Below are 57,671 nucleotides of genomic sequence, written 5' to 3'. Positions count from 1 at the left end.
ATTTACCATTTCACTTGCAGATTTGGATAACCATGCTTCTGGCTCGAATACTTTTGACTTCGCCTCAGATAAGTTCGCTGTTTATATCGACAAGAATAAAGATGGCGTACCTGATGACGCAGTGAATTTAAATGTGCCAGGCAAAACGATTGAATTACAAGCCGGTGAAGATGTTGGCTTAGTCGTGGTAGCAACTACTCCATCGACTGCAACGACTGGTCAGTTTGATAAACTTGAATTGACTGCAACCGCCTCTGCAGCAAAAGCAAGTTTATATACGACAAGTTCAATCAGTAACACAGATACAGTCACCATCACCAGTGGAGCTGTGGTCACGATTACGAAAGCTGCAAGTATTAGTACTGCAAAAGCAGGTGAAGAAATTGAATACACCTTAACTTTTAAAAATACTGGTAATGCAGCAGCAACCAATGTTGCGATTTTTGACGTTTTGCCAGCCAATGTGACTTATAAGCCAAATTCAGCAAAATATAGTGGTAGCTCAACAGACTTAACTGATACGTCTACAGATACTGATAACTATCAATATGATACGACGAATAAACGGTTCTTATTTAATATTGCAAGTTTAGCTGCCAATACCACGGGTACATTGAAGTTTAAAGTTACGGTTCAATCTTCAGCATTGAATAGCGTGAATAACACGGCATATGTCGATCCAGATGGTAAAAATGGGACACCATATACCATAACTGACTTACCAACGACACCGCCAACAACCACACCAACAGGAACTACGCCTTCGAATGAATCGAAAGTACCTGTGGTTGGAACCTATAAGGGCGCATTGAACGATACGGCTGCAAGTGCTTTTACCGATACTGAAACAGCTGCTGGTAGTGGTGATGATAAAATCCAATTAGCGGGTTCAAAGGTTGGTATTCCTGTGGTGTTTGGTCAAAGCACAACAGATGGCGATAAAGTTGTAGTACACAATAGCGGTGATCGTGTTGACAGCTACAACCTAACGGTGAATCGTGCAGCATTAGCTGTATTTGCGGGTACGGTTGCTTTGCCGACGGGAACCATTGTTGAAATTTTAAAAGCAGATGGGGCGACACCCGTTACCGATACTAATGGTGATGGTATTGTGGACTCTGGACCAATCCAACCTGGTGAAAAAGTACAATTTGTTGTACGTGTGACTTTACCAAGTTCATCTGCTCATACTTCTGGGTATTCATTTACTTTAGAAAGCACCTCAATCACGAATCAAGTGAAAGACACTTTAAAGTTATCTACTGGTCCTGTTATTGGAAACTCAGTGGATTTGGTGAATAAACCAGATGCAACTACAGAAAATGGTACTGGTGCGGGAACAACGGCACCCGTTGAAAGTAAAACCACACCACCAGCGGTTCCTGTAACTTTTGATGCAACCATTAAAAACACAGGTAATGTTGCTGATAATTACACGATTACTGTACCGAATGTGCCTGCTGGTTGGACAGTAGAAATCTTTGAAAAAGATGGTAGTGGTAACTGTACAACCACTAAAGTGACAAACTCTGGAAACATCGCAGCTGGTGCGGCAAAAAGTTTCTGTGTAACGGTGACACCACCAGCAGGAACCCCAGCCGGTGACACTAAAAATATTCAAGTGAATATTGTCTCACCTTCAACAACTACGTCAGATAACATTACTTATGCGGTTACAGTTGCAGAGAAGCGTGGGCTCAGCTTTACGCCTGATCGTCAAGGTCAAGTTGCACCAGGCGGTACGGTTGAATACGTGCATGTTTTAACAAACTCTGGCAACGTAACAGAGGGTGTGAACGGGTATCTTATTGATGTGAATTGGTCATCTACACTGTCAGGTGCAAATACCTCTGTTTATGTGGACTTGAATAACAATGGTAAAGCTGATACCAATGAATTAATTACAGGGGATACGGAAGTTGCTCGTAGTGCTTCTTTAGCAACACTTTTAGCAAATACAACAACTGCTGGAACTACAAATACCGTTGCTGGTTTATCTCAGAATGAGTCGATTAACATTATTGTTAAAGTAGAAGCTCCTGCGATTGCAACAGCTGGTGTGACGGATACGACAGTCGTAACCTTTAAGCCGACAGGGACAAACAAGCCAGCGAATGTTTCTGTAACCGATTTGACCACGATTAACTTAGGTCAGGTACGTTTAACAAAAATGCAGGCCTTATCAGAAAACTGTTCAGCACCAACTACTTACTCTAGTACGAATATTGCAGCTAAGCCAGGTCAATGTGTGTATTACCGTGTGACAGCGAGTAATGATGGCAATGTGAACGCAACCAATGTGGTGATTTCGGATATGGTTCCAAGTTACACCACATATCAGCCGAACTCTGCGAAACCTACTACTGCGGCACCAGCAACGGGCAGCAAGGAAGTGAAATATACGGTAGGTACGCTTACACCATCAGCATCAGCAACATTGGAGTTTGGCGTAAAAGTCGACCAATAATTTAAATAAACCGCTTCCTTTAGTTTCTTTTTAAAAAGGGAAGCGGTTTTTTTGCTGTATTTTTTGTGGGTTTGGGGTTATGTCAGTAAAAAAAACGACATCATTTAAAATGGATGCACTATCATATTCGGCGTTGGCTTCTGCTTTGTTGTGTGTACAGCAAAGCTATGCCGCAATGCCGATGGCTGGTGAAACCATTCAAAACATTGCTTATGCATCATATGCCATCAGTGATGAAAATGGTGGACAACTCCTGCTAAAAACCCAATCCAATCCTGTCAACGTCACTGTAAGTGAGTTTTATGGCTTACAATTACATGCGGATACTTTAAAACAGGTCGAAGCTGGGTCAAAGGTGATTTGGTTAAACTCACTTGCGAACCTGAGTAATACAGAAGCTTGGATTGATTTTACAACGCTTCCGAATGCTGATTTATCTAATATCAAAGTGTATTTAGATGCCAATGATGATGGTGTTTTTGATGTTTCAGAAATCCTCATCACCAATGGCCTACTGTTACAGCCTAATCAAAATGTCCACTTATGGATTGTGGCGGATACGTCGACACAAACAGCCGATCAGGCATTTGTTGATTTGCCATTAACGGCACATATGCGTGAGCAACCTGAGGTTCAGGATGTCGCGAAGAATCCTGCACAGGTCATTCAGCCTAAATTAAAAATAGAAAAATCAGTTGATCAAACCATTTTACAAAGTAATCAGCAGGCTCAGACCATTCAGTACACTTTAAATGTATCGAATGCTGCGCTTTTACCTGTATTACCAACACAAGTAAAAGTTGATGGTCAAACTGAATCTTTGGTGATTGTTGAAGATCCTCTTCCAGCCAATACGGTTTTTGAAAGCGTAGATGTCCTTGAAAAAAACCAAAACGCTCAACTTTTATATCGTTTAGCAGAAGGTGAATATACGCGTGGTTTACCTGCCGATAAAACTAAGGTGGGTTATGCAGTTGTCGGGTTTACCGATAGTTTTAAGTCACAACAAAAAAGTACGATACGTTTAACAGTTAAAACCAACCCTAACTTAAGCTATACCACACTTTTAAATGAAGCTTATGTTTTACATGGTTTGTCGAATATTACCCATAAGAAAACACTTTCAAATCAAGTGAAAACCCAAATTTTGGGGCAGTCCATCATTGAAAGTACCACTTCGGATTTTTCGCACAGCCTTTACACGGGCAAAGTGAATGAGCCGCTTTATATTAAAACCAATGCCGCGATTTGTAATGCCAACCGTTTCATAAGTGATCAAGTTCGCGTGCAAATTAGCTCACGATTAACGGGTGATGTGGTTTATATCAATGCCGTTGAAAGTGGTGAAAATACAGGTATTTTTCAGTTTGATTTGGCAACGGAAGAAAGTACAAATAAAAACTTAGCTGATCAAATTTTACAAACCGTAAAACGTGATCAAGCGCAGATCCGTTTAACGGACTGCCTAGATGCGAATGGAGCATCAACTTTAAAGTTGGATAATGTTGAAACTCAGGTTTCAATAGATCCTTATGGGATCGTTTTTGATGCAAAAACAGGAAAGCCTGTTGCAGGTGCAACAGTTACGCTGGTCAATGAATTTGGAAGGCCTGTAGCAGAAAATGAAGCGTTTGAAATTGATCGTAATACAGGTGAATTAAAACCATTTCCAACGCAACAAGTAACCTCTGCATCGGGTGAATTTGTTTCACCATTGGTAAAGGGCGGCAGTTATAAACTTTTAGTCGATACGTCGACTATTTCAGGACAACAATATACTTTTGCCAGCGACCAAGTTATTTATCCGATTGATTCCTTTAATGGCAAGGATGTCCACGCAGAATGGTCGTACGGGGGGACTTTCACCCTGACAGAAAATAGTCCTGCACTCAGTATCGATATTCCAATTGATCCCTTACTTTCAAAAACAGGGCTGATGGTTCAAAAGACTGCGCGAGACTCTTCGGTTGAATTGGGCGATTTTACCAATTATAGCATTACGGTGACGAATCAAGGCGATGTCGTTGCTGCAGACGTACAGCTACAAGATACTTTGCCTCGTGGGTTTAGCTATGTCGCCAATACAATGCGTGTTAATGGTCAACCTGTGGCCGATCCTAAAGGTGGAAAAGGACCTTATCTGAGCTTAGGTTTGGGTGACTTAGCAGTGAATAAAAGCACGAAAATTGAGTACCGTGTTCAAATTGGGCCGAATGCTTTAAATGGTGACGGCATCAATCGTGCGAAAGCGATGGATGCTTATGGTCTAAGTTCAAATGAAGCGCAAGCAAAAGTCAAAGTCAAGACGGGTGTTTTTAGCTCTGATGCATTTGTAGTGGGGAAGGTCTATACCGACTGTAACCGCAACGGCATGCAAGATCAGGGTGAGTTAGGGGTTCCAGGTATTCGCCTCTTTATGGAAGATGGCAGTTATATCATTACGGATCGAGAAGGTAAGTACGATTTTTATGGTGTATCACCGAAGACTCACGTTTTAAAATTAGACCGTACGACCTTACCTGCTGGTGCTGAAGTGATTATTCAGTCTAATCGAAACGCGGGAGATCCATCGAGCCGTTTTGTTGATGTAAAACGTGGCGAATTACATCGTGCGGATTTTGCAATTGCCAATGATGCAGAGCAATGTTCTGCACCATTACTTGATGCAGTCAAACAGCGTCAAGAAAAGGTGAATCAAGGTAATTTCAACCTTGAAAAGGCCATTAATAAACAGTTATCAATAGATGCCCCAACTTTTATTGAAAAAAGTACACGTTCAGATCAGACAACGGGCTGTTTGGTTACAGAGGGTGAACAAGACTGCTTACTCGGTAAAAATGGATCTGTGACTAAGCCTAAATCACAAGACTTGAGTTTAGAACCAATTCAACCGATGGGAGTGGTGAGTTTAGAAGAATATTTACGCCGTGCGGATAACAATGCTTTGCGTATTTTAAACTTGAACGAAGGGCAATTGCTGAAGTTCAATCAAACCACCATTCAGTTACAAGGCACTGCGGGTGCAACACAACGTCTGTCAGTGAATGGAAAAATCATTGATGACAAACATATTGGTAAGCGTGCGATATTGGCGGAGCAGCAAAAGCAAGGTTTGGAATATGTCGGTGTACCTTTAGAAACAGGTTCCAATACCCTTTTAGTTGAACAGTTGGATCTGATGGGAAATGTCCGTGAAGCTCAAACTTTACAGGTCATTGTACCGGGGCAAGCACATCATTTCGAGTTACAACAACCAGTTGCGTCAGCTGTAGCGAATGGTCAAGATATCTTAAGTATTGCGGTAAAGATCAAAGATGAACAGGGTGTTTCTGTTCTGACCCGAACTCCGATCACTATTGCAAGTGATATAGGTGTGATTGATTTAGCGGATGCCAACCCAAATGAAGCGGGGCTGCAAACGTTTATTGAAAATGGTGAGTTGATTATCCCAATACTCGCGCCAAATATGCCAGGACGTGGCACTTTAATGGTCAGTAGCGGTTTAATTCAACAAGAAATTGATATTCAATTTACGGCAGATTTACGTCCACTGATTGCAGTAGGTTTAATTGAAGGCAGCATCAATTTTAATCATTTTGACCGTGAAAAATTGCATAGTGTGACGAGCAATGACGGCTTTGAAGATGAACTGAAAGAAATTGCAGATTTGGGAGATGACACCACTGTTAATGGGCGTGCTGCTGTTTATTTAAAAGGTAAAGTCAAAGGGGATTATTTACTGACGCTTGCTTATGATTCAGACAAGAGTTCAAAGCAGCGTTTATTTCGTGATATTCAGCCAGATGAATACTATCCAGTTTATGGTGATGCTGCAGCCAAAGGCTTTGATGCTCAGTCGACCAGTAAGTTGTATGTTCGTTTAGACAAAGGCCGCTCTTATGCTATGTATGGTGACTATGTCACGCGTACTGAACGAGATGAAGGTCTTTCTTTAGGCCAATATAACCGTTCATTGACAGGTGTCAAATTAGGGCATGAAGGGGACAAATTCCAAGTGTCCGCTTTTGGTGCTCAAACCAAATCACGCCAAGTGGTGACAGAAAACCGTGCTATGGGGATTACAGGGCCCTATAGTTTAGGTGCGATTTCAAATGATCTGATTTTAGAAAATAGTGAAAAAGTTGAAGTCTTGACGCGAGACCGTAACAATCCAGGTCTGATTATCAATCGACAAGTGTTAACACGTTTTGTGGATTATGAAATTGATACCTATAGTAATAGTATCTATTTAAAAGAAGCAGTGGCGAGTGTCGATAGTGACTTAAATCCGAACTATATTCGTATTACGGTGGAAGCTGATGAAATTGGTGAAGAGTATGAAGTTGCAGGCTTAAGCTTCAGTTATGTATTTCCAAGCCATTTAAAAATAGGCGGCTCTTTTGTGCGGAGCAATGATCCTCTGCAAAAAGAACAGATTTCAAGTGTGAATGCGGTGTTGAAGGTCGGGGAATATGGCAAGCTGATTGCTGAAGTGGCGCAATCAGAAAATACCAGTTCTGCTGATGATCAAGTGACACAAATAGGACAAACCGATTCTTTGGCTGAACAGCAGGGCAATGCAGCACGAATTGAATTTGAATATTCAAAGGGAACCAATAATTTACGTGCCTATCATCAGCAAGCTGACCGTGGTTTTCAAAATGATGCGGCAACCATCAGTGCTGGTCGCATGGAAAGTGGAATTAAGGCGACATCACAGGTTGTGCACATCGGTTTAGCACGGCTTGAGGCGATTCGCACGGAAGATCAGGTGAACCAAGGCGTGCGCACAGGATTATCTGCGAGTTTAGAACGCAATTTCTTTAAATTGCTTGCTGTGGAATTGGGTGTTCGTCTTTATGATGAAAGCCAAGCTGGTGCAACACTTGCCACTGATCATACTGATGCCTATAACGGCACTACTGGTCGTATTAAATTTACAGGGCAATTGCCTTGGAAAGGGGCAAGTGTATTTACCGAGTATGAGCAAGACTTATCTGATGCGGACAAGAAAGTCCTGACGTTGGGTGGTCGTGTCCAAGTTGCTGCAAATACAGAACTCTATGCACATCATGAATTGATTTCTTCGATAGATGGTCTTTACTCGATGAATAGTACTGAAGAAACCAATAGTACTGTGGTGGGTATCAGCAGTAACTATATGAAAGATGGTTCAGTCTTTAGTGAATATCGTGTTGCTGATGGCATGAGTAATCGTGAGGCTGAAGCTACGATTGGTTTAAAAAACCGTTGGGAAGTACAACCAAAAGTTTATTTGAGTGGTAGCTTTGAGAAAATTAAGAGCTTATCTGCCGATACGGAGAATAATAGCGATTCTACTGCTGCAAGTCTGGGGATTGAATATTTAGCCAATGAAAACTGGAAAGCAACGACACGTTTAGAAGGACGTCGTTCAGATGATTCGGATACCTTGATCAATACTATAGGTTATGCACGTAAGCTCTCGAATGATGTGACTTTTTTGACTAAAAACACCCTGAACTTTATTGATAACAAAGGTGTAGATCAGGGCGACCATTTACGTAACCGTTTCCAATTGGGGTTGGCATGGCGTGATTTTGATCAAAATAAATTAGATGTTTTATCAAAAGTTGAATATTTCTATGAAAATAACGAAACAGATTTAGAAGCAGCTTTTCAACGCGAAGCGTATGTCACATCAACCCATGTCAATTATCACCCTGAGCGCCAGCTCACATGGTCTGGGCAGTATGCGGCAAAATGGTCAGTATTTGATGAAGATCGTGTTAAAAGTGATGCATTAACCCAGTTACTAAGTGGTCGCATGATTTACGACCTCAATGAACGCTGGGATATGAGTCTACAAACTGGGGCATTGTGGGCGAATCAAGGTGCGGGTACCCGTTATTTAGCAGGTGTTGAGGTTGGGTATTTATTGGCAACGAATCTTTGGGTATCTGCTGGCTATAATTTTATGGGCTATCAAGACGCCGAGCTTGCCAATACCAGCTCAACAGGTGAAGGTGCATATTTACGCTTTAGATTTAAATTTGATGAAGACCTGTTTGGCCGCCGTAATGGCATGATGAACCCTGCTCTAGAACCTCAAGGAGGGCGATAAGATGCCAAAGACCTTGAAGGGTATCATCGTTGGTTTGTTCATGTTCAATGGCCTATCGAGTGCTATGGCAGAACAATCAATCAAACCAATCTCACAAGTTCAGCAATTGGCTCAGCAGGTCGAGGCTGAGTTGCATGGGACAGATCCATTACTTCGCTATCATGCCTATAAAGCCAAAGTGTGGCTAAGCTATGCGAAGAGTGAAATTTCAGCACAAGGACTAAGCAGTGCAGGGCAGGAAGCACTACAGCAGGCTCAAATTTTAGTGGATGGATTCAATCAGCCTACTCAATTATCCCTCACCACCCCTGTTTTAAGTATGGCACAGGTCATGCGTCGTGATCTTTGGGTTCAGTTAGAGTATTTAAAGGGGCAGGGTGCGATCCATGTTGCGCCAGAGCGTTTGGCGCAAGCCGAGGTTACTCTCGTGTGGGCAGCAGTCGAATACTGTGAACTGGGTTGGCGTCATGCTCGCGAGCACTTTCAAGCAGCAGAACGTACGATTTTTCAAATCCAACAGCAGTTGCCTTATGTGGTAATGATGACCTCTGATGCGTTTGACCTACCTACGTTGGTGCAACTGAATGGACACGGCTGTCAGGGCGTAAATGCACAATATTGGCCACTTTTAAATATCGCTCAAATTCAAGTTCAGAGTAGCCGCAGCAGTGAAGGAAATCAAAAATGACAAAGCATTATTTCACTCGTGTTTTGCTTGCTTCACTATGTGTTACTTCTACTTTACAAACCGTAGCTGCAGCTGATGTTGCTGCGAGTGCCAATGAAGTTCAAATTCAGCGTAGTTTTGTTAATTTATCTTTTAATCAACCGGCTTTGAGTGGAACGCATGCTCAGCTTTCAGAGAGTCAGGTTGAGGGGTGGTTAACCACGCATAAATTGCCAAAGTTGATTGAAATATGGCGAGGTAAAGGCCCAGACGGTAATGCACCAACATCATGGGGAACGAGCAATTCAGCAAATCAATATGCTGAATTAAATGCTGAAGATGCATCTGCGCTCTATCAATCGGTATGTTTATTTAAGAATGAAGAGTTTACTTGGAATTTTAAACATGCTGCGCGTTCAAGTACGAATGAACAAGCTACTTTTTATATTGGGAAAGTAGGGACAGGGGATCGATTAAACTATTCCATAAATCAGACTATTGGAACTAGCCAACCTGTGACTCAATTGTTTGCATGGAAAGATGCCAATGCAAACCCAACAACAAATAAAGCTACAGTCACAGCAGAAAGTGGTATATACCAATTTATTTTTTCAGCAACAAGATGGGGGAGTTCAAGAACACTAGGGAACTTTTTAGATGATATTAAAATTGGTTTAAAACCTGCAGTTGAATTTAGCGCAAGTTCAAATAAATATTATGAAGGCAATGATAGTACGACGGGCAAAAAACAGGCTGTGCCTTTTAATATCGTCGGGCAGATTTTAAGTGCTTCAGATATGCCTGTGCTTAACTTTAAAGTTGACTATCCTCCTAACTATAGTGGTGTTAAAGCGGTTTATGGCGTTAATTATAAATTATACAAACAGGAAGGGGCGGCTTTAGTTGAGCTTGGCAGTGCAGATGGCTTAAGTAAATCGAACCAAGATACCTCCATTACCTTTAACTATACGCCTGTTTATAATAGTGCTTTGGACTATACCAAAGGTGTACAAGTCAACGGTTTGGTGATTGGTATTTTAGGCAATACCACCGTCAATGCCGATATCACAGTTCCTTTTTCTTTTGCTCTGGATCCTACGAGTAAAGCCATTGCCACATCATTGAGCTCTTGTGGCAATAGTCAGGCAGATGTCAAATTTGATTTAAACATTCAAGAAGATGATGTTGACCTTTCAGTGGTGAAAGCACTGACCAGCGATTCGCTGACCATTAAAGATCGTTTGGTTTCTTATACGTTAGAGGTTGAAAATAAAACCACTGCTCAAGCAGATAGTGTGTTCTTACACGATAGTTTTAAAAATTTACAACGTATAACAACCACTGGCAGTAATCAGACCACTCTGATGTGTGAAGACATCACAGATGGAACCAGTAAAGCATGTCCAACGCAGTGGACGGATGCCAATGCACTCACAGCACTCTTCTCCAATACTGCGGGTACGGGCCTAAACCTTGGTGATATTCCTGCTAAGGCTAAGTATCGATTCACCATTAAGAACCTACTGGTTACAGATACGGATACATCAACCAATGGGCAGACGGTAAATACAGCCACCATTGAAACCACAGCGATGTCTGACTTTGAGCCAAGCAATAATATCTCGACAGTTCAAAAGCCGATTATCGGCAAGAGTGATTTGTCCAATAACAAAGCGAATGCGTCTACGACAGAAACAGGCGTAGGCATCTTTAATATTGCGCAAGGTGGACGAACAGGTGCTGCTTTACTCACCAAGTCAGCAGACAACACGGCGAAAGTTTATTTTCCTTTAAATATTCAAAATGACAGTGCTTTTGCACAAGACTATAAGTTATATGCATCTAGAACATCTGTTGAGCCGACATTAAATAACACCGATTATTCAACTTTAGTACAAAGTGGTATTAACCCTTTTACCTCAGGGCTTAGAGTTGAGTTTTATCCATTGACCACTGAGCAATGTAAAGCTGGAATGACAGGGCAGAGTATTAGCCAACTTAATATTTCAGCCAAAACTACAGCTCAGGTTTGTGCTGTGGTAAGCGTATTACCCTCAGCAAGTAATAGCACCAACATTTGGTTTGCCATTGAATCGGTACAAACGGGTTTTGGTGATGTCATTTTAGATGTGGTCAGTTCACTGCAGGCGCAACAACGTCAATTAATTTTAGTGAATGATCAGCAAGCACAGATTCGGACCGGCGGAACTTTTGTCTTTGCACATCGCTTAACCAATCAGGGCCGTGTGACTGAAAGTGGCATTAAGCTCAGTATTAATCTGCTAAAACCGAATGATGGATTTTTATACACTTTATTTATTGACCAAAATGGTGATGGTCTTTTAGATGGGGGTGATGTGATGGTGAAAGATTCGGATCGTTATCAGTTACAAGCGGGTGAACAAAAAGCAATTTTGGTCAAAGTGGAAGCACCGACCAGTGCTGTGAATGGTATGACCAGCCAAGTCGAGTTGATTGCGACACCAGACAATACCAATCAAAGCTTGAGTTTAAGCCCAATCTCAAACAAAGATTTGGTCACGATTGGCATTAATCAAATCACCTTACATAAAACGCAGTTCAAACAGCCGGGATGTACGGATATGTCTGCTTTACAAGTGGTGAATGCAGCGTATCAAATCGGAAGCACGCAAATTGGTCGTAATGATTGTATTGTTTACCGCATTATGGTGAAAAATATGGGGGAGTATCCTTTAACCAATGTTGAAGTTAGCGATATGTACCCCGCGTACACCACACCGTGGAATTCGAATAATGTGCTCCCTATGAAAGAGTCTGGAGAAAAAGTTACCCCTCAAGGTAAAAGTGTCTCAACCATTTTCACCGAGCTGTTACCGAACCAGCAAAAGAGTCTGTATTTTGGAATTCGTTTACAGCCATAGGGTCTTGTAATCCAACCTCAATTTTAAATAAAAAAACCGAGTAAAATTCACTCGGTCTTTTTATGAATGTTTAATTTTGGGGTTTGATAACAGAGACCATCAAGATTTATTTGCTAATACCATCCATGAAAAAAAGGAGCCTTTCAGCTCCTTTTATTTTTAAATCTTTTCAATGCGACAATAATAAAAACCATCGCCACGCCCTACTTGTGGGAGTAGTTGGCGACCATGAATTTGCTCAATACCCCAATCGGCATCAATTTTAATTTCTTTCGCATCCGTATGTTCAGCAAAGAAGTCGATCATTTGCTGTTCATTCTCGGCTTTTAAAATTGAGCAGGTGATGTATAGCAATGTGCCGCCCACTTTGAGTTGTTGCCACATATTTTCCAGAATTTGCTTTTGCAGCTGTACCGTTTTGGCAATATCCCCTGACTGACGCAGCAAACGAATATCGGGATGGCGACGGATTACCCCAATGGCAGAACAGGGTGCATCGAGAACGATACAATCCGCCAGTTCAGGCGATGTCCATTTCACTGCATCGGCAGTGATAATGTCGACATATTTTTCATTTAAAGCCAAACGCTCTAAGTTTTCAGAGACTCGTTTTAAGCGCTTTTCATCTTGGTCGAGTGCAATCAGTTTTTTCGGCTGATACATCTCTAAAATATGCGCTGTCTTGCCGCCAGGTGCTGCACAGGCATCAATTACGAATTTGCCATTTAAGTCGGGTAACAAAATTGCACAGAGTTGCGCATGTTCATCTTGTACTGAAAAACCACCTACTTCAAAACCTGGTAGGCTTGGGATATGCAGACTGTCATCCAGCACAATGCCGACATTTGAAAGTTCACAGGCATGGGCTTCAATGCCTTCATCTTCTAAAATTTCAAGATATTCGTCACGGCTGACTTGTAAGGTGTTTACTCTTAAGGTTAAGGGTGCAACTTGTTTCAGCTCATAGCTGATTTCAGCCAGTTGCTCGCCCCAGTCCTTTTTCAAACGTTTGGATAACCAACTTGGCAGATTCGAGGCTTGTTCTAGAACATCGTAGAACTGTTCCGTTTCACGTGTTGCACGGCGCAAAATAGCATTCACCACACCACTTAAGCTTTCCATACCCAATTGTTTGGCTGCTTCTACCGTTTCAGAAATCGCGGCATGCGCTGCAACGCGGGTACACAGCAATTGGTATAAACCCACATATAAACAGGTTTCAACGACTTGGTTTTCCAGTGGCTTAGTCAACAACGGTAAAGTCACTTGTTTAAGCGCATGCCATTGGCGTAAACAGCCAAGAACTAATTCATGGTACAAGGCACGGTCTTTGTCAGACACAATTGCCATGTGTTGCTGAAGTACCGATGCCAGTGATTGACCATTTTGGACAGCCAATAACGTTTTAACAACCTGAGCACGTAAGTTTAGAGTCTTACCTGAGGCGTGGGGAGATTGTTTCATTATAAAATTTGTCCAATATTCAGTTTTTGGGTTTGTAAAATTTGTACGGCATTTAGGGGTTTACCACCCGGCCATTGCAGAGAGCTTAAACACACCGCGTGTTCATCGCCACAAGCGACATGAACACCTTGTTTATCGATGGCTAAAATGGTCCCTGCAGCTTGAGCTTGGGCATTTTCTTGAGACAACATCGAACCCCAAACGCGCAGATTATTGCTTTCATCCAGTGCGATAAATGCGACAGGCCATGGGTTAAATGCACGAATATTACGGTCAATTTGCACCGCTGTTGAAGTCCAATCAATTTGCGCTTCAGCCTTAGAGAGTTTGTGTGCATAGACTGTCAAAGCTTCATCTTGCACTTCGCGGTTGTCTAAATAGTGCTGCAATGTGCTTTCAGAGGCTAACACTTTGACCGTCGCTTCGGCCCCTTGTTGTGCCAATTTGTCATGCAAGCTTGCAGAGGTATCTGTAGCTTCAATCGGGCAGTAGGTTTTATACATCATATCGCCCGTATCCAAACCTGCGGCCATTTTCATAATGGTGACCCCAGTTTCGGTATCTCCAGTAGAAATTGCGCGTTGAATAGGCGCTGCACCCCGCCAGCGTGGCAACAGCGAACCGTGAATGTTCAAACAGCCATATTTAGGCGTATCCAAAACCACTTGCGGCAAAATCAGGCCATAAGCAGCCACCACCATCACATCTGCATTTAAGGCCTTGAGTTCAGCTTGAGCAGCCAGACCTTCTTCGGTTGAAGACTTAAAATGCAGTGGTTGATAGACAGGAATATCATGTGCTAAAGCCAACTGCTTCACGGCTGAAGCGGTAAGTTTCTGCCCACGACCTGCTTTACGGTCAGGTTGCGTATAGACTGCTACAATTTCATGTTCTGTTTTTAGGAGAGCGTCTAATGCCACAGCCGCAAATTCGGGCGTGCCTGCAAAGATGATTTTCAAGAAATACTCGGAAAAAAGGATAAGATTAAAACAATTATAGCAAAACTCGAGCAGCTACAGATTTATCCTGCATAAAAAGCCGATAGAGTAGTTCTAACTAGATGATGTGCGAGAGTTTTATTCAAAAAATAGCGCAAGGATCCTTGATAGCGTATCGCTCAAAATTTGTATTTCATATAAATAAAACTCATGCAAAATTTAAAAATTATTCATGGAAGTTTTGTATTGCAAGGTGAGTGAACGGGTTATAGTAGTTTCCATATGCAATTGAATGTCAGCTCATCGGTTAAAATGTAGCGCGCAAACTTACTGCCTTCGGTAATTTAGGTCGAGATGCCTAAAAACGAGATTTACGTAGAATGCGAATATGTTATGTTTAAATTTTTGACAGTTTGACACTCTCAGAACTCAGATTTTAGCCAGAGTGAATGTGGACATTCATCTCAAGCACAACTATGTTGGAAAAGTACAATGCCTGACTATCGTTCAAAAACATCAACACACGGAAGAAACATGGCGGGTGCGCGTGGCTTATGGCGCGCAACGGGGATGAAAGACGAAGACTTTGGTAAGCCGATTATTGCGGTAGTCAACTCATTCACTCAATTTGTACCGGGTCACGTTCATTTAAAAGACTTAGGTCAACTTGTGGCACGTCAAATTGAGAAAGCAGGTGGCGTAGCTAAAGAATTTAATACCATTGCCGTTGATGATGGGATCGCGATGGGCCACGATGGCATGCTGTATTCATTGCCTTCACGTGACCTCATCGCAGACTCAGTGGAATACATGGTCAATGCGCACTGTGCTGATGCGATGGTGTGTATTTCGAACTGTGACAAAATTACCCCGGGCATGTTGATGGCGTCTATGCGTCTGAATATTCCTGTGGTATTTGTGTCTGGTGGGCCGATGGAAGCGGGTAAAGTGAAAATCCGTGGTAATGAACACGCGATTGACCTTGTCGATGCCATGATTGTCGCAGCAGATGACAGTTTCACCGATGAAGAAGTGGCTGAATACGAACGTTCAGCTTGTCCAACCTGTGGTTCATGTTCAGGCATGTTCACTGCAAACTCAATGAACTGTTTAACCGAAGCTTTGGGATTATCGCTTCCGGGCAATGGTTCAACCTTAGCGACCCATGCGAACCGTAAAAAGCTATTCGAGCGTGCGGGTCAGTTGATCGTTGAAATTACCAAACGCCATTACGAACAAAACGATTACAGCTTATTGCCACGTTCAATCGCGACCAAAGCAGCCTTTGAAAATGCCATGACGCTTGATATTTCAATGGGCGGTTCAACCAATACCGTTTTACACTTGTTGGCAGCGGCACACGAAGCTGAAGTTGACTTTACTATGACCGATATTGACCGTTTGTCACGTAAAGTGCCTGTGCTATGTAAAGTTGCACCTGCAAAGCAAGATGTGCACATGGAAGATGTACACCGTGCGGGTGGCATCATGTCGATCTTGGGGGAATTGGATCGTGCCGGGTTGCTGGATACGTCTGTACCGACTGTGCATGAAAAAACCTTAAAAGATGCTTTGGACAAGTGGGACATCATCCGCACTGAAGACGAAGACGTGTATCAATTCTTCCGCTCAGCACCGGGCGGTGTACCGACGCAAACGGCATTTTCACAAGACCGTTATTATTCACGATTGGATGGCGACCGTAACAACGGTGTGATTCGTAATGCTGAGCATGCCTTCTCTCAAGATGGTGGTTTGGCAGTGCTGTATGGCAACATCGCATTAGAAGGCTGTATTGTGAAAACTGCGGGTGTGGATGATTCCATCTTGAAATTCAACGGTACGGCACGTGTGTTTGAAAGCCAAGATGCTGCGGTAGAAGCGATTCTAGGTGGCAAAATCACTGCGGGTGATGTAGTCGTCATTCGTTACGAAGGGCCACGTGGTGGTCCGGGCATGCAAGAAATGTTGTATCCAACCAGTTACTTAAAATCGAAAGGTTTGGGCAAAGACTGTGCTTTGTTAACGGATGGTCGTTTCTCGGGCGGTTCATCGGGTCTTTCGATTGGTCACGTGTCTCCAGAAGCAGCTGAAGGTGGTGCGATTGGTTTAGTGGAAGATGGCGACCGTATCGAGATCGATATTCCAAACCGTAGTATTCACTTGGCCGTGGATGAAGCAACCATGGCTGCGCGCCGTGAAGTGCAAGAAGCTAAAGGTTGGCAACCTGCTGAACAGCGTCCGCGTAAAGTCTCTAAAGCTTTAAAAGCCTATGCGATGCATACTACCAGTGCGTCTAAAGGTGCGGTACGTGACATTTAAGCTGTAGTCTTTGACTGATTAAAAAAGCACTTCATTTGGGGTGCTTTTTTATTGATTGATGAAAATAGCACAGTCGCAATTTACAGTACGGTTTGTACTGTTATTACGTAGACGAGGTTTTACTTTTGACGGCACAAAAGTAACAAAATGCCTTTGTTCCCCTGATATGGCATCCCTGCTATACAGTGAAACAGCGACATCTATGTCGCTTCATCATGTGATCTGATTTGGGTAGAACCACAATGAATGGTTTCATGTAATACCCAGCGAGTCGCTTTCATGTCTAGCCTGCTTTCTATACAATAAAAACAGAAAAAATTGCCAAGACTGTAGAGCAATACGCAGCCATCGCTAAGGACAAATACAATGAGTAAAGACAATATCCGCGAACATTCAGCTCCTGTTTATGAAGGCATTGAAAATGCGCCCGCACGTTCCATGATGCGTGCCACAGGCTTTAAAGATTCAGACTTTACTCGTCCCTTTGTCGGTATTGCGTCTACTTGGGCCAATGTCACGCCGTGTAATATGCATATTAATGAACTGGCACGTGAGGCCGAAAAAGGGGTTAATCAAGCTGGCGGAAAAGGCATTATTTTTAATACCATCACCATTTCAGATGGTATTTCTAACGGCACCGAAGGCATGAAGTATTCTTTGTTGAGCCGTGAAATTATTGCCGATTCGATTGAAGCCGTGGTGGGCTGTCAGGCCTATGATGGCGTGATCGCGATTGGTGGCTGTGACAAAAACATGCCAGGTTGCATCATGGGCTTAGCCCGTTTGAACCGTCCAGGTTTGTTTGTTTATGGTGGGACAATCAAGCCGGGCGCAGGGCATACCGATATGATTTCCGTGTTTGAAGCCGTGGGTCAACACGCCAAAGGTGAAATCAGTGCCATTCAAGTCAAACAGATTGAAGAAGTGGCACTGCCGGGGCCGGGTTCTTGTGGCGGTATGTACACTGCAAACTCGATGGCTTCTGCGATTGAAGCCTTGGGCATGAGTTTGCCGGGCTCCTCTGCACAAGAAGCGGTTTCGGATGACAAGCGGATCGACTGTCAAAAAGCAGGTGAAGCGGTGATGAATTTACTGCGCTTAGACCTGAAACCACGCGACATTATGACCAAAGCTGCATTTGAAAACTCAATTAAAGTGCTGATTGCCTTGGGTGGTTCAACCAATGGGGTGCTGCACTTACTGGCGATGGCACATACCGCTGGAGTTGAACTGAGTTTGGATGATTTTGTCCGTATCGGGCAAGATATTCCCGTGGTGGCTGATGTGCGCCCATCTGGCAAATATTTGATGTCTGAGCTGATTGCGATTGGGGGCATTCAACCGCTGATGAAGCGGATGTTAGATGCTGGCATGCTCGATGGTTCATGTTTAACCGTAACCGGAAAGACCTTGGCGGAAAATTTGGCTGAGGTTGAAGACTATCCAGAAGGTCAGCAGATTATTTTACCGTTCGACGCGCCAATTAAAAAAGACTCTCACTTGGTAGTGCTTAAAGGTAACCTGTCTCCAACAGGTGCTGTGGCTAAAATTACTGGCAAAGAAGGCCTGTACTTTGAAGGGCCTGCACGTGTCTTTGAAGGTGAAATTGGCGCAATGCGTGGCATTTTAGATGGTGAAGTTCAAGCGGGTGAAGTGGTGGTGATTCGTGGTGAAGGGCCTAAAGGTGGACCGGGCATGCCAGAAATGCTGAAACCGACCTCAGCGATTATTGGTAAAGGTCTCGGTAAATCAGTGGCGCTGATCACCGATGGTCGTTTCTCAGGAGGTAGTCATGGTTTTGTCATTGGTCATGTCACCCCAGAAGCCTATGAAGGTGGGCCAATTGGTTTAGTGCAAAATGGTGATAAAATTTCAATCAATGCAGAAACTCGCGAAATGACATGGCATGTTTCGGCAGAAGAAATTGCAGCGCGTCAAGCCGCGTGGGTGAAACCGCAACCGAATTATCGTTATGGGGCTTTGGCCAAGTTTGCAAAACTGACCACTGGTGCGGAAAAAGGCGCGGTAACTGATCTAAATTTAGATGTCTAATTGATCATTTTGCTGTGAATTGATATAAACCCTTGTAGTACTTTCAAGGGTTTAATTTAGAGGCTTTGCTCATGTCACTGTTGCGTCGATGGTTCGATCCGATTCGATCGCGTTGGTTTTATCAAAAACCGATTCGTCAAACGGTCGTCTCTACAGAACAAGGCTTGAGTATTCATTTACGCCTCGACGATGTATATAGCTATTTAGCGGTTCAGCAGTTACCACAAATTGAAGAAATTTTGGCGGACGAACTGAAACCATTGAAGGTGGTCATTTCCAGTCAAGCCGCTGAACCGCCGAACCAAATGTCGGCTTTGGAGTGGCAAACTTATTGTTTAAATGATGCCAAAATTCTGTCGCGCCAGCACCGTTTTAGCTTTCATGAAACGCCAGAACAACCCAGTTCAGAAGCATTGAGCCAAGCAGAGACCATCCTGCGGCATACGCCGCTGCGTGGGCAGGACTTTTTATATTTGCTGGAAGATGTGTTTCACATGCTGTGGCAAAAACAAGAGGGTAAGCTGCGCACCTTATATGCGATGGCCAGCCGTCACCATCAAGAGCAACACTTTCCAGAACGTATTTTTAATGATGATGCGGTATTGGCCAGTTACTTCCAGCTTGGTGACCGTCAGTACCATGCCGTCGATGATCTGCTGCGTTTAACGCGCCGTTTAAAGCAACAAAAATTATTTACCGATAACCCCATTTTCTTGATCAATCATATTGATTGGCGTGAGCATTTGATTAGTGATGCTGAAGAGTTAAATGAAATTCAGGCGCTCGATCCAGAGTTAGACCTATACGTTGCGCTGGAAGATCCAATTTCATGGTTGCTATTGGCCTATATTAAAGAAGAACTCGCCGATTATTATAATATTCAGCTCAATGTCTACCCCCTCAGCTATCACGGTCGAGACGGGTTTGATTGGAGTTTGGCAACGCGTTTATCCAAACGGACAGAAATCAAATTCACACCGTTTTGCCGTCCGACGCAAGCAGCCACTTTGGCGATGGCACAGTTATTTTATAGCGTGCCTGAAGAGCAGCGCGTTGATGCCATGTATCGGATTTTGAAAGCCGTTTGGACCCAAGGCAAAGATTTATCCTTTAAGTCACATTTTGATCAACTGAAGCAAGAATTGGAAATCACAGCATTGATCACCGAAGATGTGGAAGCCAAGCTTCAAGAAAATGACATGCTCTGTGAAATGAAGTCCCAGCCTGACTTCCCCGTGATTGAACTGCGCGTGGATGGGCAGAGCTATGTCTTTAATAGTCTGTATCGCGTCTGGATGATTGAAAGTATTTTTAGTAATGTGCTCGAAGACCAATATAAAACCGACCCTGTGGATGAAAGCGAAGGCTGAGTTTTGTTACCTCTTATTAATTAAAACAGTCCAATGACACATGAAGTCCAAAGCCGATGGTGTTTTTAGGCTGAGTCATTGAAGTGCTTATTAATAATGTTAATGAGGTTTAACAATTAAATTCATTGTTAAATTTTATTAATAAATAGGCTTCCAAATGAAAATGATTATAATTGGCATTCTTTCTGTCTGTTGATTGATGTTATGCGTTTTCATATTTCTTCTTTGAGCTTATCCATTCTGGCCGTGATGACTACAGCAGCATTTGCTCAGGGCGAGACACTGGAAACAGCATCATCCCAAGTTTTACCGACTTTGCAATTTGAAGCCCAAGATGCAGATGAAAAAGCGGCATATGCAGCAAAAACTGCATCAGCTGTTTTACGTTCCGATGCACCGCTGTTTGAAACTGCGCAATCGATCAGCGTGATTAGTGAAAAACAACTCGAACAGAAACAAGCGAAAACACTGTCTGAAGCCTTGCAGGGTGTAGCGGGGGTCACCGCAGGACAGTATGGTCGCCGTGGTTGGGATGACTTTATTATTCGTGGGCAGGTTTCCAGCGCACAGACCTATGTCGATGGCTTGCGTATTCAAACTTCTGATAATGCCCTACGTTCAGAAGACATCAGTGGTTTACAGTCGATTGAAGTGGTGAAAGGGCCGACATCGACTGGTTTTGGCTTTGCCTTGCCGGGCGGCTTAGTTAACTTAACCACCAAGCGTCCTGAAGCTGAAACTTTTTCTCGGGGCAGTGTGAGCTATGGCAGCAATGCCTTTGTAGATGGCACATTTGATATCAACTATGCGCCAAATGATAGCGAAAAAGGGGCGTTTCGTGTTGTTGGGAGAGTGTCTGATCAGGATGATCCAACAGATTATGTTTATTTTAAAAATTATTATATTGCGCCGTCTTATAATTTTGACTTAGGCGACAAAGATGATTTGTCTGTCATCGCCAGTTACCAGCGCCGTGAATATGTCCGTCAACAGGGTATTCCATATAGTGGTGGAAATTATAAGAAATATTCACATAGTCTGTTCTTTGGCGATCCTGACTATGGTTATGACATTGATGTTTATCGTTTAGGTTCGAACTATGCGCATTATTTTGATAATGCTTGGACTTTTAAACAAAACTTTGCTGTGACTAAAACTGAGACATTGGGGGATTCGATTTTAGCATCTGGTCGAAGTGTATTACCTACAATTAAACGTGCAATTAATAATCAAGATAAGCAAGATGTGAATTATACCTTAGACAATAATTTACAGCGAAATTTCAATTTCGAGCATATAAACTATGATGTAATGGTTGGTTTAGATATGATGCGTGAGCGTAGTGATTATTATCGTCGAACAGATACGATCAATGATTTTGATGTAAATAATCCAAGTTATGGAAATATAAGTATCAAAAAAGTAGGTGTGCCAACGGAAGAAATCACCTATAGCCAATATGCAGGTTTGTATTTAAGAAACACCATTAAAATTGATGATGACTGGATTATTGGGCTCTCTGGACGCCATGACTGGACTCAAGTTGAAATTGACAATATCCTAACAAATACAACAACTAAAAATTCAGATAATGCTTTTACGGGTAGTGCATCGGTGATGTACCGTATCAATGATATGTTTGCACCATATATCAGTTATGCAACCTCATTTATGCCGGTGACTGATTCTGGTGAAAATGGTTCGTTGCTTGATCCAGAAGAAGGGAAACAAGCTGAAGTTGGGGTTAAATTCCAAGGGTTGAATCAAAGACTGCAAGGCTATGTGGCTTATTATGATTTAACTCGTCAGAATGTCACAGAAACAGATGCTTCAGGGAATTTTTCAATTCAAACAGGTGAGCAAGTCACAAAGGGCTTTGAAACAGAATTATCAGCTGCTCTAACTGATCAATGGAACCTGACCGCAACCTATAGTTATATTCCAACTGCAAAAATTACTGACAGTGAAACAAGCAGCGATATTGGCAAGCGAATTAACCATGTGCCTAAAAATGCCGCCTCTTTATCAACCCAATACTTCTTTGCAGATGAACAACTGGGCTGGAATATTGGTGCCAGTGCGAATTATCAAGGCGAGCGTACAGCACAACGTGGGACTGATTATGTACCGCTATCGAGCTATACGCTGTACGACGTCAGTGCCGGTTATGAAGCGAAAAATTGGGGCGCAAAGTTCAGTGTAAAAAACCTGTTTGATAAAGAGTATTTAGTCGGAACCACACCAAATGCGCAATTGGTCAATTGGGGCGATCCACGTACTTTCCGCTTCAGCCTAAATTTCAAATACTAAGCAGAATTACACCGCATCACATCCGGATTCAATAAAAGTTGAGTCCAGACCATTCTTTCCAGTAAGCCTCAATCTTTGATTGAGGCTTACTTCTAAAAACAGTGATATGAGCCCAGATTTAAATTTTATAGCATGGCGCTAAGTGTTTAGAGAGAAGCGTCATGCTTGCTTTTGTTATTTTTGTTTTTGCTGTCGCAGGCATGATTAAGGGCACCATTGGCTTAGGCCTGCCCGCCGTGTCGATGGGACTTTTATCTTTGGTGATTAGCCCATTTCAAGCGGCAACTTTGCTGATTATCCCTTCCATGGTCACGAACTTTTGGCAATTGTTTGCAGAAGGGCGTGTACTGCGATTGGTACAACGCTTTTGGCCGTTGCTGGTGGGCATGATCATTGGTTCAGTTTGGAGTGTTTTTCCTACACTTGGACATGGCGAATTTCAAAGTGAAGCGCTGTTGGGCGGGATGCTGGCCATTTATGGTCTATATGGTTTGTTTTCCAAAAATATGCCCAACTTAGCCCCGTATGAAAAATATTTATCACCGATCATGGGCTATTTGGGCGGTGCTTTGACGGTGGCGACAGGAGTGGTGGTGATTCCCGTGGTACCGTATTTGCAGTCCTTGCATTTGAAACGGGATGATTTGGTACAATCACTCGGCCTTGCCTTTACCGTTTCAACTTTATGTTTGGCCGTGTATTTACATCTAAATCCTGTTGAAGACACTCCCATTGACTATCAACTGTCGTTGATCGCACTGCTTCCTGCATTGCTCGGAATGTGGTTGGGCACCAAAATTCGCTACCGCATCCCTGAGCAAGCCTTTCGTAAGGTGTTCTTTGTGGGCCTAGTGCTATTTGGCAGTTATATGGTTTTACATCAACTGGGTTGGCTTTAATGCAGAATGAGTTGGTCATGTTGGCTCAAGAGGAATTGACTAAAGCGTTGATAATCTGCGGGGAGCTGATCAAAACACCGGGCTGCTAACAGCAACTTGCGGTTGGCCCATTTGCCTAAAAGTTCAATTTGTTGAAAATCATACTGTGCTTTTAAACGCAGGGCTGCCCGCTTGGGAATAATCGCAATGCCGACGCCATTGGCAACGACTTGGGCAATCGCGGCAAAGTTCGGCACCCGTAGACGATAGTGGATGTCACAGCCTAAGCGTTTGGCTTGAGCTTCTATTGACTGTTGTAAGGAGTGATATTGCATGAGGCCCACAAACGGATGTTGCAATAATTCACCCAGTTCCAGTTGTGCCGCAGTGGCAAGTGGATGCTGGCTTGGGCAGATCAGTACCAACGGGTCTTCAGCAAACTCTTGGGTTTCAAGCTGCCCTGCATCAAAAAAACCGGAGATCAGTCCCAACTGTGCCGTGCCTGTGCTGAGGGCCTGAATGATGTCATTGGTTTCGGCTTCTTTCAATTCAATATGAATCTTCGGATTTTCCATTAAATACTGCGGCAGCAAGTGCGGTAAGTACTCACTCTGTGCCGATGAATTGCACCACAATATAATGTTGCTCGTTGCACTGTGGGCAAAGGGCAACATGGCCTGTTGTAATTGCTGCTGTTGTTGCAGTAAGTGCTGCGCATGTTCCGCAAAGGTTTGTCCAGCAAGGGTCGCTTTCACCCCGGTTGCATGGCGGGTAAATAAACTGACTTCAAAATGGTGTTCTAATTTTTTAATCCGTTCACTGGCGGCCTGTAAAGAAATGGCGGAACGTTCTGCACCCTTGGTCAGACTGCCTGTACTCAGGATATTGATAAACAATTGCAGATCAAAAAAATCAAGGCGCATGGCAGGGTCAAAGCGGAAAATGTTGCTTTATCTTAGTCCTTTTTGTGTTTTGAGACATCCTTTAGCATCGTGATATGTGTAAATCGGAGCCAGAGTATCAGAGCAAAAAAAGCAGCCCGAAGGCTGCGATCAACAATGGATAATCAAAATATCAGGCAGATTAATCTTTTTGCCCTAAGCTGAAGAACCAGTTCAAGAACAGCGCTGCAAACGTAGCAGTACCAATACCACCCAAGTTAAAGTTACCAATTTGTAAGGCAAAATCACCTGTACCTAAAATGATGGTGACTGCAGCGACCATCAGGTTTTTGTTTTGTGAAAAATCGACTTTGTTTTCAATCCAGATTTTAGCACCTGCGATGGTAATCAAACCAAAGACCACAATCGATGCACCGGTTAAAATCGCGGTCGGAATGGTATGGATGATGGCACCAAACTTTGGTGACAGGCCTAAGAAAATGGCAAACACACCTGCGATGGCAAAAATGATGGTCGAGTAAACTCGTGTGACTGCCATGACTCCAATGTTTTCACCATAGGTGGTCATGCCTGGTGCACCGACACCCCCTGCTAATGTCGTTGCGACACCATCGGCAACAAATGCTTTACCAATGTGCGGATCAAGGTTTTCACCAGTCATCGCACTCACGGCTTTGATGTGACCGAGGTTTTCTGCCACCAATATCAAAGCAATCGGTGCAATGATCATCATGGCATTGGCATTAAATTCAGGTGCATGAAAAGTCGGCAAACCAAACCAAGCGGCTTGTTGAATCGGGGCAAAATTAATCGCTGTGCCATAGCCCATGACATTGGTCACAATAAAGTAGACCAAGTAAGAAAGTAACAAACCAATTAATAGTAAGAGACGTTGCAATAAGCCACGGGTAAAAACTGCAATCGAGCCCATACATAACACGGTAACCAGTGCCATCCACATATTAAAGGTATTGCCCGCAACGCCTTTAACTGTGACTGGTGCAAGGTTTAGACCGATAATCATCACCACAGCACCTGTCACCACAGGTGGCATCAGTTTTTCAATCCACTTGGTACCCGTTGCCATGACCATAAAACCAAACAAGGTATATAGCACACCGCAGGCAATAATACCGCCACCCGCCATGGCTAAATTGGGATTGAGTGCGCCTGTGCCCGATGCGGTATAGCCCGTTGCTGCAATCACGACCCCAATAAAGGCAAAACTTGAACCTAAATAGCTCGGAACACGGCCACCCGTCATAATAAAGAACAAAATGGTACAAATCCCTGACATTAAAATTGCAAGGTTTGGATCGAAGCCCATCAAGAAAGGTGCAAGAACCGTTGCTCCAAACATGGCAAAGGCATGCTGAACACCTAAAATTGCACTTTGTGAAGCAGGGAGGTATTCACTTGTGCCAACAGGACGTGCATCGATATTGCCTTCGTACGGGCGCCATTTGGGAAACCAATTGGACATTTTTTGAGCACTCTAAAGATAAATTGTGCACATCATACTCTTGTTTTTTAGAAGATTTAATCAGTGATACAAAAAATTGTTCAAACTAATCTTATGACTTTTCAGAACTTTTTACCGCATGGTAAAACTTTTTATTTTTAAAAATAATGATAAATCAAGGTTTAATTGGTAAATTTAGCCAATCGCCCATTCATAAATATTTATGAATGGATTGATAAAAAAATTATAAAAAGTTTGACCATGCGTTCAATAAAAAAGCACATCATGCTGATGTGCTTTAAATGGAGCGGGCTTAAAACTTTATCCTGTGTTACGAAGACCTGCTGCAATGCCGGCGATACTTACCATAAGTGCATGATCTACAGGTGTATTTGTTTCCTGACGCTCTTCTAGGTAGCGGCGGCGACGTTTCATTAACTCTGCTTGGAGTAAATGCAGAGGCAATAAATACGGTTTGCGTACTCTCATCGACTGATCTAAAACTTCGTTACTGCTCAGGAGTTTAGACTCACCTTTAAGCGCCAAGAGGGTTTGCACCGCATACTTTAAGCGCTGACGTAGATGTTCACCGAGCACTTTCAAGTCTTCATCATCGGTCAGGTGCGACTCATAATACAGCGCCACATGAGCATCAGACTTTGATAGCACCATTTCCAACATATCAATCAGGGTTTGGAAATACGGCCATGCCTCCAGCATTTCATCTAAGGTGGCTTTATGTCCTTGATCAATCACTTGGTTAATTGCTGCGCCTGTACCTAGCCAAGCGGGTAGCATCAAACGAATCTGGGTCCACGCAAATACCCAAGGAATAGCACGTAAGGACTCAATGCCGCCAGTGACTTTACGTTTTGCTGGGCGTGAGCCAAGCGGTAGCATTTGCAGTTCAAGCTCTGGCGTGACGGTACGTAAGTACTTTACGAAGTGCGGGTTTTCTCGCACGGTTTGACGATACACCTGTACCGACAAATCGGTCATGCTGTGCATCAACTCGCGCCACTCAGGTTTTGGGACGGGCGGTGGAAGTAAAGTGGCTTCTAAAGTGGCTGCGGTATAAATCTCTAAGTTTTGCAGTGCAATGCCTTCTAGGCCAAACTTGAAGCGAATCATTTCACCTTGTTCAGTGACTCGAATTGCACCTGAAATCGAACCGGGTGGCTGTGAAAACAGGGCTTGTTGCGTTGGTGCACCGCCACGGCTGATGGAACCGCCACGACCATGAAAGAGTGTGAGTTGTACACCATGCGTTTTCGCAATTGCGGTTAATTCTTCTTGCGCACGGTACTGTGCCCAATTGGCTGACATAAAACCTGCATCTTTTGCCGAGTCTGAGTAGCCAATCATCACTTCATGTTTGCCCTGAATATGCTGTTTATACCAATGCATATTGAATAGGGTATTCATGGTGGCTGCGGCGCCATCTAAGTCTTTCAATGTTTCAAACAATGGCACCACACGTAGTGGATGTTGGATGCCTGCTTCTTTTTGCAAAAGCAGTACCGCCAGCACATCACTTGGATATTCAGCCATCGAAATAATGTAGGCACCTAAACTTTCTTGAGGCTGTGCCGCCAAAGTACGCATGGTGGCAAACACTTCTTGTACTTCAGGTTGTTCAATTAAGCTTTGCGCAGGTTCATTTAAATGCTTGGGCAACAGTGGACGTTTGCTTTGTAGCTCTTGCAATAAGAAGTTTTGACGTGCTTGTTCGGTCCACGTTTCAAAATTACCCAGACCCAAATATTCAGTAATGGCTGAAATCGCTTGGCGATGACGTCCTGATTCTTGGCGAATATCCAGTTTTAGCAGTTCAATCCCGAAACAGTTCACCCGATGGATAAAGTCCAGTAGTTTCCCATTGGCAATTTCAGGCAGATTGCTGGCAATCAAAGAGTGATAACACAGCAGTAAAGGCTGGAGCAGTTCCTCTTTGGCTTTAATCACCAAGCTGTCATCGGCATCGGCACCGCGCAGTTTTTCGGCGAGCCAATGGCGCGTAGCTTTCAGCCGTTCGCGAGTATCACGTAAATATTCACGGTAGGGTTCAGGATGGTCTTGGCCCAAGGCTTGACGCAGTTCATCGCTACAGCTTTGAATCGACAGTTCCCAACGCAAGTCTTCAATGTCACGTAAGTAAAGATCGGCCGCTTTCCAACGCGATAGCCAGAGGACTTCTTGAGTAATGTTGTGTGTCACATTCGGGTTGCCGTCACGGTCACCACCCATCCATGAAGCGAAACGTACAGGCGCCACATGTAAAGGCAGATGTTGCCCACAGTGCTCAATCACCATGTCGTCTAGTTCACGCATGAACTTCGGTACGGCATTCCATAAGGTTTGCTCAATGGTGGTGAAACCCCATTTTGCTTCATCGACTGGGGTTGGACGGTGTTGACGAATTTCATCGGTCTGCCACGCCGAACAGATCAGTTGTTTTAAGTCTTCAAGGACTGTTTGGCGCTCACGAGGGGTCAGTTTTTGCTGATCCATTTTAAATAAGGCATCGTTGATACCATCATATTTTTGGATCAGGGTACGGCGGCTAACTTCAGTGGGGTGAGCGGTCAGAACCAGTTCAATATTTAAATCACAGATTTGCTGGAACAGCGTATCGGTTGAAATGTCGTTATTTTTAAATTTAGCAAAGAGGTGGTCGAGCGGATTGGGAGAGGGTGCGGTCTCATCAAATTCACTTTGACGACGGCTACGGACCACATGGTATTGCTCCGCAATATTGGCAAAGTTCAAAAAGTGGGTAAAGGCACGCGTCAGCGGCAGAATTTCATCATCTTCAAGGCTGAAAAACAGTTGTTCCAGCTGCTTTTCGGCTTCAACTTGACCATCCCGTGCCCCTTTGGATAAGGCCCGAATTTGCTCGACCTGATTAAACAAATCTTGTCCTGCATGCTCCTTGAGGGTTTCACCCAATAGGTTGCCGAGTAATCGGACATCTTCACGTAGTGGAGCATCAATTTGTTGAATCATGATTATTATTCCCTCGTTGTTCTTAATTTGACTATACCCCGATTCGATGACAATCCAAGTAGGGGCAGACAAAAGTAGGGGATTAATTGCTGAATTTAGAAGCAAATGAACTACTTAGGGCAAGCGATTGTTTTAAAATAAAGGTGGTTATTGATGGCAAGTGCTTGAATTTAATGTCAAAAAACTGAAACTAATTAACTGAATCTTACGGTTTTTGTATGTGGTATTTTAATAAAAAAATCGCAATGGCTTCTTGAATCAGTTGCTCGCGTTGTTTGGCATTGGGCACTTCATTCATCCCCAGTAACATTTCTTGGTGGCGATATCCAAACAGCAAAGACATTAATAAGGTGATGACCTCATTGACCTGTTCAAATTGAAGAACGCCCAAGGCTTGGGCTTGGTCAAAGAACTGTTCCCAAATCGCCCGCATTTTGAGGTGAGAGGCTTTATAGAAGTTCTCTAGCAATGGGTTTTGTTCAGCGGCTAGCTGCAATAGTAGGTGCTCCAGCTTGATGGCCTCAGGCAGGTTAATAATATGCATTGATAATGCACAGATCTGTTCGAGCATGGGCACAAAGTCTTCGGCACATTGCAATTGAAATGAACGACCCAGCATCAGCTTTTCACAGGTTTCCTCAATTGCACAACTGAACAGATTGGCTTTGTCCTGAAAATGGTTATACACCGTAAGTTTGGTGACATGTGCTTCCTTGGCAATATGATCCATGCTGGAGCCGTGGTAGCCATGTTGTAAAAACAACTGACGTGCCACCTCCAAAATACGTTGCCGTTTTTCTAAATCCTTGGGACGTCCTGCTGAAGCTTGCACACATTTTCCTAAAAAAAAGTTCAAAAAGTCATTTACATCTGAGCATATCTTTAATTAGTGTACTACACAGTATATTAATTAAAAAATAACCAAGTTAAGTCTGGATATTGTGCCTGATTAATTGGTGGTTATGGAAGAAGAGCAGACTTCATGAGCAAAATTCAGACCCTTGTGGCAAGTATGATGGTGGTGTGTAGTATCACCTTGTGGGGATGTAGCAAAGACACGACCGAACCAGAGTCGGTGCCTTTGGTAATGGTGAGCCAACCGAATACCACGCATCTAGAACAAAAAAGCTATGCAGGCGAAGTGCAAGCCCGCCAACAAACGGCACTGTCTTTTCGTGTGGGGGGACAGGTCACGGAACGTCTGGTCGATGTGGGAGACCAAGTCAAAGTTGGACAAGTTTTAGCACGCTTAGATGTACAAGATGCCCAGTTAGAACTCAATGCAGCCAAAGCACAGTTTGAAAGTGCACAAGCGGCTGAAAAAAATGCGCAGGATGAACTCAAACGCTTTAAGCAATTATTACCGAGTAATGCAGTGAGTCGTTCACAGTACGACAGCGTTGAAAATCAATATAAAGCCGCACTATCGAGCTTGAAACAAGCACAAGCCAATTATAACGTTACGCAAAACCAAACCAGTTATAACCAACTGATCGCCAATAAAAACGGTGTGATTACCGAGCGTAATATTGAAATTGGACAGGTGATTTCAGCAGGACAACCGGCTTTTCAGTTGGCCATTTCAGGTGATCGTGAAGTGGTAATTGGTGTGCCTGAACAAGCCATTGCTCAGATTAAAGTTGGACAAGATGCCCTAGTCACTTTGTGGTCTAAACCCGATGAACGTTTTGCTGCCTATGTCCGTGAAATTTCGCCTGCCGCAGATCAGTCACGTACCTTTAGTGTCAAAGTGGCTTTGCGTGAAGGACAAAATACGATCCAGCTGGGACAGAGTGCACGGGTGTTTTTCAGTTCAACTGAAAGCAATGTGTTGAGTGTACCGTTAGCCAGTGTTTCCGCTGCAGGTAAAAATGCCTATGTTTGGGTGGTGAATGCTGACAACAGCATTCGTAAAGTCCCTGTCAGCGTGGGGGGGTATGGTCGAGACAGCGTTACCATTCGTTCAGGTTTACAGCCAAAGGACTATGTCGTGGTGGGTGGGGTGCATTTACTGCGTGAAAAACAAAAAATTCAACCGATTAGCCGTGACAATAAAACGGTCAAGATTGCGACAGGGAGTTAAGCATGAACTATAACCTGTCGGAATGGGCCTTAAAGAATAAGGGCTTGGTCCTTTATTTGATGTTGTTACTGGGCATCGTGGGTGTGGTGTCTTATTCCAAACTTGCACAAAGCGAAGACCCACCTTTTACCTTTAAAGTGATGGTGGTACAGACCTATTGGCCGGGTGCAACGGCGCGTGAGGTGTCTGAACAGGTGACCGACCGTATTGAAAAAGAGCTGATGACCACGGGTAAGTATGAGCGCATTATGGCCTACTCCAGACCCGGCGAGTCGATGGTGACTTTTGTGGCACGAGATGCCATGCGCTCCAGTGAGATACCGGATGTGTGGTATGACGTACGCAAGAAGGTTGGAGACATCAAACATCAGCTGCCCAATGGGGTACAAGGACCATTCTTTAATGATGAGTTTGGCGATACTTTCGGCAACATTTATGTGCTGACCGGTAAAGATTTTGATTATGCGGTGATGAAAGAATATGCCGACCGTTTACAGTTACAACTGCAACGCGTCAAAGATGTCGCCAAGGTCAACTTGGTTGGGCTGCAAGATCAAAAGATTTGGATTGAAATTTCCAACACCAAATCGGCGCAGTTAGGCATTCCTGTAACAGCGGTACAACAAGCCCTGCAACAGCAAAATACCATGGCCAGTGCAGGCTTTTTTGAAACAGAGTCGGATCGTATTCAACTCCGAGTCACAGGGCAAATTAAGAGCGTTGAAGAACTGCAACGTATGCCTTTATTGGTCAATGGAAAAACCATCCAGCTTAGCGATGTGGCTGATGTGTATCGTGGCTTTAGTGAACCAGCTCAACCCCGTATGCGCTTTATGGGGGAAAATGGCATTGGTATTGCGGTGTCAATGCGTAAAGGTGGCGACATCTTGGCTTTGGGTAAAAACCTAGAAACCGAGTTTTCCAAGCTGCAAAAAACTTTGCCTTTAGGTATGGAGCTGAAGAAAGTTTCAGACCAGCCTGTGGCGGTGAAGCGTAGTGTCAACGAGTTCATGAAAGTTTTGGCTGAAGCGGTGATTATTGTATTGCTGGTTAGCTTTTTCTCGCTGGGTTTCCGTACTGGACTGGTGGTGGCATTCTCCATTCCATTGGTCCTAGCCATGACTTTTGCAGGCATGAATATTTTTGATGTCGGTCTCCATAAAATTTCTTTGGGTGCCCTGATTTTAGCGCTGGGCCTCTTGGTCGATGACGCTATTATTGCCGTGGAAATGATGGCGATCAAAATGGAGCAAGGCTATAGTCGACTACAAGCAGCAGGGCATGCGTGGCGAACGACGGCTTTCCCAATGTTGACAGGAACTTTGATTACCGCTGCGGGCTTTTTACCGATTGCCACGGCAGCGTCCAGTACAGGTGAATACACTCGCTCTATTTTCCAAGTGGTGACCATTGCCTTAATTGTGTCATGGTTTGCAGCGGTGTTGTTTGTCCCTTATTTGGGTGACAAACTCTTACCCGATTTTAATAAAGAGCTGATTCAAAAAGCGCCGTGGTATAGTCGTCTGTGGGCACGTTTGCGCAAACAGACAGAACCTCAGCCGATGGTACATCATGCAGGTGAGCATCACGATCCTTATCAAACCAAGTTCTATCAAGGTTTTCGCCGTTGGGTCGATCTGTGTGTGACCTATCGCAAAACGGTCATTGCTACGACGGTGGCTATTTTTGTGCTCTCGGTGTTGATGTTTAAGTTAGTACCACAGCAGTTTTTCCCGCCTTCAAATCGTGCCGAAATTTTGGTCGACTTAAAGCTTGAAGAAGGTGCATCTTTAACGGCAACTGAAAATGCGGTGAAAAAAGTTGAACAGTTCCTGTCGAAGCAAGAAGGCATAGATAATTATGTGGCATATGTGGGCACAGGCTCGCCACGTTTTTATTTACCGCTCGATCAGCAGCTACCGCAAGCCAGCTTTGCTCAGTTTGTGGTCTTGGCATCTTCATTAGATGATCGCAATGAAATTCGTAAATCCTTAGATACCCAAATCCGCCAGTTATTGCCCGATGTGCGTACTCGCGTCTCTTTACTTGAAAATGGCCCACCTGTCGGTTATCCACTTCAATATCGCGTGTCGGGTGAAGACTTAACTCAAGTGCGTGCTTGGGCAGATAAAGTCGCAGCGATGCTGAGTGCTAACCCCAACACCACTAATGTGCATTTGGACTGGGGTGAACCAAGCAAGATGATCAATTTAGAGATTGACCAAGACCGTGCCCGCCAAATGGGGGTGTCGAGTTTAGATTTGGCCAATTTCTTGAACAGCTCAATTTCGGGTGCCACCATTAACCAGTACCGTGAGAAACGTGAGCTGATTGAAATCCGTTTACGCGGTGATCAAGCCGAGCGGGTTGAAGTGGCATCACTGGCGAGCCTTGCCGTTCCAACTTCAAATGGCGGAACAGTACCGTTGGCACAAATTGCCAAAATTGCGTATAGCTTCGAAGAAGGTTTGATTTGGCATCGTAACCGCCTACCGACTATTACGGTACGTGCAGATATTCGGACCAAGTTACAGCCGGCCACTGTGGTGGATGAAATGGCCGAACAGATGAATCAGCTGCGTGCGGAACTGCCGAATGGTTATTTGGTTGAAGTCGGCGGCACAGTGGAGGAGTCTGCACGTGGGGGTAAATCGGTCGCAGCGGGCATGCCTTTGTTCTTGGCCGTGGTCATGACTTTGCTGATGATTCAACTGCGCAGTATGTCTCGTGCCACGATTGTCTTGCTCACCGCACCTTTAGGTTTGATCGGCGTGGTGTTGTTCCTACTACTGTTCAATAAACCTTTTGGCTTTGTTGCGATGTTGGGCACCATTGCCTTGTCGGGCATGATCATGCGCAATTCACTGATCTTGATTGATCAGATTGAGCAAGACATTCAAGCGGGGCATGAATCATGGGATGCAATCATCGATGCGACGGTGCGACGTTGTCGTCCAATTGTGCTGACGGCATTGGCAGCAGTTCTGGCGATGATCCCATTGTCTAGAAGTATTTTCTTTGGACCTATGGCCGTTGCGATCATGGGCGGACTGATTGTGGCGACGCTATTAACCCTGTTCTTTTTACCGGCCTTGTACGCGCAGTGGTTTAAAGTAAAAAAAATTAGCCATAAGCTGTAAATTTATGCCAATATCAGGTGCGAAACGTTGAAAATTTCAATATAGTAGCACCTGAAATTTATGGCATTTTTATAAAGCAGTTTTTTGCTACACATTAAAAAATAAACGATGTGGCAAATGGGGTTAAACGCATGATGCAAGACAATGTAACCAAGTATCGCCGATCTATCGCGATTTCTTATGTCTTCATGTTTTTGGCTTTGTTTACTGTGATTAGCGGCGCATTTTCTTACTGGTATGCCCGAAAAGTCACGCAAATTGATCATGCTGAAGTATGGTTACAAGCGCAAGCACTTTGGGTCATGCGCAATATTGTAATTTATAGCATTTTGGCGTTATTTGCAGCGTTGTGGTTTATTCCTCTTATTTTCTGCACTTGGGACAGTGCATTGTGGGTGACTGGATGCACGGTTGCAGGTGTGGTTTTTAGCTGTATTGCATTTCTCTTCCTTCTAAATGCGTGGTTTAAAGGCCTGTCTAAATTTTTGAAAAATAAAGCAGTTTTCTAATTCTACTGATTTTTTTCAAACACCCCCTTGTAAAACTTGGTTTGAACCCAATTTCAGACCACAGTTGAGTATTAAATAAATTCCGTGAGGAGCATCGCCAGACATGGCTAAACGTGATTATTATGAGGTTTTAGGTGTTGCTAAAACCGCTAGTGATGATGAAATTAAAAAAGCCTACCGTAAGTTGGCGATGAAATATCATCCGGACCGCAACCCTGACAATGCTGAAGCTGAAGAGAAATTTAAAGAAGCGGCTGAAGCTTATGAAATTTTATCGGATAGCGAAAAGCGCAGCATGTATGACCGTATGGGGCATCAAGCCTTTGAAGGTGGTATGGGCGGCGGAGGCGGCTTCGGTGGTGGTTTCAGCGCAGAAGACATTTTCAGTCAATTCGGTGACATTTTCGGTGGCGCATTTGGTGGCGGCGGTGGTCGTGGTCAACAGCGTGCACGTCGTGGTTCTGACTTACGTTATGTGATGGAACTGACGTTGGAAGAAGCAGTAAGAGGGGTGAAAAAAACCATTACCTTTACTGCACCAGCACCGTGTGAAACCTGTGACGGTAAAGGCTCTAAAAACCCGAACGATGTTGAAACCTGTAAAACTTGCCATGGTGCAGGTCAGGTTCGCATGCAGCAAGGTTTCTTCTCTGTACAGCAGACCTGTAGCACTTGTCGCGGTCAGGGTAAGATCATTAAGAACCCATGTAATACTTGTCATGGTTCAGGCGTTAAAGACCGTCAACAAACCTTAGAAGTGACAATTCCTGCGGGCGTCGACAACGGTGACCGCGTTCGTTTAACGGGTAAAGGCGAAGCGATTCGTGATGGTCAGTCAGGCGACTTGTACGTAGAAGTAGTAGTGCGTGAGCACGAAATCTTCCAACGTGATGGTGCAGACCTGTATATGGATGTCCCTGTGAGCATTGCCGATGCCGCTTTGGGTAAAGAAATTGAAATCCCGACACTTGAAGGTCGTGTGAGTTTGAAAATTCCTGAAGGTACACAAACGGGTAAAATGTTCCGTTTACGTGGCAAAGGGGTTAAACCTGTACGCACCAGCATGCAGGGTGACTTACTCTGCCGTATCGTGATTGAAACACCAGTCAACTTAACAGCACGTCAACGTGAACTGTTGAAAGAGTTACAAGAAACTTTAGATGGAGATGATCACAAATCATCACCAAAGAAAAAGTCTTTCTTTGACCGACTGTTTGATTAATTGAATACGGTAGGTCTAAATTGATGTTGAAAAGAGCGGGAATATTTTCCCGCTTTTTTTTATGTTATTGTGCTTCTGCTGGCAGCTCAGGTTGATCGATCTCTTCAACCGACACCATTTCTTCAGCCATAGGTGCAGCGGCTGGTACTTGTTGTTCGGCCTGTACTTTAGGGTGTGTGCTGGTGGTGATCTTTACCTGTGACAAACTTTCTAAGGTGTCGCCCGCTTGAACAGCGGGTTCAGCCTGAACTTGTGCCCAACTGCCCCCAAACGCCATCGCTAGAAAAAGTACCTTGGCTTTCATTCTATTTTCCTCATTTTAAAGTTGTTTTTAAACGCGAACCTAGTCTGCGTAAGATTGATTGCAAATTTGTGAAAAGCTGGAGAAATCATGTTTGAAAATAAAGCGATTTTTTCGATGAAAATGCCCAACAAACCTTAGTCTGGGCAATCAGTTTTGCTATAGTAAGAGCAATTTTGAAGCTAGATTAGGAATATGTTATGTCAGCAGCTCCACGCATTGGTGTCTTAGGTGCCGGCGGTCGTATGGGTCGCATCCTTATTCAAGCGGTACATGAAGCAGGCTATCAACTGGCTGCGGCAGTGGAACGCCCTGAAAGCTCACTGGTTGGTACAGATGCAGGTGAGCTTGCAGGTATTGGCAGCCTTGGCGTGAAGGTGGTGGGTAGTCTGGAAGCGGTAGTGAAAGATTGTGATGTGATCATTGATTTCACTGCACCAGTAGCGACCGTTCAGCATTTAAAAATTTGTCGTGAAGCTGGGGTGGCCATTGTCATTGGCACCACGGGCATGAATGACGAACAAAAAGCTTATTTGGATGACTCTGCGACTCAAACACCTGTGGTCTATGCAGCCAACTATTCTGTGGGGGTCAACGTTTCGATTAAACTATTGGAATTGGCGTCTAAAGTCTTTGGCGACACAGTGGATATTGAAGTGATTGAAGCGCATCACCGTCATAAAGTCGATGCACCATCAGGCACAGCGTTGATGATGGGTGAGGCGATTGCGGGTGCTTTAGGGCGTGACTTGAAAACCGATGCAGTGTATTGCCGTGAAGGTCATACAGGACCACGTGAGCGTCAAAGTATTGGTTTCCAAACCATTCGTGGCGGCGACATTGTCGGTGAACATACGGCGATGTTTATTGCTGATGGTGAGCGTGTTGAAATTACTCATAAAGCGACCAACCGTATGAACTTTGCTTCGGGTGCGGTACGTGCTGCGGCTTGGGTGGTAGGACGTGAAGCACGTAAATATGACATGAAAGATGTACTGGGTTTTAACGACATTCAAGTTTAAAAACCTGCTTCATTCGCCATAAAAACAAGATAAAAAACTAAAATAAGACGAAGAATAGAATGAAAAAAGTCATATATATGGCTTGTGTTGTTGCCGTGATGACGACAGCACAGGCCAAACCTATGGATCAAGCCAAACTCAGTATTCATAAAAATAATATTAAAGTTTGGACCTATCAAAATGCGCAAAACCCAGTCTTTTTATATAAGGCTGAAACCACGTTTGATGTGCCGATTGAAAAAGCAGTGTCACTGATCTTAGATGTTGACCATGCGGTGAAATGGGTACCATATATGGGCAGTGTGAAAGTTTTGTCGCGCGATGATAAAAAAGGCGAGTTTCAACTGTATATGGTTCTCGATTTTCCTTTTCCTTTAAAAGACCGCGACTTAGTGGTGCAGGGGAAAATGACCAAGGATAGTCAGGGCATCATTAGCATTAAAAATAAAGCGATTGATAAAAACATCCTTAAAAATCCAGATTATGTGCGCCTCAATCATTATGAGGGCGATTGGACTTTTCAGAAACTGGGATCAAATAAAGTCAAGGTTTCGACCTCAGGTTATGCTAACCCTGAGGGATCGATACCACTGAAGTTCGTGAATATGTTTGTCCAACAACAACCCTATCAAATGCTGCAAAAAATGAAAAATCAATTGCTGGAACAAGAAGACACTCCTGCCCATTTACCAGCTGCCTTACGTTAATTTTAAAGACGAAGAAGCCTGCAATGTAGGCTTTTTTATGTTTTAAAACTTAAGGCTGTTGATAAGCGTTCAGCAGCTCTAAGGTTGAAGCCTTAGGCAGGTCTAACTGGATTAAACTAAGCATGGCATGTCCTTCACCAGCGAGCGAGATCTTGAAGTTTTCAGCACTACTTTGGTCACATTGAAACTGTAAATTTTTCTGGCGGGGCAAGTTCATCTGCATTTCACGTTCATTGTTCAACCGATATTGATAAGTTCGTTGGGTCGAGGTTTCAGTCAAGCTCGGCGCTAAACTTAAAAATTGATAATCAGTTGAATTTTGCGTTTTCAGAAACCCTTCAATCAGTGCTTTACAAATAAAATGCTGCTGCTGTACCTGCTGCGAAATATGTGGCGGTTGGCAAGCCGATAAGCTCAATAAGCAAAAGAGAGATATGATTATTTTTTTCATAAAAGTGCCTATTTATGGTTGTGAACGAATGACAGAAGCATAATTCTGTTGGCATAATGGATACAGATACATAAAAGTTAAAAAAATAGGTACAGATGAATGGCATTTCAGTATCAAAGCTTGGCTGCACAGTTGCTTGAAAAAATTCAAAATGCTGAATTACCCGCAGGGCAAAAGCTGTTGTCGTTACGCCAGTTTGCCAACTTACAAAAGGTCAGTTTGAATACTGCCAAGAGCTGTTATGAATTACTCGAGTCGCAGGGGTATATTCATGTGAAAAATAAGTCGGGCTATTTTGTCAGTTATCAGAAAAATACCAGCCCATCTATTCCTGTACCGCAGCATCCTGATTTTCAGTCTCAAGCCCGTGATATTTCTAATTTAGAGCTACAGCTGGAAATTCAACAGTCTTCCATTAATAGCCGTCTAATCCATTTGGGAGCGATTCAGCTTTCGCCAAAACATGTGCCTGTAGAAGCGCTCCGCCGTTCCATTCAACGTGCCTTAAAACACAGCCAACCTGAAGATTTTTTATATAGCGATAAGCAGGGCCATATTCGCTTGCGGCAGGCCTTGTCTGAGCATTGGGCTGAAGATGGCTTTTATATTTCGCAGGATGATATCTACATTAGCAATGGCTGTATGCCTGCGTTGTCGGTGATGATCCAACACCTCAGCAAGGAAGGCGACAGCGTAATTGTACCGACCCCAAATTTTAATGGTCAGTTGCAAATGCTGGCGGGGTTAAAGCGAAAAATTATTGAAATTCCAGCCGATACTCAAGGCTTTGATCTTGAACGTTTAGAGCAGGTCATGCAAAGTTCAGGCGCAAAAGCGTGCTTACTCACGGCCAATTATCAAAATCCCTTGGGGTTTTGCTTAAGCAATGCAGAAAAAGAAAAAATTGCACAACTGGCGGCGCGCTATCAATGTTATGTAATTGAGGATGATATTTATGGTGAATGTAGTTTCAGCTCGAGTCGTCCGCTGCCGATTAAGTATTGGGATCAGCACGGTTATGTGATTTTCTGTGGTTCGGTTTCCAAATCACTTTCAACTGCGTATCGGGTAGGTTGGTTCTGTATTCCGCAGCGCTTAGCGCATTTGAAGGCTACGTTATTGATGCAAAATATCACAGTGAATACACCCTTGCAGTTGGCCCTGGCCGATCTCATTTATAGTCGTGCTTATCGGGAGCATTTACAGCAGTTAAAGCCGATTTTGAAACAGCAAGTTGAGCAATACCGACACATGATTCAGCATGCCTTTATCGGAGTTGAGTTACGTATCAACCAGCCCTTAGGCGGCTATGCACTGTGGTTACAGCTGCCAGAGTGTATTGACGGTTTAGATATGTACTATTTTGCTCAGCAGCATGGCATCAATATAGTGCCAGGAGAAGTCTTTGGTGAAGGGCAGCGCTATAAAAACTGTATCCGCCTCAATGCAGGTCATGAAATTTCAACAGATATTCGCGCGGCAGTCACCTTGTTGGCCGATTGGGTGAAAGCGCAACTCAGTAGTTCGACGTTGGTCAAACAAGCGGTATAAAAAGCGCCTGTTTTGAGGCGCTTATGGATTAAAAATCGGCTTTGAGAACGATACGATAACGGGCTTTTCCAGAATGTAACCGTTCCAGTGCTTCATTCAACTGCGACATAGGATACAGTTCAATTTGTGGCGCAATGTTTTTACGTGCAGCGAATTTGAGTAGCTGACGTAATGCCGCAGGTGAGCCAGTGGGTGAACCCGTGATAGACTTTGCTCCACCAATTAGACTACCTGCATTTAATTTGATGGGCTCCAGAGGCAAGCCTAGAAGATGGATCGTGCCATTCGGTGCCAGTGTACTAATATAGGCAGGCCAATTGAGCGTGACATTCACCGTACTGAGCAATAAATCGAATTTGCCTCGCTGGGTTTTAAGCGCATCCACATCACGGCTATTCACCACATGATCTGCACCCATGGCCTTGAGTTCTTCCGTTTTGTCGAGGTTCGAGGTAAACGCCGTAATTTCACAGCCCCATCCTCGAAGTAACTTAATAGCCATATGCCCTAAACCACCGATGCCAATCACGCCAACATGGTGAATGGCTTGAATTTGGTGTTTTAAAATTGGATCAAAAACGGTAATACCGCCACACAATAAAGGACCCGCTGACTCAGGATCTAGCTCTTCAGGTAAAGGAATAATCCACTGCCAACCGGCGCGAACTTTATCGGCAAAGCCACCTGCATGACCGACGATGGTTGCTGTTGACCCACCTGTACAGAGTACTTGTTGACCCGATACACAGGGGTCACAGTGTTGGCAGCTTTCTGCCGTCCAGCCAATACCGACGCGCTGTCCAAGTTTAAGCCCTTTGGCTTCGGAGCCTAGGCGACTGATGGTGCCAATAATTTCATGACCAGCGACAACGGGATAGACCGAAGAGTTCCATTCATTGTTAATGACCGAAACATCGGAATGGCACAATCCACAATATTCGACTTGGACTTCGACCTGATGTGGTTGCAGTTCACCCGCATCGAATTGATAGGGTTGTAACGCTGCGCCTGCTTGCATTGCCGCATAGGCACGAATGGTATTATCCGTCATATTCTATATCCTTATTTTCCTGTTTTTTATGTACTTTTATTTAAAATGACAGCTATTTTCGTGATCATTGACCATACCAACTGCTTGCATAAAGGCATAGCAGGTGGTCGGCCCGACAAATTTAAAGCCCTGTTTTTTTAGGGTTTTAGACATATTTTGGCTTTGAGGTGTCTGTGCAGGCGCTGTACGGTAGTCAGGGATATCATTGTTGACTGCGTGTTGTTCGACAAAGTTCCAGAGCCACTCAACGGGGTTGATGCCTTGTTGTTTCAGGGCTTGCCATGCAATCGCATTGTCACGAATGGCGGTCAGCTTCCCGATATGGCGAATTAAGCCGATATCTTGGACTTTTTCGGCTAAGTCTGTATCACTTAAAGCCGCAATCTGTTCAATGGAATATTGAAAAAACTGGCGATGATAATGTTCACGCTTTTTCAGAACAGTAATCCATGACAGCCCCGCTTGTTGACCTTCGAGGCAGAGCATCGCAAATAACTGCTTTTCATCATGTAGTGGTTTACCCCACTCATGATCATGGTAGTCGATGTAAAGTGGGTCTGAGGAGCACCATCCGCAGCGTTGAGTGGTCATGAACATGCTCCTGATCTTTTTATAGGGTAAAAGGTGCCCATTGGTCGTGTTGATTGTCCCAATAAAACAATTGGGCGTGTTCGAGGTCGGAAAAGTTAATCCAAACATCTTTTCCTGTTTTTTCAGCAAATCCAGTGCTGATTAAAAGCGCATCTTCGGTAATTTCCATGATCCAACCTTGGTGATTTTGCCCAGCCAAGATGATTTTTTGTTGATTGCCTGATTCAGCAAATTCGACCAGACGGTTGATCAACGCTTCTGACATGAAAAATTCCTAAAGTTAACGTAAATAAGGATAGGGATTTACTGCACCACGGCCTTTACCTTGTAAATAAAGTCCATAATGCAAATGTGGGGCTGTGTGCCGTGCATTGCCGGTGTTGCCGACATAGCCAATCAGGTCGCCTTTTTTGACATAGTCGCCGACACTTAAGCCGCGTTTATGGTCATCAAGATGAGCGTAGTAATGCCAAGTGCCTGCTGGCCCCATAATCCAAACCACTTTACCACCCAAATTGTTATTGCGTAAGTCTGCGACGAGCCCTTCTGTGGCAGAAAAAACTTTTGTTCCACGTGGAGCCAGAATGTCGATGCCTTCATGCGTCCGTCCGCTACTGCGAGACGCCCCCCAAGTATCTGTGAGTCCATGACGTTTAATGCCTTGAACGGGTACAGGCAGCTGCTGAGCTAAACGCATGTTTTTCAGCTGTTGGACCTGTGAGGCAGGTAATTGGCTTCCACTCGGCGCAGGTGGCGTGGTACGGCAAGCTGCGAGAAACAGAATCACAAAACTTAAACTGGCAAGCGCAGAAAGGCGGGGCAAACAATTACGCACGAACAATCCTTTATTATTTCAGTGATCTAATTTTAAAGTGTCAGGGTGAACCCAATGGATCACCCAACTATGTCACAGTTGAATTGCCGAGATCAATTTTTTCATCGCAGTTGGGATGCCCATTTCTGTGACGTTTTGTATGTCTAGCCATGTGCTGGCCAATTCTATACTTAAATGTTCGAGCTGATCGGCATCGACTTCAAAGCAAAGCGCTTCCAGTTTCCAAGTGAAATGGGTGAAACTATGCGAAATTTCAGCGCGTTGCGAGACTTGTTTCAGTCCTAGACTTTGGCACAGTTGCGTGAGTTCATCACGATTTTCAAAAATAGGTAAACACCATAAACCGCCCCACAGTCCACTATTGGGACGCTGTTGCCACAGCCATTGATTGTGATGACGCAGCACCAAAACTTGGGCAGACTTCACAGGTACAGCTTTCTTGGGCTTCTTAAAAGGCAGTTCAGTTTCTAGCCCTTGTGCATGGGCCTTACAGTGTTGCTGCATTGGGCAGTATAAACACAGCGGTTTTTTAGGGGTACAGACGGTTGCCCCCAAATCCATGATAGCTTGGGTATAGTCGTGGTTACGTTCAGTTGGACAGAGTTCAGTGGCCAGTTGCCACATGCTGCGTTCATGCACAGGTTTGCTTAGATCATCCTCAATGGCAAAAAAGCGTGCGAGCACGCGTTTTACGTTGCCATCCATAATGACGCCGTACTGGCGCAATCCTAAAGACATCAACGCGCCTGCGGTAGATGGGCCAATGCCCGGCAGTTCTATCCATTGTTCCAAGGTTTCAGGAAAATGCCCCTGGCGCGCCACGACCCCTGCGGCTTTATGCAGATTGCGTGCGCGGGCATAGTAGCCTAGACCTGCCCAGTAAGGTGCGACCTCATCCCATGATGCTGTCCCTAAAGCTCCAACCGTTGGGAAGCGTTCGATAAAACGCTCGAAGTATTGCAGCACTGTTTTGACTTGGGTCTGTTGCAGCATAATTTCAGACACCCAGACTTTGTAGGGATCATCGGCCACTTGCCATGGCAGATCATGTCGACCATGAACATCGAACCAAGTCAGTAACGCATCTGAAAAAGAGAAAGGAGACATCTGAGGCACAAGCAAAAAATTCGGCTTAGTATAACTGAATGTCTTTTCTGAGCCTGATTTTTTGCACGTAAAAAATGGCGCTTACGCGCCATTTAAAACCATAAAAACTTAGTCTTTCGTCATGCCCCAACGTGCATCGAGTTTTAGCTCTTGGTCTTTGTAGCGTGGAATAATGTGAATATGTAAGTGTTCAGACACATTCCCAAATATTTCACCGTCATTAAAACCAATATGAAAGCCTGAAGGTTGATGACGCAATTGGAGTTCATTGCGTGCCAGTTCCAGTAAAGACATTAAACTTTTACGTTCTTTGTCGGTAATGTCAAAAAATGAGCTCACATGACGTAGAGGGATAATGACACAGTGACCTTTAGACAATGCATTGGGTTCGGGCAAAATTACCCCAAAGTCATTTTTATCAAGCACGTCATATTCATCAAAATTACAATATTGGCAGTGGGTCTCAGTCATTGTTATCTCCTCTAAAATCTAATTATGTATCCTGTTGGATCTGAAAAATCAAATATTTGAATTCTCAGCTCTAGTTAAGCACTGAGATTGCGTTCTAGCAAGTCATACATTGCATCTAGCCCTTGTCTTTCTGCTTCTGGGTTATAGCCCAAGTCTACGCCATTGGCTTTGGCACGCTCATCGGCCAATGGGTTGCTAAAACCGTGCTTCGCATCTTCAAAAATGATGACGTCATGGTCCACTTTTGCCGCATGCATTTCTTCACGGAAGCTGGCAACATCATCCAAAGTGACCATGCTGTCTAACTCACCATGTAAAACTAAAATCTCACCCTGAATTTGACCTTCGACCGCGGGGGCTTTCGGTGCCAATGTGGCGTGGAAAGTCGCCACTGCTTTAAGCGGTGCACCTGAGCGAGCTAAGTCTAAAACCACTTTACCGCCATAACAAAAACCAATCGCCGCCAGTTGAGTGGGATTCACTTCAGGCTGGGCAGCAAGCGTATCTAAACCTGCTTGCGCACGGTTGACGATGGTGTCTGCATCGGCAAAAGTTTGCATCATCCATTCATAGGCTTGTTTCGCATCTGTGGTGACATTTTTGTCGCCGTACATATCAATCGCTAGTGCGGCATAACCGTGTTCAGCCAGTTCGCGAGCACGTTGTTCAGTATATTCATTTCGGCCCCACCATTCGGGTGCAACGATGATACCTGCATGCGGTGTTTGAGAGCTTGGTGCTGCAAAATAACCGACTAAGCGTTGTCCATCGGCTGCGTTATATTGAATTTCTCGAGTTTGAATACTGATTGTCATGCTCAAATCCTGATAGATGATCTGTTCTGATTAAAGCATAAAAACTTTTACAAGGATTTGAAAAATATTCCGATCTAGATGAGAAATGTGAGAAATTATTTTTAAAGGCACATATAAAAAAAGAAGGATCTGAATCCTTCTTTTTAGTGATTAAGCGTAATGTGCTTTTTTAGACTTTGCCACGGGATAAAAATCCGACAATCGCAAGAATCACAGCAATCACCAATAAAATAATCGCAAAGTCTTTGGATAAACCTGCTACGCCGCCAAAACCAAGTAAACTTGCAATCAGTGCAATCACTGCGAAGATAATCGCCCAACGAAACATAATTTTTCTCCATACATGTTCTTATTTATTACTCTATTAGTATAGAAAGAAGGTTCGGACACACTGTGTTGCTTTTGTTTAAAAAGTGTTCTATTTGTATTTTAAGTTTATGAATATGATGTAAATATTGACACTTTAGATAGCTCTGAAAGCCATGTGACTATAGGTTATAATAGTGCATTCAGTTTTATTGGCAGTGGTTATGTCCAACGAATTAAGACCAGAGTTTTGGAAGCATTATGCGCTCACTGAGCTACGTTCAGCAGAGTGGGAAGCGTTGTGTGATGGTTGTGGTCTATGCTGTCTGGTGAAACTTGAAGATGAAGAAAGCCAAGAAGTCGCCTATACCAAAGTGGCCTGTAAACTGTTGGACTGTCAAACGGCCAGTTGTCGGGATTATCCAAACCGTAAGCAGCATGTGCCCGATTGTATCCAGCTCACGCCCGAACTTTTAGACACGATTCATTGGTTACCACCGAGCTGTGCTTACCGCCGTCTGCATGAAGGTAAAAATTTGCCCAGATGGCACTATTTGAACACGGGTTCACGGCAAAGTATTCTGAAAGCGAAAAAGTCTGCGGCAGGACGTTGTATTTCTGAAGAAGAGATTCAGGATGATGACATCGAAGACTATATTGTGCGTTGGGTTCGCTAGTCGATAAAAGCACAATCAAATTGCATGAAAAGCTTGTGTCATTTGCCTGAATTTGCCATAACATAAGCATTCGATGAACGCATGATAAGTCCTAGCCCTATGTCCGATAGCAATATTCCACTGCCTGAACGTTTACGCCCGCGTGATTTATCTGAAATTATTGGGCAGGATCACTTATTGGGTGAGCAGGCACCGCTCCGCCAAATGATCGATCAAGGGCATTTGCCATCGATCATTTTTTGGGGGCCGCCAGGTGTGGGGAAAACCACCATTGCTTTACTGTTGGCGCAAGCGATCGACCGACCTTTTGTCAGCTTATCTGCACTTAATACGGGGGTCAAAGAGCTCCGTGAGATCATTGCTGATGGCGGAGATTTAATGCCACCTGTGGTGTTTATTGATGAAATTCATCGCTTTAACAAATCACAGCAAGATGCCTTACTGAATGCTGTGGAGAAAGGCAAAATTACCCTCATTGGTGCCACCACCGAGAATCCTTCTTTTGAAGTCAACAGTGCATTGTTGTCGCGTTGTCAGGTCTATACCTTAAATGCGCTCGATGCCGATGCGATTCAAACTTTATTACTGCAAGCGATTAAGAACGATCCGTTTTTAAAAGAACGTTATATTCAAATTGAAGAATTTGAAGCACTGGTGCAGTTTGCCGCAGGTGATGCGCGCAAAGCCTTGAATTTAATTGAACTGATTGCGGGCACCTTCGAACCTGACGTTGAAAATATCGTGACCAATGCAATGGTGGTCAAAGTTGCACAGCAAAATATCGCCCGTTATGACAAATCGGGTGAGCAGCACTATGATTTGGTGTCGGCTTTTATTAAGTCAATTCGAGGGAGTGATCCTGATGCCACTTTGTATTGGATGGCACGTATGCTCAAAGGCGGTGAAGATCCTGTTTTTATTGCCCGTCGGATGTTGATTGCAGCCTCTGAGGACATTGGCAACTCAAACCCCAATGCACTGCTGCTTGCTGGAGAGTGCTTCCGTTCTGTTCAAGCGGTGGGCATGCCAGAGTGTCGAATTATTCTTGGGCAGTGTGCAGTGTATTTGGCGACCAGTGCCAAAAGTAACAGTACTTATCTTGCGATCAACAAAGCGTTGGATTTGGCTGAAAAAACAGCGAATTTACCTGTGCCGCTGCATTTAAGAAATGCTCCGACCAAGTTGATGAAAGAGCAGGGCTATGGCGTAGACTACTTATATCCGCACAACTATCCAGAGCATTTTGTAATGCAAGAATATTTACCCCCTGAGCTCAAAGGAACCAAACTGTATGAGTCGGCACGCAATAAGCGTGAGGTTGAGGGTGAGCGTTTACAGCAACGCCGTTGGCAACAAGAACAGCAACAGCAGCAGTAATAAAAAAGCCTGATTCACAAATCAGGCTTTTTTGTTTTTGAGGCTTAGGATTTAGTCACATTCATTGAGCAGTTTTTTCTTTAAGCACTGTAGCATTTTTATGTTCCGATGTGCGTATTCATCAATTTTAATGCCGCAGGTAACACAGCGACCAATAAGGCGATTGCCATCGTGATGTTAAAGCTCAAGGCAAAGCGCGGTTTCATCAGATATTGGCGTAAGAAAAGACCACCGACTGCCCAAACCCCGACACATGGAATGGAAACTACCATTAAAATCAGGGCCGCATAAAGAATATCACTGACATGATGGTTTAAAGCAAAATAAGTGGCAATGGTGCTGATGGAGATAATCCACGCTTTGGGATTGACCCACTGAAAAAGAGCCCCTTGTAGAAAACCCATCGATGGTTTTTGTTCTAATTCGATGTTGAGTGGCCCACTGGACGCGATTTTCCATGCGAGCCACAGCATATAAGCCGTGCCGATTAAACTTAAAATAAATTGGAGCTGGGGCAGGGCCAGAAACACTTGATTTAACCCGATGCCGATGGCGAAGAGTTGCACAGCCACACCAAAGGCAATGCCTAAAACCAGAGGTAGGGTTTTACTGATGCCAAATCGTGCACCAGACAGCATGACCAGTGCATTATTGGGCCCAGGCGTGCAGGTCATTACGACACAGAACAGCAGATAAGAGACAAACAGTGAAGCGTTCATAAAGGGGGTGGAGTAATCAAATAAGTATCATTTTATTGTTGATCTATCACAATTTGGTTGTATATTGATCGCTAATACTGAGTTTTATGCAACAAATGATTGAATTAGATCGATTAGACCGAAAAATATTGTGTGAGCTTGAGCGCGATGCACATTTAACCAATATTAAACTGGCAGAACGCGTGGGTTTGTCACCATCGGCCTGTTTACGACGCGTGCAAGAGTTAGAAAGAATTGGTGTGATCCGAGGCTATAAAGCGGTGATTGACCGTTCGCTTTTGGGTGTTGGTTTAACGGTTTATGTGACCATTGGGCTGTCTTGTCACTCAAAAGAAAGCTTGAGTCAGTTTGAGGATGTGATCACTGCAACGGATGAAGTCACAGAGTGTCATACCATTACAGGCTCGGTCGAGTATTTGCTCAGGGTTGAAGTGGCAGACATCAAGTCTTATAAAAAGTTTCATACTGATGTTTTGGGAACGATTCCTTCCATTAGCTCGATCACCAGTTTTTTGGTGATGGATACCACTAAAAATCGATATACCAATCTATAAAAGCTTAGGTGGAAAGGTAAAAAACCGAGCGAAATGGCTCGGTTTTTCATCTGTATGCATATAGTTTCGCGGGATCAGATCAAACAAGGCGCTTTATCTTTTCAACTAAGTATCGAATGTTGAATCATTGCTGCATCAAGCTATTGAAAGCTATTCAATTATTTAAAGTTACCCTCTAAAAACTGTTGCAGGCGTTCACTTTTGGGGTGAATCAATACTTCTTTTGGATCACCTTGTTCTTCAATTTTGCCTTGATCTAAGAAAATGACATGATTGGACACATGGCGTGCGAAACCCATTTCATGGGTGACCACAATCATGGTTCGGCCTTCTTCAGCCAAACTTTGCATCACTTTCAACACCTCACCCACCAGTTCAGGATCTAGAGCGCTGGTTGGCTCATCAAACAACATCACTTCCGGCTCCATTGCCAAGGCACGGGCAATCGCAACACGCTGTTGTTGTCCTCCTGACAAAAAAGACGGATATTTCTTTTCGACACTTTCTGCGAGCCCAACTTTTCTTAAATATTTTCGCGCACGCTCTTCTGCCTCACTCCGCTTTAGCCCCAAGACATGAACGGGTCCTTCAATAATATTTTCTAATACCGTCATATGCGACCATAAATTGAAATGTTGAAAAACCATCATCAGTTGAGTACGCATTTTTTGCAGTTGTTTAGGGTTTGTGGCTTTGAGATCGCCGTTTTTATCTAAAGTGGTCTCTAACTGTTCGCCATTGAGTTGAATGCTGCCTTGGCTCGGTTGCTCTAGAAAATTGATACAACGAAGAAAGGTACTTTTACCAGAACCCGACGAACCAATAATACTAATCACATCACCTGCATGTGCCTCTAGTGAAACCCCTTTTAAGACTTCATGATCGCCAAAACTTTTACAAAGATCTCGAATCACCAGTTTTGCTGAATTTTCCATTGTTTCTCCTAATGATTCGATGGTTTTAAAAACGCCAACCAGCGTTGTTCCAATTTACGAAAGATCCAAATGAGGATAAATGCCAGACAGGCATATAGCACAGCGGCAATGCCAAAGGCATCAAACGTAGCATAAGTGGCAGCATTGACATCTCGTGCAATTTTGAGAATATCAGGCACGGTTGCAGTGAAGGCAATGGTGGTTGCGTGCAGCATCAAAATGACTTCATTACCATAAAACGGCAATGCTCGACGTAGCATCGACGGAATAATAATACGGGTATAGCGTTTCCAAGGCGACATTCCAAAGGCTTTTGCTGCCTCAATTTCGCCGTAGGGAATCGAACGTATCGCCCCTGCAAAAATTTCAGTTGTATAAGCTGCTGTATTGAGTGCAAACGCTAAAATGGTGCAATTAAGCCCCTCTCTAAAAAACTCATCGAGCCGTTCATGGGCATGGACAAATTCGAGGCTATAAATCCCAGTATAGATAATCAGTAGCTGCACATATAAGGGAGTACCACGGAAAATATAAGTAAAAAACCAAACAGGTCCACGTACAAAAGCATGCTCAGAAACTCGAGCAATTGACAAAGGCACAGCCAGAACAAAACCAATCGCAATCGATAAGACCAGTAGCCACGCGGTCATGGCGACCCCAGTCATTTGAAAACCATCGGTCCACAGATAGGACTGCCAATATTGTTGAATAATTTCAATCATAGTTGTCCCTTTTTCACACCAGCAGAATAACGACGTTCTAGCCACATGAGAATCAAATTCGAAAGGGTGGTGATGGCCAGATAAATGACGGCTGCAACAATACTGAAATAGAACACTTGCATGCTGCTTCGACCTGCATCTTGGGTAATTTTGACGATGTCGGTCAAACCAATTAAGGACACCAAGGCAGTGGCTTTAATCAGGACTTGCCAGTTATTGCCAATTCCTGGTAAGGCAAAACGCATCATTTGTGGAAAGAGGACACGCCTGAAGACTTGAAATGGGGTCATGCCATAGGCATATGCAGCTTCAAGTTGACCTTTGGGGACGGCTTGAAATGCGCCACGGAAAGTTTCAGTAAAATAGGCGCCATAAATAAAGGCCAAGGTAATCACCCCTGCCACAAAGGGATTGATGTCAATCTGCTCCATATGAATCGATTCGGTAATCGAGTTCAATCCAAGTTGCAGGCTATAGAACAACAACAACATGATCACCAGATCAGGAACACTACGAATGAGCGTGGTATAGAGGGTTGCAACATGACGTAAGATTTGAATACGAGAGAGTTTGGCACTTGCCCCAAACAATCCAATAATGATCGAAAGTACCAGTGATAACAAAGCAAGCTGAATGGTCATCCAAGTGCCACTGAGTAATACGGGACCATAGCCAGACAGAAACATACTCAGTTTCTCCGAGTAAAAATATAAAATTTTATAAATCAGCAATATATAGGGTGTCGGTATTTAATCGACACCCTATAGATTAATAAATGCTGAAGGAGAAGTATTTTTTCTCGAGTTTCTTATAGGTGCCGTCGGCAATAATTTCAGCTAACGCTTTATCAATATTCTTTTTAAGATCGGTATCTTCTTTACGTAAGCCGATTGCAGCCCCCACACCGAGTGTTTTGGCATCGACCACATTATTGCCTGCAAAAGCAAAGCCTTTACCTTTCGCCGATTTTAGGAAACCAGCATCGACCATAATCGCATCTTGTAATGTTGCATCTAGACGTCCCGAAACCATGTCTTGGTAAAGCACGTCTTGGTTTGGATAAGGAACTACATTGACCCCCTTAGGCGCCCAATAGGCTTTTGCGTAGCCTTCTTGAATGGTGCCTTGTTGTACACCCACACGTTTGCCTTTTAAAGAGGTTGGTGTAGGGAGTAGAGGAGAACCTTTCTTCGCGACCATGCGGGTAGGTGTGTTGTAAATTTTATTACTAAATGCGATTTGTTTTGCGCGATCCGTAGTGACTGTCATTGAAGAAAGGATGCCGTCAAATTTCTTCGCTTTGAGCGCAGGAATCATCCCATCAAAGGAGTTTTCTACCCACACGCATTTGGCTTTTAATTTGGCACAAATGGCATTGCCCAAGTCGATGTCAAAACCGACTAGCTTATTGTCTGGTGTTTTATATTCAAAAGGCGCATACGCAGATTCTGTGCCAAAACGAATGGTTTTCCATTCTTTTGCTTGGACAGCACTGCTTAGTGCTACGGCTACGAATGTAGTGGAAAGTAGTAATTTTTTTTGCCAGTTTTTCATTTTAAATATAGCCATCCATAAAAAATCAAATCTAGGAAATAAGACGAAGATAGAACTTACCCTACTGAGTACTTTTGAATAAAAGCAACATCTATACCAGCTTTCTGCTCTTAGGGGATCGATGGATCTTGTCGCCATGAGAGATGAGGAAATAAGGGTATTTTTTCGGTTGGAATAATTTTTATCTGAGAACGTCCTGTTCATATGTTTTTATCATATGAAAAAATGAAGGTGAGACATAGCTGAAATATACCTGAAGTCTTGTGCGCTATGGCGTACAGAATTGATGATTTTTTAACAGTGGCTCAGTGTTTTACAAGACTATTTTTCAGTGTTGAATATAGCTCACAAATAAACTGAAGTACTGCAATAGCTGTGGAGCTGAAAACAAAAAACCGAGCGTTTAAGCTCGGTTTTTTGAGTGACGCAACTTAAAGGAGTGGTATTAGTTTAGAGGAAGAAGCTCATCTTTTAAGTTCAGCATTTGCTGCATCTGGGCGCGAATTTTTCGCTCAGTTTTTCGTACATTATGTGCATTAATTCTTTTGCTCATAGCTCGGATTGGAATAAATAATTTTTCACCCATACCATCGACCAAGACAAATTCGGGCTTATTACTTCGCTGCTCTGTATACATAATTCCTGCGATGTTTACTTCACCGAAGATAATATGTAAGTCGCAGCAAAGCTCAAAAAAGTTATCTAAAGCTTTGGCGTGTTTTTCCTCAAATTGATGTGATTTGCATAACTCAAATAAAGTCATGCCTTCACCACTTGGGCAGACAATTTTTTCAGTCACAAAACCCAAGCCTACAGAAGTTTTCACAAAACCATAAGGCATTTCGACAGGAAAGCTAAAGATATTATTTTTATAATGATTTTTACATAGCTGTAGATATTGCAATAATTCACGACGGAATTGGCGATAAACGCCTTGCGACATTCTACGCTTAAGTTTGCCATGTCCTTTCCAGCCACCATCTTCATCCACTCGATTTGGATTCATGACTTTGATGATTTTGTTTTCATCCTCAGGATGCTGAAACACCATTTTTGAACAGCCTTGTCCGATACATTGCAGTTCATCTAATTGATAAATCATAGGGCCTTCTATCAGGAGATATACAAGAAAAGCATCATTAGAAATGTGACATTTCATGTGATTGAAATTACTATTTTACAAAAAAATAAATAAAATTTCATGAAACTTTAATATTTATGTTGTAGCAGGGAAATTAAAAAAGAACTTACAGGCTTGTATTGCAGTTATAACAAGGCATTGATCTAAAATGTGAAGAATAAAAAAACCGAGCGATTAAGCTCGGTTTTTTTGAAGCTGTAACTGATTAGATATCAGAAAGGTCGATACCTAAACGTGCAGCAACTTCTTCATAAGCTTCAACCACACCGCCTAAACCTTGACGGAAACGGTCTTTGTCGAGTTTTTTCTTGGTTTCTTTGTCCCATAGACGACAACCGTCTGGAGAGAACTCATCACCAAGAACGATACGGTCGTGGAATACACCAAACTCAAGTTTGAAGTCCACAAGCAGCATGCCGCCTTGGTCAAATAAGTTTTTAAGCACTTCGTTCACTTGGTAAGTGAGGACTTTCATTTGCTCAAGTTGCTCAGCAGTTGCCCAACCTAAAGCAATTGCTTGAGACTCATTGACCATTGGGTCACCAAGTGCATCGTCTTTGAAGAATAATTCGAAAGTCGGCGGTGTTAATTCCTTGCCTTCTTCTACACCTAAGCGACGGCATAAAGAACCTGCTGCATAATTACGAATTACACATTCAACAGGGATCATGCTGAGTTTTTTCACTAGAACTTCAGTTGGAGAAAGAAGTTTTTCAAAGTGAGTCTCAATGCCAGCCGCAGCCAATTTATCCATGATAAAGGCGTTAAAACGGTTGTTCACCTTACCTTTACGATCTAGTTGTTCGATCTTTTCACCATTGAATGCCGAAGCATCATCACGAAAGACTAAAATCAGGTGGTCTGCACTGTCTGTTTCATAGACAGATTTCGCTTTACCAGTATAGAGCAAGGTTTGTTTTAACATGAGGGAACCTTTTTCAAAAAAAAATGCCTAGTACGACTAGGCTGGCCAATTTTGGTAAATCTGGGTTAACAATTCTGTGGCTTTTTCAGGCGCTGCAAAACTGTTATCGGCATTGAACACAGCGAGGTTGTTGCTGCTACCGACCGCGGTCAGTCTTAACACATAGACCTGTTGATCGATTTTAATGGTTGCTTCATAACCATTTTTGCTTTGACCAACAATTTGATGGTTGAGGCTGCTGAGGGTGGCAAGCGTATATTGCCAAATTGTAGCAGAATTTCCCTCAATTTTGAGCAGCGGATTCTTATTTCCGTCAATAATCAATTGAGGGCGACTCACAGCTGTATCAACTGTTTCCGTTGATTCTGCATTCGACATGACTTGAGCAGCTTGAGGGCGCGGCATTGCAAAACGGTTTCCGCGCTTATTTTCAAGTACAGGTGCATGTTCAAGAGCGAGCGCTTCAACCGTTGGAGCTGGATATAACGGCGTTGCAGGTCGAACCATAGAGCCTTCAGGGTACTTAAGAGGTTCTAAGGTTGCTGTTTCTTTATAGTCCAAACTACCGTTATTGACTGCAAGGGAACTACAACCCGCTAAACTGACAACTGAAAGTGCGAGAGTAAGACCTAAACGTAACTGCATATTGATGTGCTCTTTATTTAATGACACCCGCCGTTGTGAGTGCTTCACGGAGCGGTGTGCGATATTGTTCTGCAAGTGGTGTTAATGGTAAACGAATACCCGTTTCGATTAACTCCATTTCATGAAGTGCCCATTTCACAGGAATTGGGTTTGATTCGCAAAATAGAATTTCGTGTAAATTTGCAACTTGGGTATTTAGGTTTTCAGCTTTTTCAGCTTCGCCTGCCAGTGCTGCCGCACAAACATCGCTCATTTCTTTTGGGGCAACGTTCGCAGTCACAGAAATATTACCTTTTGCTCCCGACAGAATCAGTTGATAAGCTGTTGCATCATCACCTGAATAGACGGTCATCGCTTTATCAGCAAGGCTTTCGAGCAGTGCTTGACCACGAGGTACATCACCTGTGGCATCTTTGATGCCGACAATTTGAGGAATATCTGCTAAACGAATGACCGTTTCATTCGCCATATCGACACCCGTACGACCAGGTACGTTATACAGAATTTGAGGAAGATCAACAGCTTCAGCAATAGCTTTATAATGCTGATATAGGCCTTCTTGGGTCGGTTTATTATAATAAGGGGTAACCAGAAGAGCAGCATCTGCACCAAGTTCCTTGGCTTCTTTCGTCAACTCGATGGCTTCACGCGTTGAATTCGCGCCAGTCCCCGCAATAATAGGGATGCGTTTGTTCGCGACACGAATGATTTCTTTAATCACTTGTGTATGCTCTTTCATGCTTAGAGTAGACGCTTCACCCGTTGTACCGACAGCAACAATGCTATTTGTGCCTTGTGCGATGTGCCACTCAACGAGCTTCTCTAGACCCTTCCAATCTACGCTGCCATCTTCAAACATAGGGGTGACGATTGCGACAATTGAGCCTTGGATGGTCTGTGCTTGCTGAGTCATTTTAAAAAAATATCCTATTTGTCCATCCAGTTAGGCCAGAAAAACATAAGATTGGATGGGTGCGTATTTTAATTTATAGCATTTTCAAAGCGCTGATGCATTGAATAATGCTTATGCAAATTATGAACGAACACAACATGAAGAACAATATGCTTTAGTCAAAGTGTATAAAAACTTTATCTTTCGCTACAAAAATACAGCTTGTTCAAATGGTAGACAAAGAAAAGCATCTTATTTTGCATCTGAAAAGAGCGTTTTGCATAACCTATGGCCATGGATTAACGCATTTAAAGAAAGGATCTCTTCATCTCAATCGAGCATTAGAAGTCGATCAAACTGAATATTGGGTTATAAACTTCTATAAACGTCAGGATTTTGCATGATTATGCGAGTTCTCTAAGTATGTGAGGCATCGTCCTTTTAACGTTATAGATCAATGTCCAGCATTTTGTTCTATATTTTATTTTCGCTTCAATTTGCCGCAATATCCATTGCACTCAAGGCTGTGGTCATTTAATTTTGACCCGCGAGGATGAATACTGTTTTATAAATTAAGCTAAGCTTGGCCTTCGAGCGCAGAACAAAAAGGACAGAGAAGAATGCAGAAGAATATGGCATTGATTGTGGTGGATGTACAAAATGGTTTTACGCCTGGTGGAAATTTAGCGGTAGCAGGATCAGATCAAATTATTCCTAAAATTAATCAGTTAGGCGATTATTTTGACACTATTGTACTCACTCAAGATTGGCATCCTGAAAATCACGTTTCTTTTGCAGACAACTATCCCGATCAACAAGCCTTTCAAACCATTGAATTGGACTATGGCACACAAGTACTCTGGCCACGTCACTGTGTACAAGGCACGCAAGATGCTGAACTGCATCCTGATCTCGACCTTGCCAAAGCGCAGTTGATCATTCGCAAAGGATGTCATGCGCACATTGATAGTTATTCTGCTTTTTTAGAAGCCGATCATAAGACCCAGACGGGACTAGCAGGCTATTTAAGAGAGCGTGGGATTGATACCGTGTTTATTGTTGGGATTGCAACTGACTTTTGTGTGGCATGGACAGCAATGGATGCCTGTAAACTCGGTTTTCAAACTTATGTGATTGCCGATGCCACCAAAGGCATTGATTTACACGGTTCTTTACAACATGCATGGCAAGAGATGCTGGCCCATGGTGTGAAACGTCTGTATTGCAAAGATATTGTGCAACAATATGCTGTGAACTGATGCGCTGAACCAATCGGCTCACCTCAATCACCAATATCGACATTATAAAAACATGCAATAGGGAAAGGTCATGGGCACTTTTTTAAAATTTACCGCTTGGATTCAAAAAACCTTTGCTCTATGGGTCGTGTTATTTGCAGGCATTGCGCTCCTGAGCCCTGAAACTTTTGTTTGGATGAAAGCTTATATCACATGGATGTTGGGTCTGATCATGTTTGGTATGGGCATGACCATGACATTGGATGATTTTAAAGGGGTGATGCAAAGTCCTAAAGCGGTTACAATTGGGGTAGCAGCTCAGTTTGTGGTGATGCCAAGCGTGGCCTATCTGTTGTGTTTATTATTTCGCTTGCCGACTGAAATTGCGATCGGGGTGATTTTGGTGGGGTGCTGTCCGGGTGGCACTGCATCCAATGTGATTACTTATATGGCGAAAGGCAATACGGCTTTGTCTGTCGCATGTACCACGGTATCGACCTTATTGGCGCCCGTATTGACTCCCGCGATTTTCTATCTACTGGCCAGCCAATGGATTGAAATTAATGCATGGTCGATGCTGAGTTCAATTTTGCAGGTGGTCCTGTTCCCGATTATTTTAGGGCTGGTGGTACGTGCCGTGCTGAAACAGAAAGTCGAAAGTTATATTTCGGTGATGCCCTTTATTTCTGTGGTGGTGATTGTATTGATAGTGGCAGCGATTATTGGCGGCTCAAAAGTACAAATTTTAGAATCAGGCTTATTGATTCTAGCTGTGGTGGCGCTACATAACGCGATTGGTTATTTACTTGGCTTTGCAGCAGCACGGATGTTTCACTTGCCACATGCCGACTGTAAAGCGGTTTCGATTGAGGTCGGGATGCAAAACTCAGGACTAGGCGTGGCTTTGGCGGCTGTGCATTTTGTTGCTTCACCAATTACGGCGGTACCCAGTGCGATCTTTAGTTTGTGGCATAACATTTCAGGGCCAATATTAGCCAGTTATTGGGCCGCGAAAGCAGACGCCACTGCCAAGGAAAAAAGTGAAAAGGAACATATGTCGGTTTGAATATTGTACGCTGTTGCAGCTTCAAGCATAAAGTCAGGATGAATTTTCTATTTGGCATGAGGTTGTAACTAAACTGTCATAAAGACTACCTAACATCCCTGCCAAACACTTCATAACAGACTGTTGCAAACAGCATTGAGAGGGTATGGATAATTTTCAGCATTCATCGGCGACGTATTTTAACCGAGAGCTATCGTTATTTGAGTTTCATCAGCGGGTT

Annotated in this window: 47 protein-coding genes (2 of these 47 only partly in view); 22 read left to right on the top strand and 25 right to left on the bottom strand. The window is 43.6% G+C overall.

Translation table 11 applies throughout. The features are described from left to right. From GVX98_RS16485 to GVX98_RS16470, 4 genes are all read left to right on the top strand, one after another. Positions 1-2,467 carry the 3' portion of a DUF11 domain-containing protein gene (locus tag GVX98_RS16485; protein ID WP_159128695.1) on the top strand. 305 nt of this gene lie to the left of the window's left edge, so the window shows 2,467 of its 2,772 coding nt (coding positions 306-2,772); its start codon lies off the left edge, out of view; it ends in the stop codon at positions 2,465-2,467. A 79-nt stretch (positions 2,468-2,546) separates the two neighbouring features. Then, complete coding sequence (locus GVX98_RS16480) at positions 2,547-8,570, top strand: SdrD B-like domain-containing protein (RefSeq protein WP_228716304.1); 6,024 nt, start codon at positions 2,547-2,549, stop codon at positions 8,568-8,570. Between the two features lies 1 nt (position 8,571). Further along, on the top strand, positions 8,572-9,258 hold the full coding sequence (locus GVX98_RS16475; protein WP_159128694.1) for a hypothetical protein: 687 nt from the start codon (positions 8,572-8,574) through the stop codon (positions 9,256-9,258). Beyond that, positions 9,255-12,140: a hypothetical protein gene (locus GVX98_RS16470; protein WP_159128693.1), complete on the top strand. Its 2,886-nt coding sequence runs from the start codon at positions 9,255-9,257 to the stop codon at positions 12,138-12,140. The genes GVX98_RS16475 and GVX98_RS16470 overlap by 4 nt, the downstream gene beginning before the upstream one ends. Positions 12,141-12,299: 159 nt before the next feature. Here the strand turns inward: GVX98_RS16470 and rsmB are convergent, their stop codons facing one another. Continuing rightward, positions 12,300-13,604, bottom strand: coding sequence for a 16S rRNA (cytosine(967)-C(5))-methyltransferase RsmB (gene rsmB / locus GVX98_RS16465; RefSeq protein ID WP_159128692.1), 1,305 nt, complete (start codon positions 13,602-13,604; stop codon positions 12,300-12,302). Next, the gene (gene fmt / locus GVX98_RS16460; RefSeq protein ID WP_078425150.1) at positions 13,604-14,563 is read right to left on the bottom strand and encodes a methionyl-tRNA formyltransferase; all 960 of its coding nucleotides are present in this window, start codon (positions 14,561-14,563) and stop codon (positions 13,604-13,606) included. Before fmt ends, rsmB begins: the two co-directional genes overlap by 1 nt. Before the next feature lie 471 nt (positions 14,564-15,034). On the opposite strand from fmt, the gene ilvD (GVX98_RS16455) reads away from it, so the two are divergent. From ilvD (GVX98_RS16455) to GVX98_RS16435, 5 genes are all read left to right on the top strand, one after another. Beyond that, a complete protein-coding gene (ilvD, locus tag GVX98_RS16455) occupies positions 15,035-16,864 on the top strand; it encodes a dihydroxy-acid dehydratase (protein WP_159128691.1) in 1,830 nt (609 codons plus the stop codon). Between the two features lie 366 nt (positions 16,865-17,230). Then, the gene (gene ilvD / locus GVX98_RS16450) at positions 17,231-18,916 is read left to right on the top strand and encodes a dihydroxy-acid dehydratase (RefSeq protein ID WP_005401430.1); all 1,686 of its coding nucleotides are present in this window, start codon (positions 17,231-17,233) and stop codon (positions 18,914-18,916) included. 71 nt (positions 18,917-18,987) lie between these two features. Next, positions 18,988-20,286 (top strand): hypothetical protein, encoded by a 1,299-nt coding sequence (locus tag GVX98_RS16445; protein WP_159128690.1) that lies wholly within the window; start codon positions 18,988-18,990, stop codon positions 20,284-20,286. 204 nt (positions 20,287-20,490) lie between these two features. Next, a complete protein-coding gene (locus GVX98_RS16440; protein WP_159128689.1) occupies positions 20,491-22,596 on the top strand; it encodes a TonB-dependent siderophore receptor in 2,106 nt (701 codons plus the stop codon). A gap of 161 nt (positions 22,597-22,757) precedes the next feature. Beyond that, positions 22,758-23,495: a sulfite exporter TauE/SafE family protein gene (locus GVX98_RS16435; protein ID WP_159128688.1), complete on the top strand. Its 738-nt coding sequence runs from the start codon at positions 22,758-22,760 to the stop codon at positions 23,493-23,495. Here the strand turns inward: GVX98_RS16435 and GVX98_RS16430 are convergent. The 4 genes from GVX98_RS16430 to GVX98_RS16415 all read right to left on the bottom strand — a co-directional run bounded on the left by GVX98_RS16430 (position 23,492) and on the right by GVX98_RS16415 (position 29,676). Then, positions 23,492-24,397: a LysR family transcriptional regulator gene (locus GVX98_RS16430; protein ID WP_159128687.1), complete on the bottom strand. Its 906-nt coding sequence runs from the start codon at positions 24,395-24,397 to the stop codon at positions 23,492-23,494. The genes GVX98_RS16435 and GVX98_RS16430 overlap by 4 nt on opposite strands. 160 nt (positions 24,398-24,557) lie before the next feature. Beyond that, positions 24,558-25,859 (bottom strand): solute carrier family 23 protein, encoded by a 1,302-nt coding sequence (locus GVX98_RS16425; RefSeq protein ID WP_159128686.1) that lies wholly within the window; start codon positions 25,857-25,859, stop codon positions 24,558-24,560. Positions 25,860-26,159: 300 nt separating this feature from the next. Next, the gene (gene ppc, locus GVX98_RS16420; RefSeq protein ID WP_159128685.1) at positions 26,160-28,844 is read right to left on the bottom strand and encodes a phosphoenolpyruvate carboxylase; all 2,685 of its coding nucleotides are present in this window, start codon (positions 28,842-28,844) and stop codon (positions 26,160-26,162) included. 205 nt (positions 28,845-29,049) lie between these two features. Beyond that, positions 29,050-29,676: a TetR/AcrR family transcriptional regulator gene (locus GVX98_RS16415; protein ID WP_159128684.1), complete on the bottom strand. Its 627-nt coding sequence runs from the start codon at positions 29,674-29,676 to the stop codon at positions 29,050-29,052. 150 nt (positions 29,677-29,826) lie between these two features. Between GVX98_RS16415 and GVX98_RS16410 the strand changes: the two genes are divergently transcribed. The 4 genes from GVX98_RS16410 to dnaJ all read left to right on the top strand — a co-directional run bounded on the left by GVX98_RS16410 (position 29,827) and on the right by dnaJ (position 35,798). Beyond that, a complete protein-coding gene (locus GVX98_RS16410) occupies positions 29,827-30,927 on the top strand; it encodes an efflux RND transporter periplasmic adaptor subunit (RefSeq protein WP_159128683.1) in 1,101 nt (366 codons plus the stop codon). 2 nt (positions 30,928-30,929) lie between these two features. Further along, on the top strand, positions 30,930-34,067 hold the full coding sequence (locus GVX98_RS16405; protein WP_159128682.1) for an efflux RND transporter permease subunit: 3,138 nt from the start codon (positions 30,930-30,932) through the stop codon (positions 34,065-34,067). Between the two features lie 131 nt (positions 34,068-34,198). Further along, positions 34,199-34,576: a hypothetical protein gene (locus GVX98_RS16400; protein WP_159128681.1), complete on the top strand. Its 378-nt coding sequence runs from the start codon at positions 34,199-34,201 to the stop codon at positions 34,574-34,576. Between the two features lie 103 nt (positions 34,577-34,679). Beyond that, positions 34,680-35,798, top strand: coding sequence for a molecular chaperone DnaJ (gene dnaJ / locus GVX98_RS16395; protein ID WP_004978425.1), 1,119 nt, complete (start codon positions 34,680-34,682; stop codon positions 35,796-35,798). Between the two features lie 64 nt (positions 35,799-35,862). On the opposite strand, the gene GVX98_RS16390 is transcribed toward dnaJ, so the two are convergent. Beyond that, positions 35,863-36,102 carry a hypothetical protein gene (locus GVX98_RS16390; protein ID WP_159128680.1) on the bottom strand — a complete coding sequence of 80 codons (240 nt, stop codon included), beginning with the start codon at positions 36,100-36,102 and terminating at the stop codon, positions 35,863-35,865. A 197-nt stretch (positions 36,103-36,299) separates the two neighbouring features. On the opposite strand from GVX98_RS16390, the gene dapB reads away from it, so the two are divergent. Together dapB and GVX98_RS16380 are read left to right on the top strand one after the other, a co-directional pair. Beyond that, positions 36,300-37,121, top strand: a complete 822-nt coding sequence (gene dapB, locus GVX98_RS16385) for a 4-hydroxy-tetrahydrodipicolinate reductase (protein ID WP_062031806.1) — start codon at positions 36,300-36,302, stop codon at positions 37,119-37,121. Between the two features lie 59 nt (positions 37,122-37,180). Further along, entirely contained in the window at positions 37,181-37,828 is a 648-nt protein-coding gene (locus tag GVX98_RS16380) for an START domain-containing protein (RefSeq protein ID WP_078425141.1), read from the top strand. 49 nt (positions 37,829-37,877) lie between these two features. Here the strand turns inward: GVX98_RS16380 and GVX98_RS16375 are convergent, their stop codons facing one another. Beyond that, positions 37,878-38,279: a hypothetical protein gene (locus GVX98_RS16375; protein ID WP_159128679.1), complete on the bottom strand. Its 402-nt coding sequence runs from the start codon at positions 38,277-38,279 to the stop codon at positions 37,878-37,880. 99 nt (positions 38,280-38,378) lie between these two features. Between GVX98_RS16375 and GVX98_RS16370 the strand changes: the two genes are divergently transcribed. Then, positions 38,379-39,830, top strand: coding sequence for a PLP-dependent aminotransferase family protein (locus GVX98_RS16370; RefSeq protein WP_159128678.1), 1,452 nt, complete (start codon positions 38,379-38,381; stop codon positions 39,828-39,830). A 28-nt stretch (positions 39,831-39,858) separates the two neighbouring features. Here the strand turns inward: GVX98_RS16370 and GVX98_RS16365 are convergent, their stop codons facing one another. The 8 genes from GVX98_RS16365 to GVX98_RS16330 all read right to left on the bottom strand — a co-directional run bounded on the left by GVX98_RS16365 (position 39,859) and on the right by GVX98_RS16330 (position 45,028). Continuing rightward, positions 39,859-40,881 (bottom strand): NAD(P)-dependent alcohol dehydrogenase, encoded by a 1,023-nt coding sequence (locus GVX98_RS16365; protein WP_005401446.1) that lies wholly within the window; start codon positions 40,879-40,881, stop codon positions 39,859-39,861. 36 nt (positions 40,882-40,917) lie between these two features. Next, entirely contained in the window at positions 40,918-41,472 is a 555-nt protein-coding gene (locus tag GVX98_RS16360) for a DNA-3-methyladenine glycosylase I (protein WP_159128677.1), read from the bottom strand. 19 nt (positions 41,473-41,491) lie between these two features. Continuing rightward, entirely contained in the window at positions 41,492-41,737 is a 246-nt protein-coding gene (locus GVX98_RS16355) for a hypothetical protein (RefSeq protein WP_004691836.1), read from the bottom strand. Between the two features lie 15 nt (positions 41,738-41,752). After that, on the bottom strand, positions 41,753-42,295 hold the full coding sequence (locus GVX98_RS16350) for a M23 family metallopeptidase (RefSeq protein WP_171503382.1): 543 nt from the start codon (positions 42,293-42,295) through the stop codon (positions 41,753-41,755). An 84-nt stretch (positions 42,296-42,379) separates the two neighbouring features. Next, complete coding sequence (gene mutY, locus GVX98_RS16345) at positions 42,380-43,414, bottom strand: A/G-specific adenine glycosylase (RefSeq protein ID WP_159128675.1); 1,035 nt, start codon at positions 43,412-43,414, stop codon at positions 42,380-42,382. A 108-nt stretch (positions 43,415-43,522) separates the two neighbouring features. Further along, entirely contained in the window at positions 43,523-43,885 is a 363-nt protein-coding gene (locus GVX98_RS16340) for an HIT family protein (RefSeq protein ID WP_004691832.1), read from the bottom strand. Between the two features lie 74 nt (positions 43,886-43,959). Continuing rightward, positions 43,960-44,700 carry a dienelactone hydrolase family protein gene (locus GVX98_RS16335; RefSeq protein WP_159128674.1) on the bottom strand — a complete coding sequence of 247 codons (741 nt, stop codon included), beginning with the start codon at positions 44,698-44,700 and terminating at the stop codon, positions 43,960-43,962. A 169-nt stretch (positions 44,701-44,869) separates the two neighbouring features. Further along, the gene (locus tag GVX98_RS16330) at positions 44,870-45,028 is read right to left on the bottom strand and encodes a DUF1328 domain-containing protein (protein WP_004647174.1); all 159 of its coding nucleotides are present in this window, start codon (positions 45,026-45,028) and stop codon (positions 44,870-44,872) included. A 202-nt stretch (positions 45,029-45,230) separates the two neighbouring features. Here GVX98_RS16330 and GVX98_RS16325 point away from each other — a divergent pair, with 202 nt between their 5' ends. Together GVX98_RS16325 and GVX98_RS16320 are read left to right on the top strand one after the other, a co-directional pair. After that, a complete protein-coding gene (locus GVX98_RS16325; RefSeq protein WP_039890724.1) occupies positions 45,231-45,683 on the top strand; it encodes a YcgN family cysteine cluster protein in 453 nt (150 codons plus the stop codon). A gap of 99 nt (positions 45,684-45,782) precedes the next feature. Further along, positions 45,783-47,060 carry a replication-associated recombination protein A gene (locus GVX98_RS16320; RefSeq protein ID WP_062031827.1) on the top strand — a complete coding sequence of 426 codons (1,278 nt, stop codon included), beginning with the start codon at positions 45,783-45,785 and terminating at the stop codon, positions 47,058-47,060. Positions 47,061-47,158: 98 nt separating this feature from the next. On the opposite strand, the gene GVX98_RS16315 is transcribed toward GVX98_RS16320, so the two are convergent. Continuing rightward, positions 47,159-47,779, bottom strand: a complete 621-nt coding sequence (locus GVX98_RS16315) for a LysE family translocator (protein ID WP_171503357.1) — start codon at positions 47,777-47,779, stop codon at positions 47,159-47,161. Between the two features lie 86 nt (positions 47,780-47,865). Here GVX98_RS16315 and GVX98_RS16310 point away from each other — a divergent pair, with 86 nt between their 5' ends. Then, a complete protein-coding gene (locus tag GVX98_RS16310) occupies positions 47,866-48,333 on the top strand; it encodes an Lrp/AsnC family transcriptional regulator (protein WP_228254617.1) in 468 nt (155 codons plus the stop codon). A gap of 158 nt (positions 48,334-48,491) precedes the next feature. Here the strand turns inward: GVX98_RS16310 and GVX98_RS16305 are convergent, their stop codons facing one another. From GVX98_RS16305 to dapA, 8 genes are all read right to left on the bottom strand, one after another. Continuing rightward, positions 48,492-49,268, bottom strand: coding sequence for an ABC transporter ATP-binding protein (locus GVX98_RS16305; RefSeq protein ID WP_159128673.1), 777 nt, complete (start codon positions 49,266-49,268; stop codon positions 48,492-48,494). 8 nt (positions 49,269-49,276) lie between these two features. Beyond that, positions 49,277-49,990, bottom strand: coding sequence for an ABC transporter permease (locus GVX98_RS16300; RefSeq protein ID WP_004691821.1), 714 nt, complete (start codon positions 49,988-49,990; stop codon positions 49,277-49,279). Next, a complete protein-coding gene (locus GVX98_RS16295; RefSeq protein WP_004691820.1) occupies positions 49,987-50,676 on the bottom strand; it encodes an ABC transporter permease in 690 nt (229 codons plus the stop codon). The genes GVX98_RS16300 and GVX98_RS16295 overlap by 4 nt, the downstream gene beginning before the upstream one ends. 82 nt (positions 50,677-50,758) lie before the next feature. Next, positions 50,759-51,544 carry an ABC transporter substrate-binding protein gene (locus tag GVX98_RS16290; RefSeq protein WP_159128672.1) on the bottom strand — a complete coding sequence of 262 codons (786 nt, stop codon included), beginning with the start codon at positions 51,542-51,544 and terminating at the stop codon, positions 50,759-50,761. Positions 51,545-51,989: 445 nt separating this feature from the next. Then, a complete protein-coding gene (locus GVX98_RS16285) occupies positions 51,990-52,646 on the bottom strand; it encodes a YrbL family protein (protein ID WP_159128671.1) in 657 nt (218 codons plus the stop codon). Between the two features lie 244 nt (positions 52,647-52,890). Further along, positions 52,891-53,610: a phosphoribosylaminoimidazolesuccinocarboxamide synthase gene (purC, locus tag GVX98_RS16280; RefSeq protein WP_004691818.1), complete on the bottom strand. Its 720-nt coding sequence runs from the start codon at positions 53,608-53,610 to the stop codon at positions 52,891-52,893. Between the two features lie 36 nt (positions 53,611-53,646). Beyond that, the gene (locus GVX98_RS16275) at positions 53,647-54,255 is read right to left on the bottom strand and encodes a hypothetical protein (protein WP_005401459.1); all 609 of its coding nucleotides are present in this window, start codon (positions 54,253-54,255) and stop codon (positions 53,647-53,649) included. Positions 54,256-54,268: 13 nt separating this feature from the next. Beyond that, the gene (gene dapA, locus GVX98_RS16270) at positions 54,269-55,168 is read right to left on the bottom strand and encodes a 4-hydroxy-tetrahydrodipicolinate synthase (RefSeq protein ID WP_159128670.1); all 900 of its coding nucleotides are present in this window, start codon (positions 55,166-55,168) and stop codon (positions 54,269-54,271) included. 599 nt (positions 55,169-55,767) lie between these two features. On the opposite strand from dapA, the gene pncA reads away from it, so the two are divergent. The 3 genes from pncA to ppk1 form a co-directional block, all read left to right on the top strand. Further along, entirely contained in the window at positions 55,768-56,406 is a 639-nt protein-coding gene (pncA, locus tag GVX98_RS16265; protein WP_159128669.1) for a bifunctional nicotinamidase/pyrazinamidase, read from the top strand. A 70-nt stretch (positions 56,407-56,476) separates the two neighbouring features. After that, positions 56,477-57,451 carry a bile acid:sodium symporter family protein gene (locus GVX98_RS16260; RefSeq protein WP_159128668.1) on the top strand — a complete coding sequence of 325 codons (975 nt, stop codon included), beginning with the start codon at positions 56,477-56,479 and terminating at the stop codon, positions 57,449-57,451. A 145-nt stretch (positions 57,452-57,596) separates the two neighbouring features. Further along, on the top strand, positions 57,597-57,671 hold the start of the coding sequence (ppk1, locus tag GVX98_RS16255) for a polyphosphate kinase 1 (RefSeq protein WP_159128667.1). Its footprint extends 1,989 nt past the window's final position; only the first 75 of its 2,064 coding nucleotides appear in the window; its start codon is at positions 57,597-57,599; its stop codon lies beyond the right edge, outside the window.

Origin of the sequence: Acinetobacter sp. 8I-beige, from assembly GCF_902505955.1 — a bacterium.
Lineage (GTDB): Bacteria > Pseudomonadota > Gammaproteobacteria > Pseudomonadales > Moraxellaceae > Acinetobacter > Acinetobacter johnsonii.
This window is presented reverse-complemented; position numbering and strand designations above follow the sequence as displayed.

Bases quoted from the DNA above. Each gene is read 5' to 3' on its own strand.
- GVX98_RS16320 (WP_062031827.1), top strand. From the start codon at position 45,783: ATGTCCGATAGCAATATTCCACTGCCTGAACGTTTACGCCCGCGTGAT.
- ilvD (WP_159128691.1), top strand. From the start codon at position 15,035: ATGCCTGACTATCGTTCAAAAACATCAACACACGGAAGAAACATGGCG.
- GVX98_RS16310 (WP_228254617.1), top strand. From the start codon at position 47,866: ATGCAACAAATGATTGAATTAGATCGATTAGACCGAAAAATATTGTGT.
- GVX98_RS16295 (WP_004691820.1), bottom strand. From the start codon at position 50,676: ATGTTTCTGTCTGGCTATGGTCCCGTATTACTCAGTGGCACTTGGATG.
- GVX98_RS16260 (WP_159128668.1), top strand. From the start codon at position 56,477: ATGGGCACTTTTTTAAAATTTACCGCTTGGATTCAAAAAACCTTTGCT.
- ilvD (WP_005401430.1), top strand. From the start codon at position 17,231: ATGAGTAAAGACAATATCCGCGAACATTCAGCTCCTGTTTATGAAGGC.
- dnaJ (WP_004978425.1), top strand. From the start codon at position 34,680: ATGGCTAAACGTGATTATTATGAGGTTTTAGGTGTTGCTAAAACCGCT.
- GVX98_RS16340 (WP_004691832.1), bottom strand. From the start codon at position 43,885: ATGACTGAGACCCACTGCCAATATTGTAATTTTGATGAATATGACGTG.
- dapB (WP_062031806.1), top strand. From the start codon at position 36,300: ATGTCAGCAGCTCCACGCATTGGTGTCTTAGGTGCCGGCGGTCGTATG.
- ppc (WP_159128685.1), bottom strand. From the start codon at position 28,844: ATGATTCAACAAATTGATGCTCCACTACGTGAAGATGTCCGATTACTC.
- mutY (WP_159128675.1), bottom strand. From the start codon at position 43,414: ATGTCTCCTTTCTCTTTTTCAGATGCGTTACTGACTTGGTTCGATGTT.
- GVX98_RS16275 (WP_005401459.1), bottom strand. From the start codon at position 54,255: ATGCAGTTACGTTTAGGTCTTACTCTCGCACTTTCAGTTGTCAGTTTA.
- GVX98_RS16430 (WP_159128687.1), bottom strand. From the start codon at position 24,397: ATGCGCCTTGATTTTTTTGATCTGCAATTGTTTATCAATATCCTGAGT.
- GVX98_RS16305 (WP_159128673.1), bottom strand. From the start codon at position 49,268: ATGGAAAATTCAGCAAAACTGGTGATTCGAGATCTTTGTAAAAGTTTT.
- GVX98_RS16445 (WP_159128690.1), top strand. From the start codon at position 18,988: ATGTCACTGTTGCGTCGATGGTTCGATCCGATTCGATCGCGTTGGTTT.
- GVX98_RS16290 (WP_159128672.1), bottom strand. From the start codon at position 51,544: ATGAAAAACTGGCAAAAAAAATTACTACTTTCCACTACATTCGTAGCC.
- GVX98_RS16365 (WP_005401446.1), bottom strand. From the start codon at position 40,881: ATGACGGATAATACCATTCGTGCCTATGCGGCAATGCAAGCAGGCGCA.
- GVX98_RS16330 (WP_004647174.1), bottom strand. From the start codon at position 45,028: ATGTTTCGTTGGGCGATTATCTTCGCAGTGATTGCACTGATTGCAAGT.
- GVX98_RS16370 (WP_159128678.1), top strand. From the start codon at position 38,379: ATGGCATTTCAGTATCAAAGCTTGGCTGCACAGTTGCTTGAAAAAATT.
- GVX98_RS16300 (WP_004691821.1), bottom strand. From the start codon at position 49,990: ATGATTGAAATTATTCAACAATATTGGCAGTCCTATCTGTGGACCGAT.
- GVX98_RS16480 (WP_228716304.1), top strand. From the start codon at position 2,547: ATGTCAGTAAAAAAAACGACATCATTTAAAATGGATGCACTATCATAT.
- GVX98_RS16440 (WP_159128689.1), top strand. From the start codon at position 20,491: ATGCGTTTTCATATTTCTTCTTTGAGCTTATCCATTCTGGCCGTGATG.
- GVX98_RS16380 (WP_078425141.1), top strand. From the start codon at position 37,181: ATGAAAAAAGTCATATATATGGCTTGTGTTGTTGCCGTGATGACGACA.
- rsmB (WP_159128692.1), bottom strand. From the start codon at position 13,604: ATGAAACAATCTCCCCACGCCTCAGGTAAGACTCTAAACTTACGTGCT.
- GVX98_RS16355 (WP_004691836.1), bottom strand. From the start codon at position 41,737: ATGTCAGAAGCGTTGATCAACCGTCTGGTCGAATTTGCTGAATCAGGC.
- GVX98_RS16360 (WP_159128677.1), bottom strand. From the start codon at position 41,472: ATGACCACTCAACGCTGCGGATGGTGCTCCTCAGACCCACTTTACATC.
- GVX98_RS16400 (WP_159128681.1), top strand. From the start codon at position 34,199: ATGATGCAAGACAATGTAACCAAGTATCGCCGATCTATCGCGATTTCT.
- GVX98_RS16470 (WP_159128693.1), top strand. From the start codon at position 9,255: ATGACAAAGCATTATTTCACTCGTGTTTTGCTTGCTTCACTATGTGTT.
- GVX98_RS16475 (WP_159128694.1), top strand. From the start codon at position 8,572: ATGCCAAAGACCTTGAAGGGTATCATCGTTGGTTTGTTCATGTTCAAT.
- GVX98_RS16325 (WP_039890724.1), top strand. From the start codon at position 45,231: ATGTCCAACGAATTAAGACCAGAGTTTTGGAAGCATTATGCGCTCACT.
- purC (WP_004691818.1), bottom strand. From the start codon at position 53,610: ATGTTAAAACAAACCTTGCTCTATACTGGTAAAGCGAAATCTGTCTAT.
- GVX98_RS16435 (WP_159128688.1), top strand. From the start codon at position 22,758: ATGCTTGCTTTTGTTATTTTTGTTTTTGCTGTCGCAGGCATGATTAAG.
- GVX98_RS16335 (WP_159128674.1), bottom strand. From the start codon at position 44,700: ATGACAATCAGTATTCAAACTCGAGAAATTCAATATAACGCAGCCGAT.
- GVX98_RS16285 (WP_159128671.1), bottom strand. From the start codon at position 52,646: ATGATTTATCAATTAGATGAACTGCAATGTATCGGACAAGGCTGTTCA.
- GVX98_RS16410 (WP_159128683.1), top strand. From the start codon at position 29,827: ATGAGCAAAATTCAGACCCTTGTGGCAAGTATGATGGTGGTGTGTAGT.
- GVX98_RS16390 (WP_159128680.1), bottom strand. From the start codon at position 36,102: ATGAAAGCCAAGGTACTTTTTCTAGCGATGGCGTTTGGGGGCAGTTGG.
- dapA (WP_159128670.1), bottom strand. From the start codon at position 55,168: ATGACTCAGCAAGCACAGACCATCCAAGGCTCAATTGTCGCAATCGTC.
- pncA (WP_159128669.1), top strand. From the start codon at position 55,768: ATGCAGAAGAATATGGCATTGATTGTGGTGGATGTACAAAATGGTTTT.
- GVX98_RS16375 (WP_159128679.1), bottom strand. From the start codon at position 38,279: ATGAAAAAAATAATCATATCTCTCTTTTGCTTATTGAGCTTATCGGCT.
- GVX98_RS16425 (WP_159128686.1), bottom strand. From the start codon at position 25,859: ATGTCCAATTGGTTTCCCAAATGGCGCCCGTACGAAGGCAATATCGAT.
- GVX98_RS16405 (WP_159128682.1), top strand. From the start codon at position 30,930: ATGAACTATAACCTGTCGGAATGGGCCTTAAAGAATAAGGGCTTGGTC.
- GVX98_RS16315 (WP_171503357.1), bottom strand. From the start codon at position 47,779: ATGAACGCTTCACTGTTTGTCTCTTATCTGCTGTTCTGTGTCGTAATG.